Here is a 57671-nt window from a genome sequence, read left to right on the forward strand (position 1 = left end):
TATTCTTGTATATCATGATTTTACTATATTTATCGGGGTGTACGCAATAAAAAATGTACCATATCAAGTAAAATTTTTTCCCCACCGACATATAGTGTCGTCAGCATGATGAAAACTGCGCCGCATATATCGCAAAAAAACCGGCAAATGCTCGTTCGCACTTGCCGGTTTTTAGTTTCGTTTTTATCAGAACCGCAGCATGGATTTCAGGAAGCTTTGGGTTCGTTCGTTTTGCGGGTTTTCGAAGACTTGCTGGGGCGTGCCTTCTTCCTGGATGAGGCCGTCGGCCATGAAAATGACCCGGTCGGCTACTTCTTTAGCGAAGGCCATTTCATGGGTGACGATGATCATGGTCATTTCTTCGTCGGCCAGCTGCTTGATGGTCCGCAGGACTTCGCCTGTCAGTTCCGGGTCGAGGGCCGACGTCGGTTCGTCGAACAGCATGATGTCCGGATTCATGGCCAAGGCTCGGGCGATAGCTACGCGCTGCTGCTGGCCGCCGGACAGGCGCGACGGGTATTCGTCCCGTTTCTCCCACAAGCCGACCTTTTTCAGCAGCTCTTCCGCCGTCGGCATGATGTCTTCGGTCTTCATGCCCTTGACGATGCGCGGCGCTTCGAGGATGTTGTCGAGGACGGTCATATGGGGAAAGAGATTGAAGTGCTGGAAGCACATGCCCATGCGGCGGCAGATGGCCCGCACCTGGGCCGGCGGAGCGTAGACGGAGCGGCGGCTGCCTTCGGGCTGGCTGACCATGACGTCGCCGTCGACGGTAATCGTGCCGCCGTCGATGGTTTCGAGCTGGCACAGGCAGCGCAGGAAGGTACTCTTGCCGCTGCCCGACGGGCCGATGATCGAGACGACTTCGCCTTCGTCGACGTGGAGCGTCACGTCCTTCAAGACCTCCAGATTGCCAAATTGCTTGCGTATATGATCCATTTCAATAAAACTCATCGTGTCGTTTCCTCCTTTATTCGTCGTACACGGCGTAGCGTTTTTCCAGATAGGTGAATACCTTTGTCAGAATAAAGGTAAAGAACAGGTAGAACACGGCGGCGACGACGAAGGCCGTCGTGTCGAAGTCGCGCTGTACGATGGAGCGCGTAATGCGCAGGATGTCGTTCATGGCCAGGATGTAGACCAGGGACGTATCCTTCAGGAGGTTGATCGTTTCGTTAGCCACCGGCGGCAGGACGCGCTTGACGACCTGAGGCAGGATAATGCGCCGCATGGTCTGGACGTAGGTCATGCCGAGAACCTTGGCCCCTTCGTACTGGCCCTTGTCAATAGACTGGATGCCGCCGCGGAAAATTTCCGCAAAGTACGCCGCGTAGTTGAATACGAAGGCGATGATGGCCGCCGGGAAATCGGGCAGGCGCAGGCCTTCGATGATAAAGGGCAGGCCGTAATAAATGAATAAGATCTGGAGCATGAGCGGCGTGCCGCGCATGACGTAAATATAGGCGCCCATGAATTTCCGCAGGGGCATAATACGCGAAATGCGGGCAATAGACATGAGAATGCCAAGGGGCAGGCTCAGTACGATGGTAATGACAAAAATCTGCAGGGTGATTTCCAACCCGCCGGCAATGGCCGGGACAATATTCAATAAGTACTCCATAGTGTCTCCTCGCTTACAAGGGCCGTAAAGACGCACATAAGGTGATAGGCGCAGAAAGCGCGGAGCCGCCGCCCCTCGCCCTCTGCATGCTATCACCTGCTGGGCCCTTCGTGATTATTCTACTTTGATCGTAATGTCTTCGCCGAACCATTTCTGGGAAATCTTGGTCATGGTGCCGTCGGCGCTCATCTGCTTCAAGGTTTCGTTGAGCTTATCCTGAAGCATCTTGTCTTCCTGGCGCAGGCCGATGCCGTACTGTTCGTCGCCCATCTTGTTGTCGATGACCTTGAACTGTCCCGGCTTCTTGCTCATGTAGTAGCGGCCTACGACGCTGTCCACGAGGATGCCGTCGATGCGTTCCAGTTCCAAGTCCATGAAGGCGGCGACGAAATCGCCGTACCGTTTGACTTCCTGAAGGGAATTTTTAAATTCCGGCTGTTTTTCCAAGGCGTCGATGGAGCTGCTGCCTTCCTGGGTGCCGATGATCTTGCCCGACAAGCCCGCCCGGTCAGCAATGGGCGAATCCGAACGGACGACGAGGATCTGGGCGTTGTCCAGATAGGGCTTGGAGAAGGCGATCTGCTTGGCCCGGTCTTCCGTAATGGTCAGGCCGTTCCAGAGCATGTCGACCTGCTTGCTCTTTAAGGCCGCTTCCTTGCTGTCCCAGTCGATAGGCTTGAATTCGACGGGAATGCCCATGCGCTTGCCTGCTTCTTTCGCCAAGTCGATGTCGAAGCCTACGAGTTCGCCGTTTTCATCACGGAATCCCATAGGCGGGAAATTATCGTCGAGGCCGATGACGATTTTATCGGGCAGCTTATCTGCCGCTTTTTCTTCGCCGCCGCAGCCGGCCAGCATCGTCGCCGCCGCTGCGGTCAGCATTCCTATTGCCGCTAATTTCTTTACGTCCATTTTCCATACCTCCTACATGGATACGTCCATGCCAAACCATTTTTCCGAAATCTTCTTAGACGTGCCGTCGTTGTGCATGTCTTCCAATACCTTGTCCAGCTTTGCCTTCAGCTCCGTATCGTCCTTGCGCATGCCGACGCCGCAGGGAATGCTGGGATAACCTACGTCGATAATGCGGAAATCGGCGTTGTTCTGCTGCTTGAAGTACGCTGCCGTCGTCAAGGCTACGACTACGGCGTCGATGCGGCCGACTTCCAAATCCATGAAGGACGTGACGTTGTCCGAATACTGCTTCAATTCCTTAAAGGAATCGCGCAGCTCCGGTTCGGCGTTGATCGCTTCGAGGCCTGTGCTGCTCTGCTGGGTTCCGACGATCTTGCCGGCTAAATCGGCCTTGCCCTGAATGGGCGAATCGCCGCGGACTAGCAGGATCTGCGGGCCGTTCTGATAGGGCCGGGAGAAGAGGATGTTCTTTTCCCGTTCCGGCGTGATGGACAAGCCGTTCCAGATAGCGTCGATGCGCTTGCTCGTCAGCTCCGTTTCCTTGCTGTCCCAATCGACGGACTTGAATTCGACTTCCATGCCCAGGCGCTTCGCCGCTTCCTTCGCCATGTCGATGTCGAAGCCTACGAGCTCGCCTTTTTCGTCGTGAAAGCCGAAGGGCGGGAAGTTGTCGTCCAGCCCGATGACGATTTTATTTCGTTCCGCTGCGGCGCTATCCTTAGACCCCTCGCTGCCGCAGCCGACTATATTCATTGCTACAAGTGCAGCCGCCCCTACGACTGCCAACCGTTTCCACATCATCTTGAATCTCCCCTTCATATCTTACACAGTTCTAAATACAGTCCTTATTTTACTTTATTTCGTTAAAATAATAAAGAGTTTTCATCATTCAAAATGATGGAATTTTTTCATGAATCCCCTTTGTTTTGCTCTTATTCTCTTCAAATCTCTTTTTTACGATCGTCTTTCTCTTCTTTGGCCCTATGATTCGTCGTCGTGCGTCTCCTGCCATTCCTTGATGCGGTCGATAATGCGCTGCTTGTTTTTCCTGGACAAGAACTGCATGTGGACTGGCAGCACGGCGATGCCCCCTTCTTCAGCCTTGCCCAGCTCGATTTCCTGCCAGTTATCAGCGATGAGAAAGATATTCTTGTAGGGGATAAAGACGAAGCTGCGCTCTTCGTGAATCTGCTCGTCGCAAAATTCCCGGAGAGACATGAACTGGCGGCGCACGATGAGGCCCTTGTCGGTGACGAAGCAGACGACGTCGCGCTGTCTGTGGATGCGCCACAGGCAGAACAGCAGGACGGCGATGTTGTCCAGGCGTGCCGCCAGCGTCGCTTCACCGAGCATGAGCCAGAAGAAATACATGCCGACCAAGGTGAAGACGAGCTGCATGAATACGGAAAACCATTTGGAGTTTTCAAATTCTTCTTCGATGACGCCGCAGTTCGGATAGCGGCGCATCATGTCTTCTCTCGTAACCATAGTCCCTCCTGCCGGGCGGCTTCATGAAAAAAAGGGGAACGCCCAGCGTCCCCCAATACAGACTCAGCGAGTCTTCTTACTTGTCTTCGGCCCCGTCTTGATGACGACGTTGCGGCCGTCCTTGACGACTTCCAGGGAAATATCTCCGACGCCGTCTTTATAGTAGGCCATCTTGATTTCCAACAGCAGGGAGCCGACCTTTTCCTGCAAGTCGTCCGTGAAGAACTGCTTGCGGAAATCCGCCGCCGTCTGCTTTTTTGCCGGTTTCTGAACGACGCGGGGCTTTGCCGCCGGTTCGTCGTCCCAATCGGCCGTTTCAAAGGTTATTTCTTCTTTTACGCCCTTGAACATGTCTTCGAGAGACCGATTCTTGGGGATTTTATGCTTTGCCATCGTATCACCTTACTTGTTTGTATCGCCGGAACTTTCCATCTTATCCGACGCTTCCAGCATGCTGTTGAGGGTCAGCTTGGAAAAGTCTTCCGGCGTTTTATATGTCGCTATCTTCGTGAAGCCCTGACGCAGGCGGCCGCGGTACGCCGCAATGACCTTGTCGTCGCGGTTCAGCTCGGCGACGTAAATATCCTGGCCGTCGATGCCGACGAGGCGGTAATTGCCGACCGGCGAGATTTCCCGCCAGCTGCTCGTCGCCCCTTCGAACATGTAGACGACGCCGGTGCGCAGGTTATCATAGAAGAAGATATCTTCGTCGTAGAATACGGCGATGCGGCCGATGTTTTCAGCCTGAACGTGGATGCGCCGCGTGTCGTAGTTGGCGTCGGTACGGTAAATGCGGTACCGTTCGGGAGCCACTTCCAGCTTCATGTATACGACGTTCGTCGCCGTCGAGTAGGCTACGTCGACGATCTTGCTGTCTTCCGGCGCGTCTTCGATAGGCGTGTCCAGCTCCCGTTCGGGATATACCGGGTCGTACTGGGCGATGTGGACTTCATAATTGCCCGTCTCGTTATCGTAGCCGTAGGTGGCGAAAATGGCCAGATTGCGGTCCGGCAGCCATTCGAAGAAGGACACCTTCTTGCCGTGCAGGTTGATGCGCTGCGGCTCGCCCTTCTTGCCGGCTTCGTAAATCAACACCTGGTCGTCGACAATGGTCGCCATAAACCGCTTGTCAAAGGAATAATAGGACTGGCCGTTCGGCTCTACGCCGAAGCCCAAGGCTTCCTGCTGATTCGTGCCGGCAATCTGGAAATCCGAGGCCGGCGCAAAGAGCACCTTGTCTAAATACAAATACACGCCTGCCTGGACGGCAATGCCGACAACGAAGGCTAAGAGAACTCGTTTCGTGTTCATACATACCTCCTATTTGACGATAAATGCCGTCGGAATCATGCGTTCGCCCAGCAAGTCCGCCGGTTTGTTCACTACATTGCCGTTGAGGTACAGCGTCGAGCTGGAGCCTCCGTCCAAATTGGCCGCGATGACCGCGCCTTCTTCATAGAGGATGTTCTGCAGGTCCCGCAGCGTCGCGCCGACAGAATAGCCGGGCTGGCGGCCGTCGATGACCAGGAACAGCACCGTACCGTCCTTGCGCTGACCGATAGCCGTGCGGGGACCGACGCCCCAGCCGCCGTCGCCGTCGGTAATCATCTTTTCGCCGTTGACGATGAGGGCCGGGCCGAAGGATATGCCTTCTTTCGCGCCCATTTCGATGATTTCGCCCTTGCTGTACGTACCGGCGATGAGATTTCCTTCTTTATTGAATCCGACGAATTCGTTCACTTCCACGTCGAGGGAATTCTGCCCCAGAAGGAACCGGCCGTCATGAATGATAAAGCCATACGGGCTGCGGCCCGTGCCGGTACCGTTGGCATCGTAAAAGCCGCCGGCGTTGATGGCCGCCACGGCGTCATGCCGCTTGGCGATGCCGCTCGTCGTGTCGCCTTTTTCATCCATATTTTCCGCCGTCGCTACTTCGATGCGCTTCGGGTCGGGGATTTCCAGCAAAAAGCCTTTGAAGCGGCTCGATTCAATCTGCTTTAAATTCAGGGACGAATCGGTGCGGGCCGTAAATTTAAACAGCTCCTGCTTCGGCGCCGTGCTGATGCCGCCCAGTATTTTATCGATTTCTTCCTGAGAAAAAAGCCACGTAATGTACTGGGGGTGGCGGCTCTTTAAAATCGCGCCGACGACGGTCCGCTTGACGTTGTCAAAGGGGCCGAACAGTACGACGACAGGCGACGTTACGCCGAAAAAGACCAGCAATACTATTAAAAATTTGCAAATATCTTTGAAATGTTTCTTCATAGTTACCTCAGAAATGTAAAGATAGACCCGGCGTTATCGTTCTTCGTACTGCTCTGTCGTAACGCGCTGCTCAAAGTTTCCTATATCGACGGCATTGCCAATCCAGATGCGGTTGACGGCATAGGGATTGTCGCCGCGCTTCGCCCATCCCGGATTCATGGTGACGGCCAGCTTGATGCCATGCTTTTTCATGACGTCTTCGACGGCCTCATTGACCCGGCCATAGGGATAGCAGAAAAATTCGTTGTCGATACCCAGGCGCTGCTTCAGCTCTTCCTGGCTCTTTTGCACGTCTTCTTCGACGGCTGCCGCTGAAAGCTCTGTCAGGCGCTCGTGACGGTAGCTGTGCGAAGCAATAGTAATGCCTGCGTCTTTCATTTCCTGGATCTGCTGCCATGTCAGGCGCGTACCCTGGTCGGCGTCATACGTCGGGATGAATACGGTGCAGGGAAATCCGAATTCCTTCATGATGGGCATGACGATGGAATACGTGTCGGGATACCCGTCGTCAAAGGTCAGCACGACAGGTTTTACAGGGACGGCCTTCCCTTCCGTCATGTATTCATGGAGCTGCTGCAGCGTAATGGGATGGAACCCGTTGTCCTTTAAAAACTGCATCTGCTCGCGGAAGTGCGATTCCAACAGGACGGCGTCGTTATCAGGCACGTCGCCTATCATATGATACATGAGGACCGGAATCCCTTTTTCGGGAACGGCCATTTCCACTTGTTCCTGCTGCGCTGCCGGCGCGGCGGACTCGGCTGCCGTCTTCGTGTCGGAAGACGGGCCGCAGCCCCCTAACAGGGCGCAGCAAAGACATGCCATTGCGGCGAATTTCCAAATGCGCAAGACATAAAGCCCCCTTCGTATGTCGGTTTATCCTGCGGCGCGCCGGCGCCCTTGCGCCGATACGCCGCTTGTATGCACGATGTTAATATGTATCTTTTACGACGATCGGCAGTTCGTCCCGCCGCCCTTCGAAGAACCGGCGGATATATGTCTCGGCGTCGTCGCGGACCTGCTTATCGGCTTCGACCGAATGGAAACTGACGTTAGGCGTCAGCAGGAATTCCGGCCGGGCGATCATTTTGAGCAGCATCGGACTGGGATGCTCCATAGACAAGACGTCCAGCGCCGCGCTGCGGATATGCCCGTCGTCGACGGCATGGTACAGCGCCGCTTCGTCGGCCAGGCCGCCGCGGCAGCAGTTGACGAACATAGCCCCCTGCTTCATCTGCTCGAACTGTTCATCCTGGAAAATATACCGCGTCGTTTCATTCAGCGGCATATGGAGCGATACGACGTCGCTCGTCTCCAGCAGCTGATCCATATCGACAGGACGGACATGATGCGCGTTCATGATGTCTTCGCTGACAAACGGGTCGTACGCCTGGATGCTGCAGCCGAAGGCCTGCATGCGCGACGCGACGGCCCGCCCGATATGGCCGAAGCCGACGAGGCCGATGAGGTTGCTGCTCACGCGGTGGATAGGCCAGGCCACGGAGCCGTATTCCCAGCGGCTGTTGACGTTGATGTCCGTCAAGTATTCCGGCAGCTGCCGAATCAGCGCCAATATCATAGCGCACGTATGGTCGGCAATATCGTCGACGCAGTACGACATGTTATTGACGACGAGAACGCCGTTGCGGGCAGCCCCATCCAAATCGACGTTGTCATACCGCGTCGATAAAATGACGATGAGTTTCAAGTCGTCGAGCCGGTCCAAAAGCGAGCCGGAAATCCGTTCCGATTTGCAGATAATCACGTCGGCGTCTTCCAGCCGGTCAGCCATGACGTCTTCGTCGGCTTCCGGGCAATATTCGACGCGGGCAATATCCCGCAACCGCTCTCCAAAATCATCTTCGTCCTGACGTCCCGTCAAAACACTTATGTGATACATATCACAGCCCCTTTTCTTTGGTAAAAACAATCAGCTAATTAAAAACCTACATATATCCTTAATTATATAACACATATTTACCACTTCGCAAGTAAATAGGGCCATTCCCCCTCATTTCTCTCCCCCATAGCTGCCTGGGCCAGCTACAGCAAAAGCCCGCAGGAACATGGCCCGCGAGCTTTTCGATGGCTGCTCCCTTGGCAGCGCTTTATTTCATAACAGCGTCTAAAAATGAAACGGCCCAGGCTTTGTCGATAACCGGCACGTCCTTCGACTGTTCTTCCAATTCCTTGCTGAATTCATTCCGCAGCGTTTCGTACAATTCGGCAAAGCTGGCTTCGTAATCGACGTTCAGCGCTTCGTTAGTGCCATCGTCAATGAGGTGGATAATAAACTTCCCCTCTTCGTCCCGGATGAAATAGCAGCCCGTCGTATGAAACTCGGGATACTGGGCTTCCACCTGGCGTTCTGCCAGCAGCTTCAGCAATGCGATAATGCGGTCGTCCAGACCGGCGTCGGCGATGCGGAGCTTTTCCAGCATTTCGTCGAAGGAATGGACGATGCGGCAAACGTAATGCGCCGCGTCGTGCAGCACCGCCATAGCTTGCTTAAAAGCCTGCTGCGCCGTTTCCTCTCCCTGTTTGTCGGCAGCATGATAGATCATGACGGCTTCATCCATATCATGATACAAGAAATTGTAGCTGACGACGTGCTCGTACCCGCAATGAGGACAATGCATGGTAAACGCTTCCAAGGACCGCACGGCGGCCTTCATATCTTCATCGGTCTGTGTATTCACGCTGTCCCATACCTTAAACCGGCTGGTTTTGCCGCACTGGGGACAGGTAATTTCTTCCTCATGGAATCTCGACATAACGAACCTCCTTACTTCTCTCCATACGATATATGTTTCGCCGCAGACACGCCGCCTGCAGCTTTCCAGCTATTCCATTCCTATTATATTTTTACGAAAAAAAACTGTCAATTCCCTGCCGAAAATTCAACGCTTTGCGCCCCTCTGCCAGCGTTGCCGCAGCCTCGCCGCCGCTGCTTTCAAGAGCACGAATAAGCGCGCCCCGTTATTGACAGCGATAAAAAAGTATTCTATGCTGTACCTAAACTCTCCGGGCAAAATAGATTCCCGCCGGCCGCGCTGAGCCCTTCTTCCAGACGAAACACGCAGCCTCGGACTGCGCAAAGCCGGCTTTATTGCCTATAAAACAAAAAATTAGGAGGATATACGTATGGAAACGAAATGGTATGACAAAAAATGGATGTTGTGGGCTGCCCTCATCATCTGCTGGCCCCTCGGCTTGTATCTCTTGTATCGCCAGCGCCGCAACTACACGAAAACGCAGATTATCCTGTACATCATCATCACGGCCATTTGGTCCGCCTTCGCCCTGCTCAATGTATCACAAGGATGACGCATACGGCGCAGCTATGACAGGACGAAATCGCTCACAGACAGATTTTATGCCATAGGGAAGCTGCCAATACGCCTTCCTGCGCCTGTCTTTCATGAAATAAACCCCTTTTTTAAACCCCTTGTCCAAAAAACAGCTCAAACTAGTAAACTAACAGGGCCCGCCGAAAACCGGCGAGCCCTGTTGTTTTCTTGGCGGAAAGGGTGGGATTCGAACCCACGGTGCGTTGCCGCATCACTAGTTTTCAAGACTAGCTCCTTAAACCACTCGGACACCTTTCCATAACGGAATTATTATAGCAAACATCTATAATTTCCGTCAAGAAAATTTCACCTTCCCAATACGGCTTCGATGAGCCGCAGGAAGGCCCGGATGCCTTCTTTTAAAGCCGGTTCCGGCGTGTCTTCTTCCTTGCAGTGGGAAATACCCGGGTCCGACATGACGAACATCATGATGGACGGCGCGGCCTTGACCATTTCTACGGCGTCGTGGAGCGGAGCGGAATACATGATGGCGTCCCTTCCCGTTTCCTCCTGGACGGCACGACGGCACAGCTCTTTCAGCGTTTCGTCAAACAATACGGGCTCCTTGTGCCAAAGGACGTCATGCGCTGCAGCTACGCCGTGTTCCCTGGCCCGCCCTTCATAGGCGGCGCGGGCTTCGTCTATCATCGTCTGGAACGTTTCTTTGTCGATGCAGCGGATATCCAGGGAAATGCGGCAGCGGCCGGGAGAAATGGTCACGACATTGGGGGCGACGTCTACTTGCCCGACTGTGCAGTACGCGCCGTATTTCAACGCTATTTTATTAAAATCAACGGTTGCTTCGGCAGCCGCTAAAAAGGCGTCGCGCCGCAACGCTACAGGCGAACCGCAATGGCTCTGCTGTCCCGTAAACGTAATGTACTCGCGGTGGCAGCCGCACACGCCGTACACGCAAGCAGCGCTCGTCTTGTTCTGCGCCAGCAGCGGCGCCTGTTCGATGTGCAGTTCCAAATAGGCCTGGACCTGCCGCGCTGCAAAGGCCGCCCTCGCCTCGTCTATCCGCTCGCCGTCCAATCCGCACGTTCGCAGCACGTCGGCGAAGGATTCCCCGTCTTTCGTTGTCAGAGACGCCGCCGACTGGGCCGTCATAGAACCGCTGGCGACGGCAGACCCAAAGCAGCTCTTGCCGAAGGCCATACCTTCCTCATCGACCCAGCCGACGACATACAAAGTCTTCTTCGGCTTCTTTCCATCTAGGCAATACGCGCCGTAGCCCATGCCGGCCGCTACACCCAGGGCCCCGTCCAGCCAGCCGCCGTCCGGTACGGAGTCAATATGGCTCCCTACGACGACGGACGCTTCACTTTCACCGGCAAACTTCGCCCATATATTGCCGACGGCATCCATTGACACTTCGGCTCCGGCCGCTTCCATATGACAGCGAAACCATTCCGTCGCCTGCTGCCACACCGGCGTCCACGACAGGCGCTGGGCACCGCCTTCGTCTGACGTAAGCGCCGCCAGTTCTCTTAAATCGGCGACGATTTGTTCTGCCGCATCTGCTCTGTTCATCTGAATCCCCCTTGTATATACATATCTATGCTATATGTTCCCGAAATGGAATTAGTTTGATAATACTATGACTGCCAGCCCGTTGGCAAGGTATACTTGCGCTCAATCTACAAAGGCCGCCTTCTCTTTCACCGAAGGCGGCTATTTTGTCATACCAGCAACATGACAAAATACCCTCTTTGCCGTGACATCCAGCAAAGAGGGTATATAGTATCAAATTCGCGCCTTACTGCAGCACGTGTCTGGCAATGACCATTTTCTGCACTTCGCTCGTCCCTTCATAAATGCGCAGGATGCGGGCGTCGCGGTACAGGCGTTCGATGTCGTAGTCCTTCATGTAGCCGTAGCCGCCGTGTATCTGCAAGGACAAATCGCAGATGTAGCAGGCCGCTTCAGAGGCATAATATTTCGCCATCGCCGCCGCCTGGCTGATATCGCCGCCGGCCATCCGTTCCGACGCGGCGTTGTATACGAGGAGACGAGCCGCTTCCAGACGCGTCGCCATGTCGGCCAGATACCACTGCAGGCCCTGCTTGGCCGCAATGGGCTTGCCGAATTGAACCCGTTCCTTTGCGTATTTAACAGCGCCGGCCATGGCCGCTTCGGCCACGCCCAGGGATTGAGCAGCAATGCCGATGCGCCCGCCGTCGAGGCCGCTCATAGCGACCTTAAATCCGTCGCCGACACGACCCAGCACGCACGATTCCGGCACAGCGCAGTCCGTAAAAATCAGCTCCGACACAGCGGCACCGCGGATCCCCATCTTATCTTCCGTCTTGCCCAATGAAAATCCCGGCGTGTCCCGCTTCATCAAAAAGGCCGTCATGCCGCCGCGAGTCCCCTTTTCCTTGTCCGTCACGGCGATGACTACGACGTGATGCCCTTCATGAGGCCCCATATTGCTGATAAAGCACTTCGTGCCGTTTAATACATAGTGTCCGTCTGCATAGACTGCCTTAGTCGTCAGCCCGCCGGCATCTGTACCGGCTCCGGCTTCGGTTAGGGCAAAGGCTCCCAAACACCCTTCGGCCGCAGCCGGCAAGAACTCCCGCTTCTGTTCTTCCGTGCCGCGCTTGACGATAATATCATTGACCAGCAGGTGAACGGCCAAGATCTCCGCCGTACTGGCGCAGCATTTCGCCACTTCTTCAATAGCGACGACCTTGCAGATTTCATCCATGCCGGCTCCGCCGTATTCTTCGGGAATGTTCAGCCCCATAATGCCCATGTCGGCCAATCCCTGAATCGCCTCGGCCGGGAACCGCCCCGTCTCGTCGATTTCCTTCGCCAAGGGCGCGATCTTTTCCTGCGCATAGTTGCGCACCATCCTCTGTATATCTCGCTGCTCTTCTGTCAACTGCATAGAAATCCCGCCTTTCATCGTAAGCTATACTTCTATTATGACCTACGAAAAGGCGCTTTGGCAACTGTATGTGAAATTAGCATGCCTACGTCTTTTGCTTATGGAAAAAATGCGGCGAATCGCCCCACTGGCCGAGCCCTACGGTATCGCCGACAGACGCGACGCGGGCGGCCAGGCAGTTCTTGCATTGGCCCGGCGTGTCTTCGACACATGGCTTGTTGTCGTACAGCAAATATTGAGAGCGGAACTTCGGCACCGTCACGATGGGCATGAGGACGTTGGCCCCGGCCTTAAGGCCCAGCTCGCGGCCCATGGGATGCAGGGCCTGCAGGGCCGTCGTCGAAGCGATGTTGACGTCCGGCAAAAACAGGCGCGTCACGGCGATCATCTTGAGGCCCAGCTCCAGACGGCGGCGTTTCCCCTCGGCTGAATCGAGCCCCTGGGCTACGACGGCCTTGCCAAGAGGCGTATTGTGATGGACGACGTAGGGACCCATGCCGATCATGTCGATATCCATGTCGCGGTAAAACAAGATGTCGTCGGCCAAATCTTCTATGGTCTGGCCGGGCAGGCCGCTCATGTCGCCGGTGCCGACCTGATAGCCAATAGCCCGCAGCGCGTCAAGGCAGTTCTTGCGGACCTGCCATTGATGATGGCCGTCCTGCGGATGGAGCTTGGCGTACAGCTCAGGATTGCTCGTCTCGATGCGCAGCAGATAGCGGTGCGCGCCGGCTTCAAACCAGCGGCGGTAGGCTGCCTCGTCCTGCTCGCCGACGCAGAGTGTAATGCCCAGCTCGCCATGGCTCAGGGCCTTGATGTCCCGCACCAGCCCTTCGATGTAGTCGATAAACGCCTCATCCTGCCGTTCGCCCGACTGAAGCGTCAGAGAACCGTACTGGTTGTCATAAGCCCATTTCGCCATCGCCAGGATATCTTCCCGTTCGGTGTCAAACCGCTCCACCTCGTCGTTGTCCCGACGGATGCCGCAGTACAGGCAGTTCTTGATGCAGCGGTTGGAAAATTCAATGAGACCGCGATAATAGACGACGCGGCCGACGTTGGCCGCCTTGACCTCATAGGCACGGTCGTACAAGGCCTGCATCTCGTCGGCGTCGGTCAGGCTGAGCAGGTAAATTAAATCGTCGCGAGTTAAATCCTTTTTATATAATACATCGGCAAGCGGCATAGCGCTCCCTCCTTTGCGATTGCACAATGGATTAGGAATCATTTTCGTAATCCGATAATACTATGACCGCCGCGATTTATCAAGCCCGTTTTTCACACCTTCCTCCCCATTGTATAGAAGACGAAAAAAAAAGAGGACTCTTTCGAGTCCCCTTTGCATCGTCAGAAAGGAATCATTTTTGGCATGTCCGTTAACGTTTACCTTATATCGTACAACTGCAGCCCGCCGTCTTCCATAACAAAAGACCTGCCGCCCATGCAGCAGGTCTTTTGCATATTTTTTAATTTTTATTGGCCCAATGAAGCCGTTCAAAGAGCAGGAAGACGAGGCTCAGCACCATGGCGACGACCGTCGCAAGGCCCATGCCTTTGAGCTGGACAGGACCGAATACGATGGTCGCGCCGCTGAGGCCGGAAATCATCGTCACAGCCGTGAGGATGAGGTTCTTCGACCGGGTGTAGTCGACCTTCTTTTCAACGAGCATGCGCAGGCCTGACGCGGCGATGAAGCCGAACAGGAGAATGCACACGCCGCCCATGACCGGCGTCGGAATGGCGTGGATGAGGGCGGCTATCTTGCCGATAAAGGAAAAGATGATGGCGAAGACGGCGGCGCCGCCGATAACCCAGGTGCTGTATACGCCTGTAATGGCCATGACGCCCATGTTTTCGCCGTACGTCGTATTCGGCGTCGAGCCGAGAAGGCCCGACAGGACGTTGGACACGCCGTCGGCAAAGAGGGAGCGATGCAGGCCCGGGTCTTTGATGAGGTCGCGGCCGACAATGTCGCTGGTCACGAAAAGGTGTCCCAGGTGCTCGGCCAGTACGACGAACAGGGCCGGCATGATCATCATGATAGCGCTGAGGTTAAACTCCGGCTTGTAGAACGTCGGGAAGGCAAACCACGGCGTTTCCTGTACGTGGCTCAAGTCGACAACGCCCATGAAATACGACAGGATATAGCCGGCGACGACGCCGACCAGGATGGGAATGATGCCTAAAAATCCGCGGCCCAATACGCTGGTGAGAATCGTGACGATGAGCGTAAAGGTCGAGATGATCATAGCCGTTTCGTTGGACATGCCCTGGGCTTCGCCTATATAGCCCGACATGGTCATAGCCAGGGGCGCCAGCTCCAGACCGATAATAGCTACGATAGAGCCCATCGCCGCCGGCGGAAAGAGGACGTCAATCCACTTCGTGCCGATTTTGTCGACGAGAGCCGCAATGACGATAAAGGACAGGCCGAAGACGATGAAGCCCCCTTGGGCGTCGCCGTAGGACATGCCCGGCACGGCACAGACGGCCAGGACCGGCGAAATAAAGGCAAAGCTCGAGCCCAGGTACGCCGGCAGCCGCCATTTGCAGATGGTCAGGTAAATGAGCGTGCCGATGCCGTTCATAAACAGGGCCGTCGCCGGATCTACGTGCAGCAGGAACGGCACGAGCACCGTCGAGCCGAACATGGCAAACAAATGCTGCAGGCTGAGAGGAATCGTCGGCAGCAGGGGCAGCCGTTCCTCTACGTGAATAATCCTTCGTTGTTCCATATATTCCTCCTAATGCAATCAGCGCAGGGGAAAGCGGCTGCGCGTTTCTTCCTTCATGGACCGCAGGACAGGCTGCGGTTCCGCCGCGGCCCGCTCCATGGCTTGCTTGTAATTTTGCCGGCAAATATTGAGCAGCAGGGCTGCCGCCGCCATATTGACGACCAGGGATGTGCCGCCGTAGCTGATAAAGGGCAGGGGCACGCCGACGACGGGCAGGACGCCGCAGACCATGCCGATGTTGATAAAGCCCTGGCCGCCGAAATACAGCGTAATGCCCAATGCCGTAAACATGCCGAATTTATCCCGGCAGTTCCAGGCCGTCATGGCCCCGAAGTAGACGACCGTACAGAACAGGAGCAGGATAAAAATAGACCCGCGCAGACCCCATTCCTGGGCCAGTATGGCAAAGGCAAAGTCCGTATGGGCTTCGGGCAGATAGCTGAATTTGCTGACGCCGTCGCCGATGCCTTGTCCCAGGATGCCGCCGGAGCCAATGGCGATGAGGCTCTGCACCGTCTGGTAGCCCAGGGTCTTTTCATATTCCCAAGGGTCGAGCCAGGCGATGATGCGGTTCATGCGGTACGGCGCCGACAATAGGTACAGCAGCGCGCCGCCGCCCAGCACGGCGCAGTGCCACTTGATGTGGGACAGGCGCGCGCCGCCGGCAAAGACCATGACCGCCGGAATCGCCAGGATGACGAAGGCCGTGCCGGCGTCAGGCTGCTCCATGACCAGCAGGAACATGAGCAGCGGCCCCCATAAGGCGATATGGGGCACAAACCGCAGCCGCCGCCAGAATACGACGTCTTTGCCATGAGACAGGCGGTATAAAAACTCAATGGGCTTGCGCCGTTCCAAGAAATCGGCTAAATGGGACGCTGCATACAAAATACCGGCCAGCTTCGCCACCTCCGATGGCTGGAAGGTAAATCCGGCGACGCCGATCCAGCGGCGCGCGCCGTTGACGACGATGCCGATGGGAAAGACGATCAGCAGGAGGACGACGGCTCCGATGATAATCCACTTCGTATAGTTCCGCCATATGCGGTAATCTTTTTTATACAGGAAAAGCGCCGGCCCCAGCCCGACGGCGAAAAAAATGGCCTGGCGCATCAGGTGATTGAAAAACCGGCCGTGAACGCCGTCGGACACGAAGGTCGCGCTGAATACGTTGGCCATACCCATAGCGACCAGCAGGGCAAAGGCCGTCAGCAGGGCCCAGTAGGTCCGCCGCAGTTCTTTAGTTTCCTTCGTCATGACCTATTCCTCCGGCCGGCGGCATAGCCGCGCAATGAAAAATAGGCTGTCCTTTCGCGCTGAATTTTGCTTCGTATTCGGTCATCGCTTCGTTGACGATATCGCTGTGATGAAGGTCGTACGTCACTTCCGACAGCTGCCACTGCCGTTCCTTAAATTCTTCCAGCGTAAAGTCGAACAAGCCCGCGTTGTCAGATTTAAAATCGATGCGGCCGCCCTCCGCCAGCAGACGGGCGTAGCGGTCGAGAAAATCGCGGTACGTCAGGCGGCGCTTGGCGTGGCGCTTCTTCGGCCAGGGGTCGCAGAAATTGATAAAAAAGCGGGATACCTCGCCGGGCGCGAAGATTTCTTCCAAACGGGCCACGTCGAACCGCAGCAGGTGGACGTTGTTCACCTCGGCGGCGGCGCATTTCTTGCCAGCGTAATACAGGACGCCGACCTGAATTTCAATGCCGATGAAATTTGCTTCCGGGTGGAGCTGGGCCATTTGGGAAATGAAATTCCCCTTGCCCGTGCCGAGCTCTACCCACAAGGGCTTGTCCGGGTCTTCGAACAGCTCCCGCCATTTTCCTTTATGTTCTTCACAATGTTCCAAGTGGACGAACGAAGCGTAATCCAAAATGGCCTCGTCAATCCACGGTTTTCTCCGTAAACGCATGAGTTCCTCCTTTATCTGCGTATATAAAGAGGCTGATTCCACGCGAAATCAGCCTGTAATACTCGTATTATTATAGGATATGGAAAAAGGCAGTGTCAACTGAAATTACAGTTCTTTCCACCCTTTGACGCCGGTAATGCCCAAGCCCGGCCGTTCCGGCAGGACGAGCTCATTCGCCTCATAGGATATGCCGCCTTCTACGGGGTCGCTGGCCATCAAATCGGCGGCGTCCAGGTCGTTTTTGACGAATACGGTCCGGCCGGCCGACAAGGCTGCCGCCGCCGTAATGCCGACCTTGCTCTCAAGCATGCAGCCCATCATGCAGCCGACGCCGGCGCTTTCGGCCAGGGCCGCTATCTTTGCCGCCGGGCCCAGGCCGCCGGCCTTCATGAGCTTGACGTTGATGAGGTCGCAGGCCCGCATGGACAACAAGCGGAAGACGTCGCGGAGGCTGAAAGCGCTCTCGTCGGCCATGACGTCCGTATCGACATGATCCGTCACCTGCTTCAGCCCTTCGAAATCCCAGGCCGCCACGGGCTGCTCGACCAATTCGATGTCCAGTCCCGCATCCTCCATACGGCGGATGAGCCGCACGGCTTCCTTCGGCTTCCAGCCCTGATTGGCGTCGAGGCGGATGGAAATATCCGGCCCGACAGCCTGCCGCACAGCTTGGACGCGCCGGAAATCTTCGGCTCCGTCGAGGCCGACTTTGACCTTGATATGGCGATACCCGGCGGCGACGGCACGGCGCGCGTCGGCGGCCATCACGGCGGGCTCGTTGACGCTGACCGTCAAATCCGATACGACGCGGCATCTCGCCCCGCCGAAAAAGCGGTGCAGCGGCATGCCGTACCGCTGGCCGAACAAGTCGTGGACGGCCATGTCCAGGGCGGCCTTAGCCGACGTATTGTGGACCATAGCCGACTGGATAGCCTGCAATATCGCTTCCCTGTCGTCGATATCCCGGCCGACGAGTTTCGGCCCGATCGTATGCAGGATCGCCGCCGCAACGGACTCGTGGCTGTCGCCGGTAATGACGACCGTCGCCGGCGCATTGCCGTAGCCGACGGAGCCATCGTCAGCCCGCACCTGCACGATCAAATCCTCTGCCGTATCGACGCGCCGCAGGGCCGTTTTAAAGGGCGTCTTTAAGGGAATACTCACCTTCCCGACGCGTATATCCTGAATTTTCATATATCCTGTCCTCGTTTCTCCGCCCCTATCCCTTACAGGCGGAAGCTTTCTCGTTCTACCAGATCGGCGCTGAATTCCGTCCGCACCGGCACGGCGTCTCCGCCGTTTTCCGTCAAGGTAATCACCAAATTGACGGCGGCGGCGCAGAGACTGGCCAGCTTATTGTCTACGCTCGACAAGGTCGGCGTGGCGCATTGGGCCAGAATCGAATTGTTCCAGCCGACGACGGGCACGTTCATGCCGCTGCGCAGCATAGCCCGCTGGGCGCCGACGGCCAGCACGTCTTCCGACGTCAGAATGGCATCGAATTCGCACTGCGACGCGACGAGGCGGTCGACGCTGGCTTCCGCCGCCTCGAGGGTCCGCTCGATCTGGCAGATCCGCTCGTCCGACACGTCCAGTTTCAATTCCCGGCAGCCCTGATAAAATCCGTCGAGCTTATGGCGGCCGCTGTAGGTCAGGAAATCGTATAAATACGCCGGCTTGCGGCATCCCTTTTCCGCCAGCCAATGGACGAGCTTGCGCATGCCTTCCTTTTCATTGCAGACGACGCTGTACATGTTCGGCAGATGATAGTCGCAGTTGATCGTAATGACCGGGACAGATTCCGCGACCTGCTGCAGCTGCCGTATATCCTTTTCCGACGAAAAGGGCGTACCGATCGTGATGATGGCATCGACGTGCTTGGCCGTCATATCCGTGATGTACTTGCTGTTGCGGCCCCGGTCCTCGCCCGTATTGGACAGCATGACGTCCAGGTTGTGGCGGCGCAGGCCCTCTTCCAGCAGCGACACGGCGCGGGCATAAAAAATATCGGCTACATCCGTACAAATTACGCCGACGATTTTCATGGAATCAAGGCCCAAGCCGCGGGCAAAGGGATTGGGCTTGTACCCCATGTCCTTCATGACTTCCAGAATGCGGGCCCGGGTCTTTTCGCTGACGCGGCTGCTGCCGTTGAGCACCCGCGATACCGTAGCGATAGACACGCCGCACTTCTGGGCAATATCGTAAATCGTTATATTCATGAACGTATCATTCCTCTTGTATTGCTCGTAAAATCTCGCTGCCGCAGCCTCTGCTGCGGCGCTTTATCATATTATAGCATAAAAATGGAAATGGAATAACTTATTCATTGTAAGCGCTTTATGCGAGAGCTATTTTTTACGCTGTCCAGAGAAAAAATCCCCTGTTTTTCCAAGATATATAGCGAAGAGGAATCTATTTTCCAACACTTTGATAGTTTTTTCACATAATTTTTAATGAGATAAACGCATGAAAACGCCTTATTTTTTCTATTCCTATACAATTGCGGCATATTGCGTTGACAACCATGTTCTTCCGTAGTACATTTACAGTAACAAATGTAAGTGCTTACAGTAAAGTAAGTGGAGATACCGTCGAAAACATGAAAGGAGACGCATTACATTATGAAACAATTCATGGACAAAGACTTTTTATTAGAAACGGAAACGGCTCGCCGCCTGTTCCACAACTACGCTGAAACGATGCCGATCATCGATTACCACTGCCACATTTCCCCTCAGGAAATCGCAGAAGATCGCCATTTTAACAGCATTACGGAGGTATGGCTCGGCGGCGACCATTACAAATGGCGTCTCATCCGCTCCAACGGCACGCCGGAAGAAAAGATTACCGGCAAGGAATCGACGGATTTGGAAAAATTCATCGAATACGCGAAAGCGCTTCCAAGAGCCATTGGTAATCCCCTCTATCATTGGAGCCATTTAGAGCTGCAGCGCTACTTCGGCATTACCGAACCGCTCAATGAAAAGAACGCCGAAGAAGTCTTCAAAAAGTGCAATGCCAAGCTGAAAGACGCCGACATGGGCGTCCAGGGCCTCATCAAACAGTCCAACGTCAAGGTCATCTGCACGACCGACGACCCGGCTGACGACTTGAAATGGCATCAGAAGCTGAAAGAAGAACAGACCTGCAGCGCCAAGGTATACCCGGCTATGCGCCCGGACAAACTGCTGAACATCGATAAGGCCGGCTACGCCGAATACATGGCCCGCCTCGGCGAAGCTGCCGGCGTGGAAATCAAGACCTTCGCCGACATCCGCACGGCCATGGACAAGCGCATCGCCTTCTTCGAAGACATGGGCTGCCGCGCTACGGACCACGCTCTCGAATACGTATTTTGCCGCCCGGCCAGCGAAGACGAAGTCGACGCCATCATGGCCAAGGCATTCAGCGGCGAAGCGGTAACAGTTGAAGAAACGGAAGCCTACAAAACGGCTGTCCTCACCTATTTAGCCGGCGAATACTACAAACGCGGCTGGGTCATGCAGCTCCACTTCGCGACGCTCCGCGACCTGAACACGGAAATGTACAAAAAGCTCGGCCCCGACACGGGCTTCGACAGCATCGCCGCCGGCAACTGCGGCAAGGGCCTGGCAGCCTTCCTCGACCATCTGCATGAACTGGGCATCCTGCCGAAAACGATCCTTTACTCGGGCACGCCGGCGGACAACGCCATGATCGGCACGATTATCGGCTGCTTCCAGGGACCGGAAGCCCGCGGCAAAATCCAGCAGGGCGCAGCCTGGTGGTTCAACGATACGAAACAGGGCATGATCGACCAGATGACCAGCATCGCCAACCTGTCCGTCTTCGGCAATATCCTCGGCATGCTGACCGACTCCCGTTCTTTCCTGTCCTACGCCCGCCACGAATACTACCGCCGCATCCTCTGCAACTGGATCGGCAATCTCGTAGAAAACGGTGAATATCCTAACGACGAAGACGCTCTCCGCCAGCTCGTCGAAGATATTTGCTACAACAACGTAGCGGCCTACTTCGGCTTTAAGATGTAAATTTCAGCACAGGAGAAGGACAGACCTATGAAAAATGTAAGCGAACTCTATACGCGCCCGTCCCGCCCGATCAAGATACTGCAGTTCGGCGAAGGCGTGTTCCTCCGGGCCTTTGCCGACTACGCCGTCGACATCGCCAACGAAGAAAACAACTTTAACGGCAACATCGCCGTCATCCTGCCCCGCTCGGGCAAGACGGACCGCTTTGCCAAGCAGAACAACATCTACACCGTCTGCCTGCGCGGCCAGCAGGACGGCCAGGTATATAAGGAAAACCGCGTCATAACCTCTATCGATTCGGTCATCAGCGCCCGCGACGAATACGACGCCTTCATGGCCCTGGCTCATGAAGACGCCCTGGAATTCGTCATTTCCAATACGACCGACGCCGGCATCGCATACAACGAAGCCGACCAGTTCTCCGACTGCCCGCCGTCGACCTTCCCGGCCAAGCTGACGAAGTTCCTCTACGAACGGTATACCTATTACCAAGGCGACATGCAGAAGGGCCTGGTCATGGTGCCGACAGAATTAAACGACGACAACGGCCAGCTCCTCAAAAGCTGCGTCCTCCAATACGCTGCCCTGTGGAACTTAGACGACGCCTTTACCGCCTGGCTCGCTTCGGCCTGCCGCTTCGTCGACACTCTCGTCGACCGCATCGTCGCAGGCTACCCGGCCGGCAATATCGACGCCATTCAGGAAGAGCTGGGCTACGAAGACGCCCTCCTCGACCAGGCCGAGCCGTTCTCCCTCTGGGTCATCGGCGACCCGTCCTTAGCTGACAAATTTACCATCGGCTCCGACAAATTCCACGTCGAATTTACCGATAATATCCAAGCCTTTAAAGAACAGAAGGTCCGCATCCTGAACGGCGCTCATACGTCTATGGTCCTCGGCGCCTACCTGTCGGGCCTCGATTACGTCGGCCAGTGCATGGCCGACCCCGTCGTCCGCCGCTCTCTGGACCAGACGGTGTTCGGGGAAATCGTGCCGACTGTCGACTTGCCGCAGGAAAAGGCGGAAGCCTTCGCCAAGGCCGTATACGAACGGTTTGAAAACCCCTTCGTCAACCACGCCCTGCTAGCTATTTCCCTCAACTCCATTTCCAAATGGAAGGGCCGCATCCTGCCGACCTTCAAGGACAGCGTCGCCGCCACGGGCAAGCTGCCGAAATGGCTGACCTATTCCTTAGCGGCCCTGCTGGCCTTCTACCGCTCGACAGAAGAAGGCGACGGCTGCCTCATCGGCTCCCGCGCCGCCGGCAACACCTATGAAATCCACGACGACGCCGAAAAGCTGGCCTTCATCAAGGAAAACGCCGCCAAGGCGACAGCCGAATACGTACGGGCCGTCATGAGCCGCAGCGATTTCTGGGGCGAAGATCTGACGGCTATCGCCGGATTTGCCGACGCCGTAACGGCCCACATCGACCGCATGGCCGAAGTCGGCGTAAAAGCCCACATCGAAGAGCTGGGCCGGGACGCATGAGGAGACAGACTATGGCAGTATTTAAGATACACGAAAAAGACAACGTAGCCGTCGCCGTAAGCCCCGTCTCTAAGGGCGAAACCGTTACGGTCGGGAATACGACCTTGACCGCCTTGGACGATATTCCGGCAGGCCATAAACTCGCCGTCGTCCCCATCGCCAAGGGGCAGGACGTCGTCAAATACGGCTTTCCCATCGGCACGGCCAAGGAAGACATTCCCGCCGGGGCCTGGGTCCACACGCACAACGTGCAGAGCAAGCTCGGCGACCTGCTCCATTACACCTACGAGCCGGAAAAAGCCGACCGCCGGGAACTGACGACGGACAAGACCTACGAATTTCTCGGCTACAAGCGTCCTGACGGCACGGCAGGCATCCGAAACGAAGTGTGGATTATCCCGACAGTAGGCTGCGTCAACGGCATCGCCCGGGCCATCGAAGAGGCGTCCCAGCCATTTAAAACGGAACGCATCGACGGCATTTACGCCTACAGCCATCCCCACGGCTGCTCCCAGCTCGGCGACGACCAGCTCCATACGCAGAAGGTGCTGAGCGGCCTCGTCCACAACCCCAACGCCGGCGCCGTCCTCGTCCTGAGCCTGGGCTGCGAAAACAACCAGGTCGACCTCATGAAAGAGGTCATCGGCGAGTACGACCCCGATCGGGTAAAATTCCTCGTCTGCCAGGACGTAGAAGACGAAATCGCCGCCGGAACCGCTATTGTCAAGGAATTGTGCGCCTATGCCGACCAGTTTTACCGCCAGCCCTGCGACGCGTCGCTCCTGACCATCGGCTTGAAATGCGGCGGCTCCGACGGGTTGTCCGGCATTACGGCCAATCCCCTGGTCGGAGAAATTTCCAACCGCCTCGTCGCGGCCGGCGGCACGTCAATCCTGACGGAAGTGCCGGAAATGTTCGGCGCCGAAACGCTGCTCATGAACCGGGCCCGCGACGAGGAAGTATTCGATAAGACCGTCTCCTTGATCAACGATTTCAAAGAATACTTCATGAGCTACGGCGAAAAGGTAAACGAAAACCCGTCGCCAGGCAACAAGGCAGGCGGCATTACGACGCTGGAAGACAAATCCCTGGGCTGCGTCCAGAAAGGCGGCCGGGCCATCGTCGAAGACGTCTTGTCCTATGGCGACAGGGCCGTCAAAAAAGGGCTGAACCTTCTGCAGGCACCGGGCAACGACTTAGTCGCGTCCAACGCCCTTGCCGCGGCGGGAGCCCACATGGTCCTGTTCACGACAGGCCGGGGCACGCCCTTCGCCTGCCCCGTACCGACCATCAAGATTTCCAGCAACAGCAAATTGGCCGGATTTAAAACAAATTGGATAGACTTCAACGCCGGAACGATAGCGGAAGGCGAAGCAAAGGATAGTATAGCAGACCGTTTTTTCCAGTACATCCTCGACGTCGCCTCAGGCAAGATCCACGCCAAGTCGGAAAAACTGGACAAGCACGAATTGGCTATCTTTAAGAACGGCGTTACCTTATAAGGAGGAACTATTATGAGCGAACAAGCAACGGCGGCCGTCGGAACGGACGCCGCCAAAACGGACCACGTCAAACTGTCGTGGCGTGAAAAAATCTGTTACGGCTTCGGCGATTTTGGGAACGGCTTCATGTTCGACTTGGGCCAGGCCTATTTGACGAAATACTGGATCGACGTCTGCACTATCCCCGCCGGCGCCGTAGCCGGGATCTTCGCCTTCACGAAGATCTTCGACGCCTTCATGGATCCTATCGCCGGTTCGGCTATCGACAGCCGCAAAAACATCGGCCCCCGCGGCAAATTCCGCCCGGTCATGATGATTTCCAGCATCATCCTCGCTATCCTCACGGTCATTACCTTTACGATGCCGGAAATTTCCACAGCCGGCAAAATCCTCTTCGCCTACGGCGCTTACATGGCCTGGGGCCTGGTTTATTCTTTCACGAATATCCCCTACGCATCGTTAGCCAGCGTCATGACCCGCGACGTCGAAGAACGAAGCCAGATGGCTACGACCCGTCAGGCCGGCTCCATCGGGGCCCAGCTCATTACGGGCATCGCCTTCGTCCCCATCGTACTGCTCTTTGACCAGCCCCATCACGGCTTCTTCGTAGCTTCCATCGTCATGGCTGTCGTCGGTGTCCTCGGCTTTGCCATCTGCTACTTCAACTGTCACGAACACGTTCCCGTCAAGAGAAATACGGCGAAGGAACAGAAAGCGAAATTCTCGGACTACATCAAAATCGTATTTACCAACAAGCCATTATTGTGCATTATCTTGATGACCTTATTCACGATTTCCGCCATGAATACGAACAACCAGATGATGATCTTCTTCTGCCAGTATAACCTGGGCCACATGGGCCTGCAGCCTGTCGTCAACGGCATCATGATGGGCTGCTCGGTCATCGGCATCCTGCTCATTCCGAAGCTGGTAAAGATGTTCGGCAAGAAAAAGACAGCCATCGGCGGCCTGCTCATCGGCTGCGCGGCAGACATTCTGAACTTCGTCATCCCGACGAACCTCTATTCCTTCATCATCCTCGTCACTATCGGCTATGTCGCCCTGGCGATTCCGAACGGCATTACGTGGGCCTTCGTCTCCGACGTCATCGACTACAGCGAATGGCACAACGGCATCCGTAAAGAAGGCATTACCTACGCGGCCTTCAACTTCTCCCGCAAAATCGCCCAGGCCATCGCCGCTATCGTAAGCTCGGGCATCCTGGTCCTCACGGGCTATGTAGCCAACGCCGTACAGAGCGAAATGACCCTGACGGGCATCAAGGCCGCCATGACCTTGTACCCCGGCGTCGCCCTCGGCATTGCCGCCATCATCCTGTACTTCTTCTACGGTTTGACAGACGACAAATTCAAACAGATTGCCGAAGACCTGAACAACGGCAAATGGGAACACGGCACCATCGAATAATCTTGGAAAATAGATTGAAATCATTGGGAACTATCTGATATAATACTAGTATACAAGTTTATGCAGGAAGAGCCGACGCCGAATTCGCCGGCCTTCCCGTATTCTTCACATCGATAGGAGGAGATTGGTTATGATCGACACCCACTGCGGATATTGTGTAAAAGGCGAGCCGCTGGCGAAGTTCGGCATCTACATCTGCGATTTGTCCGTCAGCATGCTCATCTTATTCAAGGAACAGAGCCATCCCGGCCGCTGCATCGTCGCCTACAAGGACCACATCAGCGAAATGACTGACATGAGCGCCGAAGAACGCCATGCCTTTTACGACGACGTAGCCCGCGCCGCCAAGGCCATCCACGCGGCCTTTCATCCCGACAAAATCAACTACGGTTCCTATGCCGACACAGGCTGTCACCTGCACGTCCACCTCGTGCCGAAGTACAAGGACCAGTTCGAATGGAACACGACCTTCGAGATGAACCCGCAGCGCGTCTTCCTGACCGACGAAGAATACGCAGACATGATTGAAAAGATCAAGCAGAATGTATAGGAGGAACTCACATGATGGATAAGATCGACGTAGTAAAGAAAATTCAGGAAGTCGGCGTTTGCGCCGTCATTCGCGGCAAAGACGCGGAAGAAGCCATGGCTATGTCCGACGCTTGCATCGCCGGCGGCGTCACGATTATCGAATTGGCCTTCACGACGCCTCAGGCTCATGAAGTCATCGCCGCGTTGTCCAAGAAATATGCCGATAACCCCGACGTCGTCATCGGCGCCGGCACCGTCCTCGACGCCGTCACGGCCCGCATCGCCATCTTAAACGGCGCGCAGTTCATCGTTTCGCCGGCCTTCGATTTGGAAACGGTCAAGCTGTGCAACCGCTACCGCATCGCCGTCATGCCCGGCACGACGACCCTCAACGGCGTCATCGCAGCTCTTGAAGCCGGTGCCGACGTCATCAAGATCTTCCCGGGCGAAATTTTGGGCATGAAAGCCATCAAAGCCATCCACGGCCCCATTCCTCAGGCTCCTCTCATGCCGACAGGCGGCGTCAACGCCGAAAACGCCGGCGAATGGATCAAAGCCGGCTGCGTAGCCGTCGGTGCAGGCGGAGCGCTGACAGGCGGCGGAAAAACGCCGGCTGAAATCACCGAAGCAGCTAAAAAGTTCATCGCTTCCGTCAAAGCGGCTCGTCAATAATTCCGATACCACATTCCTTTATATATTTTCTCTCTCTCAGCAGGCAGGGCTGCGCAGGACGCGCGGCCCTGTTTTACTGTCTTCCAAAAATGCATAGGGACTGCCGGCACTGCCGCCGTCAAATGAATGCACTACACACTATAAAAAGCTGCCGCACGAAGAAAATCATTCTTCCTACGGCAGCTTTCGCATTATTTCAATATATCCAATATATCTTCTACAGAATCAACGATGTAGTCGGCCTGCTCCGCTTCGAACATAGCCCGCGCCGCCGGGCCGTCCAGCCCCGTAAGCGTCCCGATCATGACAGCTCCCATGGCCTTGGCGCACCAAATATCGGCCATAGAGTCGCCGACGATGTAGTACTCGCCGTCCTTGAACTCATCGGGGCGGCTGACATACTCGGCATACCGCTCAGGATAGGTACCGAAGGCCCCGGCGTAATAGGCGAAGGGATTCGGCTTGTCAAGGGACAGGCCCAGCATCTTCGACGCTTCCTCTACGTCCGTATAGGTCGCCACGTGACGGGGATCAAATTCTTCATCCCAATGATAGGCCGCAAAGGGCACGGCCATTTCCATGTACGACCGGCCTGTAGCAATGGCCAGGACATAGCCGCGCCGCTTCAGCTCCTGAAACATACGCCGTATGCCCTCGGCCGTTCCCAAGGGGACTTCACGGCGCAGAAATCCCTCCTTCCCTGGCGCATAGGGCGTTTTGCCGTAGGTCTGTTCATACAATTCGTCGCCGAAATACCATTCCTGAAAGGCTTCAAAGTGCCGCTGCCATAAGGGGGAATCGAGAGCCGACCATGGCGCGGCAATCCCCAAGGAGGCTTCGATGGCTTTCGTCAAATACGCGAACACGTCATCCTTGCCGGCATCGTCTGGCACGGCTCCGGCAAGGCGCTCCATGACCGCTGCGGCGTCGGGAACGGCGTACCCTTGCAGCCGCCGGCCCAGGGCGCAGACGTCGGCCATCGATTCTATGACAATATCGTCCAGCGAATGGCCGTCGGCCTTGTATTGCTCCAGCAGCATCCACAACGTCGCCACAATATGGGCGTGGGTCATGTCCCAGTTGCTGTTGACGCCGTGTTTCTTGAGCCAGATCAGGATGGCGTCGTCGAGCCAAAAGCGGGCTCGCAGGGCGTCGATTTCTTCGTCTGTCAGCTCCGCCCTGACCGTTTCATGGCCCAGATTCATAAACGACGGTCTGTAGTACCATTCCCATACCGTCAGGGCCGACACGTCGAAATAGCGTTTTTCGCTGAGAAGCACGCCGTCTACGTCAAAAATAACAGTTTTCATGATGACTCCTTAAAAGGTCTTATCTAAATGCCCGACCGTTTTCTTATTTCCCTTGACGTGGGACCGTTCTTCCAATACGGCCATGACGTCGTTGACGCTGACGCCGGCCGCTTCCCACAATACAGATAGGTGATAGAGCAAATCGGCCGATTCCTTGCATACTTCCAGGCGCAGGTCGGCGCCGTCGCCGGCGTCGGCGTTTTTGGCGGCAATGATGACCTCCGCCGATTCTTCGCCGATTTTCTTGCAGATCTTATCCATGCCGGTCTGGAGCAAATAGGCCGTATACGATTTTTCCGTCGGATGAATCTTCTTTTCTTCAATTTCGTCGCGCAAATCGGACAGCATAGACAGGCTGCCCGCATACGTCCCGTCCCAGCCGTAGAGGCGGCGGAAGAAGCACGACTTGCTGCCCGTATGGCAGGCCGCGCCGATCTGGTCTACGACGACCAGAAGCGTGTCGGCGTCGCAGTCGACAAAGATATCCCGTACCTTCTGGAAATGGCCCGACGTTTCGCCCTTATGCCACAGCTCCTGCCGGCTGCGGCTGTAAAACCACGTTTCGCCACTTTCAACGGTCTTCTGCAGCGACTCGGCGTTCATATAGGCTACCATGAGGACCTTGCCGCTCCGCCCTTCCTGCACGACGGCCGGCACGAGGCCGCGGCTGTCAAATTGTATATCTGTCAGTTGTACTGTATCCACTATTCTACCCCTCTCATGGCGACGCCCTCTTCGCTCAGGTATTTCTTCAGCTCGGGAATCGGAATCTGCCCGAAATGAAAGACCGACGCCGCCAGGGCCGCGTCGACGCCGACGTCGAAGACGCGCTTGAAATCTTCCATCGTGCCGGCTCCGCCCGACGCGATAATCGGCACGGGCAGCTCCGTCGCCAGACGGCGGTTCAGCTCTAAATCAAAGCCGGCTTTTTCGCCGTCGGCATCCATGGAATTCATGCAGATTTCCCCGGCTCCGAGGGCCACGCCCTGCTTTGCCCAGGCAATGGCATCGATGCCCGTATTTTTCCGGCCGCCTTCGACGTAGACCTGCCAGCCGCCGCGGCCGTCGCGCTTGGCGTCGATGGACAAGACGACGCACTGGCTGCCGAAGCGCAGCGCCGCCTCGCGGATGAGGTCGGGCCGCATCACTGCCGCCGAATTGACCGACACCTTGTCGGCCCCGGCCCGCAGTACCTGATGGAAATCGTCGATACTGGCGATGCCGCCGCCGATCGTAAAGGGAATGTCGATAGCTTCAGCTACGGCCCGGACGACGTCGATGAAGATATTCCGCTTTTCATGGGTCGCCGTAATATCGTAGAAAACGAGCTCATCGGCCCCTTGCTCCGAGTAAAATTTCCCTAATTTCACCGGGTCGTCTACGTCGCGTATATTTTTAAACTGCTTGCCCTTGACGACGCGGCCGTCGCGCACGTCCAGGCACGGTACGATTCGTTTGGCCAGCATCCTACATTCCCCCTAACGCCCGGATTTGAGCCATTGTAACTTTCCCCTCGTACAAGGCCTTCCCCGTAATAGCCCCGTAGACCTTCATGGCCTGGAGCTGCTTCAAATCGTCGATGCCGCTCACACCGCCTGAGGCGATGAGGCGGATGAAGGGCAGCTGCTGCAACAGGGACAGCATTTCCATGTTCGGCCCCGTCAGCATGCCGTCGCGGCTGATGTCGGTATACACGATGGTGTTGACGCCGATGGACAAGAGAAAATGGGCAAAGGGCAGGACTTCCTTATCGCTGCCGTCTACCCAGCCCCGCGTCGCCACCATGTCGCCCTTGGCGTCGATGGAAACAGCCAGGGCCGAGCCGTATTTCTTGGCCATGTCCGTAATAAAGGCGGCGTCTTCTACGGCCTTGGAGCCGATGATGACCCGGTTGACCCCTTCTTCCAAATACGTTGCAATCGCTTCTTCGCTGCGGATGCCGCCGCCTACCTGGACGGGAATGTCGACGGTGTCGCAGATGCGGCCAATGACGTCGGCATTGCGGCGATTGCCGGAAAAAGCGCCGTCCAAATCGACGACATGCAGGAACATAGCCCCTTCATCGCGCCACTTGACGGCCGTCTCTACGGGGTCGTCAAAGTAGGTCGTGCTGTCTTCCTTCACGCCCTGGCGCAGGCGGACGACCTTGCCGCCTTGTATATCTATCGCCGGAAATACGATCATAGTCTCATCCTTTCTCTTGTACGTACGCAATGACATTCTGCAGGAGCCGCGCCCCTACGGGGCCGCTCTTTTCGGGATGGAACTGAAATCCCAGGACGTTGTCCCTGCCGCAGATAGCCGGCACGGCCTGTCCGTAATCGGCCGTAGCGATGACGTCAGGCGAATCGGCAGGCGACTTATGATAGGAATGGACAAAATACACGTAGGGATGGGCCGGAAGCCCCTTCTGCAGCCAGTGGCTGCCGCGGAATTCCAGCTCGTTCCAGCCCATATGCGGCACCTTCAGCGCCGTGCGGAATGGCACGATGTCGCCGGGCAGAAAGCCGAGGCAGTCGTATTCGCCGCCTTCGTAATCCTTTTCAAACAACGCCTGCATGCCCAGGCATACGCCCATGAAAAACTTGCCCGCCCGGACCTGTTCTTCCAGTACGGGAATGAGCTCGAATTTCTTCAGGTTCGCCATGGCGTCGCGAATGGCCCCGACGCCGGGCAGTTCGATGAAATCGGCCTGCCGGATGACCGCCGGGTCGCGGGTAATGTCGACGGCCACGCCCAGGCGCTTCCAGGCGTTGTACACGTTGGCCAAATTGCCAACTTCGTAATCAATAACAGCTACCTTCACGCTACAGCACCCCCTTCGTAGACAAGACGGCCGACTCGTCGCCGCTGAGCGACACGGCTTCGCGCAGGGCGTGGCCGAGGGCCTTGAAAACCGATTCGACGATGTGGTGGGCGTTTTCGCCGTAGAGATTCGTCACGTGCAGGTTCATGCGGCCGTGGACGGATAAGGCGTAGAGAAATTCTTTCAGCATTTCCGTCTCGAAGGCGCCGATGCGCTCGACATTCAGCTTCACGTCGTATACCAGATAGGGCCGTCCGCTCAGGTCGACGACGACGCGGGTCAAGGCTTCGTCCATGGGGCAGTAAAACATGCCGTAGCGGCGGATGCCCTTTTTGTCGCCCAAGGCCTGAGCCAGCGCGCCGCCCAATACAATAGCCAGATCCTCCACAGTATGGTGGGTGTCTACGTCCAAATCGCCGTGGACGTGGAGGGTAATATCCATGCCGCCGTGACAGGCCAGCAAATTCATCATGTGGTCGAGGAAACCGATGCCCGTCGTGCCGGCAAAGGTCCCCGTACCGTCTATGTTGAGGGAAAGGGCAATCTGCGTTTCCGCCGTTTCCCGTTCTATCTGGGCGCTACGCATGGCCAACCTCCTTTCGAATCACTTCGACAACTCTTTGTACGACGTCCATCGTCGTAACGGTAATGCGCAGGCAGTTCTGCAGGGCCGCGGCCTTGTAAAAGCGGACGCAGATATCGGCATCGCGCAATGCCTTCACGATAGCCGGACCATCAGGAACGCGAATGAGAACAAAATTGGTCACGCTGTCGTACACGGTGACGCCGTCTATCCGTTTCAGCTCCGCCGTCAGGTACTCGCGGGCTGCAATGGTCGGCGGAATGTTGTGCGCCAGTATCATGCCGCGGTATTTCATGGCCGCCAGCGCCGCAATCTGCGCTAAATTGCCTACGTTGTAGACCAGCTTGACCAGCGACAAGGCATTGATAACGTCCTTCTGCGCCACGGCGTAGCCGACGCGGACGCCGGCCAGCCCGAAGGCCTTGGACAAGGTACGGATGACGATGAGGTTGTCGTAATCGGCCAGCTTGGTAATGATGCTGTCACTGCCGGCAAATTCGATATACGCTTCGTCGACGACGACAGGATTCGGCGAGGCCTGTAAGACATCTTCCAAGAACGACAGGGGCAGGAGCTCGCCTGTCGGGTTATTGGGATTGCAGAGTACCGTCAGCTTCGGCTGCCATTCCCGTACAGCCTGCAAAAAGGACTTCCTGTCGCGCGTAAAGCCCGGCAAGTCGGGAATCTCTACGACCTTAGCCCCGACGATTTGGGCGTCGATGCCGTATATGTCGAAGGTCGGCCCATGGACGAGAACCGTATCTCCTTCGTTTAAAAAGGTATTGGCAATGATGCTGATGATTTCATCGCCGCCGCAGCCGACGAGTACTTCCTCAGGCCGGCACGCTACGTACTCGGCCAAGGCCTCCCGCAGCTCCTCGGCAAAGGGATCGGGATAGTGATACGACGGCGTTTCGCTCAGGCGGGCCAAAAATTCCGCCTTCACTTCGGGAAAATCAAATATATTATAAGGACTTTCGTTGGCGTTGATGACGGTGCGCTCCTTGATTTCCGGGACGACGTAGGGCTCGAAGGAACGTATCGTCCGGCGCAGCCATTCTTTATTCATGGTCCATCCTCCTCTTTACAGCCAGCCCGTGAGCTTGCAGGCCTTCGACATTGGCAAAGGCCATGACTTTTTCCGCGACGGCTTCAAAGGCTTCCTTATCGTACTGCAGCAGGCTGCTGCGCTTGACGAAATCGTACACGCCCAGAGGCGACGAAAAGGCCGCCGTCCCCATCGTCGGCAAGGTATGGTTCGGCCCGGCGAAGTAGTCGCCGATGGGCTCCGGCGTATAGGGGCCGATGAAAATCGCGCCGGCGTTGACGATATCTCCAGCCAGAGTTTCAGCGTCGGCCGTATCCAGCTCCAAATGCTCCGGCGCAATGAGGTTCATGACCTCGACGGCCTGGTTCATATCCTTCGTCACAAAAATCTTTCCGTACTGTTCTACCGACGGCGCGGCAATATCCCGCCGCGGCAATTCGTCGAGCTGCCGACGGACCTCTGCTTCTACTTTTTCCGCCAAGGCTCGGCTCGGCGTGACGAGGAAAACCGCCGCCCGCGCGTCGTGTTCTGCCTGGGCCAGCAGGTCCGCCGCCACCCAGACGGGATTGGCCGTATCGTCGGCCAGCACGCCGACCTCGCTCGGCCCGGCGATCATGTCGATGCCGACGGTACCGAAGACGAGGCGCTTGGCCATGGCTACGTAGGCGTTGCCCGGCCCGACGATTTTAAAGACCGGCGGGATGGATTCGGTGCCAAAGGCTGCCGCGGCAACGCCCTGGGCTCCGCCGGCTTTGTAGATTTCCGTCGCGCCGGCGACGCGGGCCGCCGCCAAAATATAGGGATTGACGGAGCCGTCCTTCTTGGGCGGCGTAAAGACGGCAATAGACGGCACGCCGGCGACGTGAGCCGGGATGATATCCATGAGCACCGTCGACGGATAGGCCGCCGTGCCGCCGGGAACGTACACGCCGACGCGCTGTATCGGCGTAAATTTCGCCCCTAAGCGCACGCCGGGGCGGAACGTATCCATCCACGTCGTCTCGACCTGCCGTTCGTGATACGTCCGGATATTGGCCGCCGCCTCTTCCAAAACGGCCATGAAATCGGGCCCGACAGCCGCGACAGCCTGGTCTATTTCTTCTTCCGTTACGAGAAACGAATCGAGAACTGCGCCATCAAATTTCGCCGTAAATTCCTTCAGGGCTTCGTCGCCCCGTTCCTGCACAGCCTGCAAAATATGTTCTACTCTCTGGCGAATGGCCTCGCTTTCCGACTGGTTCCGCGCCGTAATCGCCCGGACCTGCCGCAGCGTCAGCCCTTCTTCAGGAACTTCTATCCATTCCACTGTCTATGCCCCCTCGCTTATGCTTCTAAATCCTTCTCTTTGACGACGTCGACGAGACGCCGTATGTCTTCGTATTTCATCTTAAACGACACGGGATTGCAGATCATGCGGGCGCTGAAATCCATGAAATACTCGACGACCTCCAGGCCGTTGGCTTTCAGCGTATTTCCCGTCTCGACGATATCGACGATGACGTCGGCCAGCCCCACGATCGGCGCCAGCTCGACGGACCCGTTCAGCTTGATAATATCGACACTGCGGTGATTCTGCTCGAAATGGCGGCGGGCGATGCGGGGATACTTCGTGCCGACGGTAATGCGCTTCGTCATATCCACGGGCTTGCCGGCAATGGCCGCGACGGCCATACGGCAGCGGCCGATGCCCAAATCGAAGATTTCGTACACGCCGGCTCCCGGCGCTTCTTCCAGCAGGACGTCTTCGCCGACGATGCCCACGTCAGCCGCTCCCCGTTCGACGTAGACGGCTACGTCCGGCGATTTGACGAGGGTCACCTTGAGCGTTCCCGTACTGTCTTCAAAAATCAGCTTGCGGCTGTCGGCGGTATAGGTCGGAAAGGCATAGCCGCTTTCCTGCAAATAGGCCATGACCGCCTTGTGTATGCGCCCCTTAGCTAGGGCAATGTGAATCGCCATCTTAAAGCCCCCTCATCGCTTCTTCCAGATCTGCCGCCGTCACGGCCCGGCCGTCCTTGTAATACGAGCCGCCGCGGTATACGGCGTGGATGCTGTAATCGCGGCTGTCGATAAAGGACGACTCGGGGTAGGCCGCCACGCGGAACCCCTGGCTGCGCCAGCGCATCAAATCGCGGACCATGACCTGATCCGACGCCGCATAGGAAACGGCCAGCTGGAACGACGGCTCCGCCTGGGCCAGCAGGCCGGCGTCGTTCATGAATTCGTACAATAAGTTGATGTTCATGCCGAAGCCGCAGGCCGGCCTGTCGATGCCGAACTGGGCCGACAGCGTATCGTAGCGGCCGCCGTCGATGACGTCGTACAGCGCGCCGTCGACGTATACCTTGAACACCATGTCCGTATAATAGCCCAGCCGGCTGGCAAAGCCGAAGTCGAGCTGCACCTTGTCGGCAAAGCCGGCGTATAAAATATAATCGTAGATTTTTTCCAGCCGCGCCAGGGCGTTGAGCATGCCGCTGTTCAGGCAATAGTCCTTCGCCTTGCCCAGGGTCTGGGCGTACGGTCCGAACAGGACCGGCAGCGCTTCCAGGGCGCAGCGGGCGTTTCCCGGCAGGGACAAGCCGCTCAGATAGCGGCGCAGGGCGACGAGATTGCGGTCGGCCAGATAGGCCCGCAGCCGGTCCTTCTCCGCTTCCTGCAAGGGCAGGGCGTCGAACAAGGCCTGCGTATACGCTGCGGTGCCGATGTCGATGCGGATGTTTTCGACGCCGACAGCCTTGAGGATTTCCGCGGCCATGACAATGACCTCGCCGTCGCACTCGGGGCTCGGATCGCCGAGGATTTCAATGCCGCCCTGCAGGAAATCCTTGCCGTAGGTGTTGCGGCCGAAATATTCCCGAAAGACGGTGCTCACGTAACCGAACTTCAGCAGCTGGTTCGGCCGGGGAAACTCCCGGGCCGCCGACTCTACGAGGGGCAGCGTCACGTCGGGACGCAGGACGAGGACCCGTCCGTCCGTATCGACGGTCTTTACCATCTGCCGGCGCAGGTGCGGAAAAAAATGCTGATATACGTCGTAATCTTCAAAGCTCGGCGTCTCGACGATCTTGCAGCCGTGGTTCATGATTACGGAAATAATCTTTCCCTGAATTCGGTCATAATTGCGCATTTCGTCATGATGAAGCATTTTCACCCCATCAAGCGTATTCGGTTTCATCGCATGACCTCCTTTTACGTCTGTCTATTTTGCTTTATTACTTTATCAAGGTAAATCAATAAAGTAATGGCTGACATAAATTGTAACACACTGGAGGCGAAATAAAAATACCTTTTCTTAAAAATTTTACTTTTTTTACACGTCTTCTTCGGCTTGTTTTAAAATTTTCTTCACGGCCTTTTCAAACTTCGGCCGGGGAATCATGACCCGATGGCCGCAGCCGCAGCAGCGGATGACGAAATCGACGCCGATACGCATGACCTCCCATTCGTTTGAGCCGCAGGGATGGGGCTTTTTCATCTGTACGACGTCGCCGATATGATACCGAATAAAATTTGCCATATACATTCTCCTTTTCTGATAAAAAACGATAGTATATATAGTATATAGGGTAATGCCCGAAAAGGATAGAGAAAAAGAGGCCCGGCAGCCCTTCTATTCCCTTTTCTCCCTCCCTGTGGTAGTATATTGGATAATAGCCGGCCTATCGAGCCCCTATCTTTTTTATTTTCTGCAAGGAGGCACCGACTTGACACCGAACTTACAAAAACTGCGCTATACGTATTTGCTTCTCTATACTCTCGGCGGCGTCTGCACGCTCATGACCCTGGCCCTGTTGATCTGGGTCGCCGTTTGTATCGCCCTGGAAGCCGAGCCGTTGGCGGCTATTTCCTTCTTATCCCACTTACCGACGCCCCTGCGCTTCGTTATCATCATCGCCGTCATGGCCATTTCCATCGCCGCCTGGCAGTACGGCGCCAAATACCACCAGCAGTACGAAGCGGCCCTGAAGCAGCGCCGCACGGAAAGGTAAAAAACCATGAGAAAGACGGAATTCATGGACCTCTTGAAGTATTACTTCCGCCGCAGCGACAAGACCGATTTGAAAGGGATCTTGGAAGACTGCGAAGAACAGTTCCGCCTGGGCGCGAAAAAGGGCCTGACGGAAGAAGAAGTATGCGCCAAACTGGGCCATCCTAAAAACATATACCGCTATTACATCGGCAAGCCCATCGTGCCGGAAGACAATCTCAGCATGACCGGCCCAGCCGACGCGCCTTGGCAGGAGGCGCCCGAGGCCGCGCCTGCCAAGGCGTCCCAATTCTACGATTGGGAAAAAGACCCGGCCCATCGCCGCCGTCCTAAGATCCGGGAGGCCTACTACCCCATGCCGCAGCCCGAACCGCTCCGGGAATACGACGCCTACGCCGAACAGCCCCGGCGTCCTCAGGCGAAACGGCCTGCGGAACGGACAGCCGACGAAGACGAGCTGCAGTGGAACGACAAGGCGGCTATCCCCCAGGCGGCCAAGGCCATTGCCAGCCCCTTTTTAGACATATTCGGAGCCTTGTTCAATATCGTCAGCACTATATTGTTCTTCGCCTTTGCCCTGGCGCTCCTCGCCTCCATCGCCGTATACAGCCTGCCGCCGTATATCTTCTCGGATCTGCTGCCCCTGCCGACGCTGTCCGTCTCGACGATGGCCTTCGCCGTCCTGGCCCTGCTGTTCGCGGCCCTGACTGCGTCGTACGCCAGCCAGGCCTGCCACCGCACGGCCCGCAATGCCAGAAACCCGCAAAGGAGGGACGGATAATGGGAAAAGTCGTCATATGCCTCATCCTGACGCTGGTCTTTTCCTTTCTCAGCGTCCAGTCGTTCCTGAGCAACGACTACGCCCGTCTCCAGCGCTGGCTTGCCTATTATCAGGAATACAAGGCCTTCGAAGAAGCGGTCAAGCGGGGAAACGCCTCGAAGGCCGAGCTCTTCGAACGGCTGAAAACGATGTATCCCGGCCAGGCCAGCGAGCTGGAAGCCCATCTCAAGGAAAAGTACGGCGACCTGACCGACACGGCAAAGGATACGCATAGCACCTTGTCCGACACGCTGAACGACACGCTCGAAACGTTCTCCTCATCCCACGCCGACATCGACGCCCTAAAAAAGGAAGCCGAAAGCAGGCTTTCCTCTAAGGCCGAAGACGCCGAACAGGCCATTTCAGAGCCGAAGCGTTCCGCCTCCCGCGACAGCAGCAAGGACACGGAATCGAAACGCACTGCCGATGCCAAAGAGCCGCGGCGATCTGAGTCGGACACAGTGAAAGAATAATTTTTCCATATTTTATTAAAAAATAATTATTATCCATTGATTTTATTTTGCAAATAGAGTATAATGTACTCAGAGGTCAGGAAAGAGACCTGACAAGAGGCAGCACAGGCTGCGAGTTTACGTATGAAATCATGGAGGTATCGATATGGAATTAAAAGGAAGCAAAACTGAAAAAAACTTAATGGCAGCATTTGCCGGCGAATCCCAGGCAAGAAATAAATACACCTATTATGCAAGCGTAGCGAAAAAAGCCGGCTACGAACAGATCAAAGCCTTCTTTGAAGAAACGGCCAACAACGAAAAGGAACACGCTAAAATCTGGTTCAAACTGCTCAACGACGGCATGCCGAACGACATCGACGCGCTGAAAGACGCAGCCGCCGGCGAACACTACGAATGGACGGAAATGTACCCGACCTTCGCCAAAGAAGCCAGAGAAGAAGGCTTCGAACACATCGCCTACCTGTTTGAAAAAGTAGCGGAAATCGAAAAACACCATGAAGAACGCTACCTGGCCCTCTTGGCCAACATCGAAAACGGCACGGTCTTCAAGAAACCGGCGACGAAAACATGGGTATGCCGCAACTGCGGATTCATCGTCGAAGGCGAAGAAGCTCCGGAAGTATGCCCGGTCTGCGCTCATCCGCAAGCTTTCTTTGAATTGAAAAACGATAACTACTAAACCACCATATATAACGAGACACCATCACACATCCGAAAGCGGAGGCAGGAATCCTGCCTCCGTCTTTTGTCGTCAGAAAATTTTTGCCGCCAAAATATTGACATTCGGCACGAGAGATGGTATGATTTTTATCAACAATCATATATTGATTTCATCAAGAGCAGCCGAGGGAATGGCCCTATGACGCTGCGGCAACCCCCAAATGGGATAGGTGCCAAGTCCAGCGGATACATCCGACAGATGAACACATACGTAACCAAAGCCGTCATCTGTCGACGGCTTTTCTTTTTACCCGTATCGTCGCCGGCCCATCCTATGGCAGGCCGTCCTGCCTCTTGCCATGTGATTGATTCAGTATCAGAAAGGATGAACAACCCATGAACTCTTCTATCAAAAAACTCCTTGCTGCGGCCCTCATCGCCGCGACCTGCGTATTTGCCGCCGGCTGCGGCAGCTCCGACAGCGGCTCGGCCGACAAAAAGGAAATCGCCATCGGCGTAACGGCCGGCCCCCATGCGGAAGTCATGGAACAAGTAGCTAAAGAAGCAGAAAAACAAGGCCTGACCATCAAGGTCGTCGAATTCAACGATTTTGTACAGCCCAACAAAGCCTTGGCCGAAGGCGATTTGGATATGAACTCCATGCAGCATCAGCCCTACCTCGACAACGTCGTCAAAAACCAGGGCATGAAGCTGACCTCTATCGGCAAGACCATTATCCTGCCCATGGCCGTATATTCCCACAAATATAAAAACATCAGCGAAGTCGCCGACGGCGCTAAGGTTACCATTCCGAACGACCCGACCAACGGCGGCCGCGCCCTCCTGCTCCTGCAGCAAGTCGGCCTCATCACCCTTAAAAACGGCACCTCCGTCGACGCCTCCGTACCGGATGTCGTAAACAATCCGAAGCACCTCGAATTCATCGAGCTCGACGCCGCCCAGATTCCCCGTTCCCTCGACGATACGGACTTGGCCTGCGTCAACACGAACTACGCCATCCCGGCCGGCTTAAACCCGCAGAAGGATTCCCTCCTCGTAGAAGACAAGGATTCGCCGTACGCTAACGTCATGGTCGTCCGCGAAGATGAAGCCAATAACGAAACGTATAAAAAAGTCCTGGCTATCTACCAGTCTGAACCGATTAAAAAATTCATCAACGAACACTTCCAAGGCACGATTCTCCCGGCATTCTAAGAGAAACGGACATCGAGCCACCACGGCATAGCCCCTCGCGGCTATGCCGTTTTTAGTTATACGCTTATACGCTGCAGGAAATAATATAGTATAATGAAATAGTAAAAGGAAACTACGCGTTAAGGAGATGACAGCTGATGAAACACATCGTAATCCTATCGGGCAGCCCCAGAAAAAACGGAAACACGAACCTCTTGTGCCGCCAATTTCAGCAAGGAGCCGAAGAGGCGGGCCACAGCGTACGCTTTATCCCCCTGGCGGAAAAACGCATCGGCTTCTGCCGGGCCTGCGACGTCTGTATGCGCAACGGCGGAGCCTGCATCCAGAAGGACGACATGGAAAATATCCTCTGCGCCTTCCAGCAGGCTGACGTCGTCGTACTGGCGACACCCGTCTATTTTTACGGCGTCAGCGCCCAGATGAAGGCCTGTATCGACCGTACCGATCCCATTTGGCAGCACCTCGGCCGCAAGGAAGTATACTACATCGTCTCCGCCGGCTTAGGCGAAGACATCATCGCCCGCTCCCTCGGCGACCTGGACGGATTTGTCGAGCACTTCGAGCAGTATGAAATCAAAGGCCGCCTGTACGCGTCCAACGTCATGGAAGCCGGAGCCGTCCGCACCCAGCCGGTCATGGAAGCAGCCTACCAGGCCGGCCTTCACGTATAGAGCAGGAGGATACTGATGGAATCACTACGATACAGAAAAGCCCGGACCGAGGATATGGAAACCGTCATGGCCCTGCAGACCGCCGTCTTTCACGGCGAACAGCTCATCCCCCTGGACGCCGTCGAAGCCTTTCTAGCCATGGAGCCCCAGTGCTGGGTCGCCGAACTGGACGGCGTCATCGTCGGCACGGCTGCCGCCTGGCATGAAGGCGGACAGCTCCATTGGGGCCGGTTCATCGTGACGAAAGCCCTGCGGGGCCGGCACATCGGCACGAAGCTGGCAGCCTTTACCTTTGCAGAACTCTTCGCCCAAGGAATCGATTCTATTTTTATGGAAGCCCGCAACACGACCGTCGCCATCGTCGGCAAAATGGGCGGAACCGTCGCAGGAGAGCCCGTCCCCTTCTACAAAGGCACGGTCACGCCCGTATGGCTCACGAGAGAAGCCTTTGCCCGATACAGCCAGGAAATGCAAAATGGATGCTCCTCGTAATATACAAGAAAGCATCCACAGGCTGCGTTTTCAGCCGCGAGCATTGAACCGGCCCTCCGAATGCCGATCCCACGCCTGGCTGTCCTATTATGAATTATCCTGCTGCGATTTTCCCGGCCAATCGTCCATTTCAATGGTCTGCTCTACGATGATTTCCGTAATTTCTGCCATCGTGTTGGCTTCGCGGACCTTTTTCTCGTAGCGCTTGAGCAGCACGGCGCCGACGATGCCGCCGAAAATCATGCCGGCGAAGGCCGACAGCTCCTTGGCCCAGCCGAGGGTTTCGCCGTTTACGTAGCCGAAAGCGCCCCAGATGAGGACCATCAGGAGGGGCATGCCGAAGCACATCGCTCCGCCGACGCCCATCTTCCCGTCGGGAATATTAAATCGTACATATTGCCCTTTGATCGCTCCGACAGGGTTCTTCGCGTCAATGAGGGCGTTGTTTTTGCAAATCATGCCGCTGCACGGCGTATACAAATTGTTGCGGTTCGTCCGCAGCTTGACCATGCCGTTGTCAAATACGGTGTCGACAACTCCCGTTCCAGTTCTCATACGTATCTCCTTATCTGAATATCAAGTGTAACTGCCCTTATTATATCTTACTTTTACCGGCCTGAACAGATATATATTTGTCAAATCCATCCTTTTTTGGTATACTATAGATGTCTTTGAAAAATCTATCCCAAGGAGTGATATATATGGCAGTAACTACGATTACAGCAGCGAATTTTCAGCAGGAAATCCTCTCGGCCCAGGGCGTCGTCCTCGTCGATTTCTGGGCCGCCTGGTGCGGGCCGTGCCAAATGCTTTCGCCCGTCGTCGATGAAATCGCCGAAGAACAGCCCCAAATCAAGGTCGGCAAGGTAAACGTAGACGAACAGCGGGAACTGGCGTCGCAGTTTCAAATCGAACTCATCCCGACCCTCGTCGCCTTTAAGGACGGCGCGGAAATAGGCCGCCTCGTCGGCGTCCATCCCAAGGAAAGCATCCTGGCATTAGTGAAGAAATAAGGAGGCCTCGGTCATGTACAGCTATACCCCTGCGGGAGTATGCTCCCAGCAAATCTTTTTTGATCTAGACGGCGGCGTCGTCAAAAACGTCCGCTTTATCGGCGGCTGTCCCGGCAACTTGCAGGGCATCAGCCGCCTCGTCGAAGGCATGGACGCGTCTGACGTAATCCAGCGCCTCGAAGGCATCCAGTGCGGCGGCAAGCCCACGTCCTGTCCCGACCAGTTCGCCAAAGCCCTGAAGCAGGCCCTAGCAACGGAACACAACTGATTTATTCTATGCTAAAAAAAGACGGTACCGCGATTTCCGGCAGTACCGTCTTTTTTATATGCGTTTCTTATTTCAGGAAATCTTCGCGGATCGGCGTGAAAATATCGAAGACGACGAGGGGTACGTCTTCCGTATTGACGACGCTGTGTTCCGCATTGGACGGAAACCAGGCTACGCCGCCGGCTTCCAGATGCTGTACCTGGCCGTCTGTAATGACGTCGCAGGCTCCCGACTCTACGTACAGCAGCTGTTCGTGCCGATGGCTGTGAGCCGGCATCGTCGTCTTCGGATGCACTTCATTGCGCACGAGCATGACGTTCTTGCCCGTGAAAATCTTGCGGTCCATGAGGTCCAGATGAATCGTCGGAATATCCTTCCAGTTGTCAAATAATTTCATTTCCATAGTACAATCCCCCTATACGATTAGTATCCTAAATTTTCGCCGACCAGGATGACCTTGATGCGGCCGGCAGGGCGGCAGATGCGCGTGCGCAGCAGCTGGGCGCAGACGCTGGTTGTCGTCGTACAATGGGTGCACATGCCTGTCTTGTAACACGGCGTGTCTGAGCCGGCAAAACGATTGATGTTGATCGGCGCCGCCGTCGAGCGGGCTCTGGCCATAGCCGATTCGACAGTGGGACAGACCTTGTTCATGCCGACGATGACTAGAACCTGCTTCGGCCCGTAGGACAAGGCGGCGACGCGGTTGCCGTTGCCGTCGATGTTGATGAGCTGGCCGTCTTCTGTTGCCCCATTGGTCCCCATGAGGAAGGTGTCGCACAGCAAGGCCCTGCGCATGAGTTCCACCCGTTCTTCCGGCGTCTTGGCCCTATCCCTGTCGATGACGGCGTAATGCTCCAGCACGTAGGGCCGCAGTCCGATATCGTCGATGGACGCCGAGCCGCCCCACGACACGACGTGATCCGCCGGAATATAGGACAAGGCCGTCTGCAGGGCCGCTTCCTTCGTCGGGCAATACACGGCCTCAAAGCCCCGGGCGGCAAAGCGCTTGGCTACGGCCGGCCCCTTCTTATCATACATGACGTGCATCATATCCGTTCTATCCACGTATATCCCTCCTGACATTTCCTATTTTGCTCCATCTTATGCACTGTCTTCATCATAGCATACTAAAAACACATACACAATATAAAAACAGCGTCTTCCGAAAAAGACGCTGTTTTGTAATGCAAAGAGATGAAATTAGAAGGCAAAGCCGGCGTTGACATACCATTTGTTGTTCTTCGTGTCGTCGCCCTTCTGGTAGGCGTAGCCTGCGCCGAAGGTCCATGCGCCGTGGGACGCATCAATGCCCAGAGACGCCAGCCAGCTGCCGTCGTCCATAACCGTGTAGTACAGCGGAGCCGATGCGCCGGCCATGTTGACGTCCACTTCATTATCCGTATCGCCGAAGGCCCAGATGTACGCTACGTCCAGCTTCGGCGTAATGCGCCAGCCGCTGCCGATCTTCGTTTCGTTGCGGAAGCTGACACCCAGGGGAACCATCCAAATATCCTGCTTGTCGGCGTCGTATTCAAAGGCCTTCTTGCCGTTGTAGTACGACGTATACGACGAAGGATCGACGTTCATGTAGCGGAGGCCTACGTACGGTACGATCTGGTTTCTGCCGGAAACAAATTCCTTTTCGCCCCGGACGCCGATGGTCCAGGCCGTCAGATCGCGGTCAGCCGTCAGGTCTTTGCCGGCGATGGTGCCCGTAATATCGTTGCTCGTCTTGGTGTAGCCGATGTCGGCCATGAGGTTCGTGCCCGCTTCTTCGTCTTTCAGCGCGCCGTACAGGGAAACGCCCCAGGCGTCGTAGTCGTTGCGCGAGAAGCTGCCCGTGCCGTCGCCGTGGCCGTAGTGGATGGCTACGCCGCTCTGAAGCTTGCCGCTCTGGTTGAAGTCGTAGCCGACGATGACGCCGTTGTAATCGTTGTCAGCCGTAATATCGCCGAAGCTGCTGCTCATGCCATCCGTTTCAAACTTGTTGTGAATGTATTTCGCCCAGATATTATCGTCGCCATAAATCGAGTCGTGATCCTGCACGAAATCTTCCGTAAAGGACAAGTGCTGGGATACTTCGTCGGCTACGTCGCGGGCGACAGAAACCGTATTGCCCGTCACGGCGCTGTCTTCGCCGATCATCATGCCGCGGCCGAAGGCGGCGTTCATGTTCGGGTTATACATCCAATCGCGGAAGTAATCGCGCGCCCCTTCAGAAATACCCTTATTCGTATCCCAACCCAACTTCATGCCTTGGTCGACAAGAGATTGTACGGGGCCGGCGTTCAAAGCTTTGCCCATGCTGTCAGCCGCATCTTTCCAGTTCGTTTCATTGATCGTGTCGTACGTAATCGTATACAAGCTTCCTGCACCGCCGGCCGTCGCATTGCTTGTCGCATAAGCCGCCATGCGGTCGTACACGAGGTTGTCGTCAGACCAGAACGTACTGCCTTCGTTGTAATTAGCAGCAATATTGTATGCCGGGCTGCCCGTCTTGTCGAGGGCGCTGATGTCGAGGCGTGCGGTGCTGTCGACAGTAACCGTGCCGCCGTCGATAAGAGCTGTCGTACCCGGTTTTACAGAATTATCGAGTTTCGTTACGCTGTTTGCCGCGACGTTGACGTTGTCAAAATCATGAATCTTGCTGCTACTCGTATACGAACCTTTCATCGTATCCAAAGGCGATAACGTATTGGTTCCTGTCAAAACGAGCGTACTTTCGCCGACGCTTTCGTATACGTCGTTTACGCCGTCGCCGTCACTATCTTTCGTATACGTTACCTGGTTGCCATTATAATACGGGTTATAATTATCTTTCTGGCTGTATTCCGTCGTCAATTTGTACCCCTGGCCGGAAATTTCGCCCGTTACAGCCGCGCCGTTCAGAATAACCGTCGCAGTATCTACCGTAGACGATGTCTTAGATGCATCATAACCATGGGTTACACCATTTGAATCAACCTTACCATTTACAAGATTCGGTGTCGTGCCATTGACTGCACCGCCGGCATATACGCTGCCTCTAACTTCGCCGCCGTTCAAGGTAATGGTGCTCGTGCCGACATGAGCACCGCCTTTGTCACCAAGGTTGTCAACAGCAATACCGCCGCCGAGAATATCTTTTTCGACCGTACCGCCGTTGACAGTAATATTGGCCGTTTCAACTTCGTCTTTACCGGACATGCCCATACCGAGGCCGCCTGCGGCGATAGACGTTTCATTCATGATGCCTCGAGCGTCTACCATAGCGCCGCTGGCGTTGAAGCCGAGGACGCTCCATTGAGCCCAGCCGTTTTCATTATCATTTTTCAAAGCCTTCATAAAGGCGTTCATATCAAGGTTCGATACGGTCCCGCCATTGACGGTAATATTCGCCGTATCGACATGCGTTACAGCATCGTCGACGCCTTCCGTGCCGCCGTTGCGGAGGGAATTGCCGATAGCCATACCGCCGCCGAAGATGCCGTCCGTATCGCCGTTATTGACGATGTTGACAGTCTGTACGTTGCTCTGGGCCAGCGTTTCCGACGCAGCCGCTTTGTAGCCGTCCGTACCGGCTTCGCCTTCCATGCTGATAGCTGTACCGCCGCCAAAAATGCCGACTGTCGTCATATCGCTTCCCGTCACGATATTGACGTCGTCAGTCATGTTAGCTTCCGCACGGGCATTATTGATAGCCACAGCACCACCGCCGCCAAAGACAGCCGCCGCATAGCCTTGCTTGAGGTTAATATCCGAACCGGCCGTATTAGCAATAGCCGTCGCGCCGTTTCCTTCGCTGAGAGTACCGCGAAGGCTGCCCTGTCCGACGGCTACGCCGCCGCCGAAGATGCCGAATACGCCTCCTTTACCGTCAAGGGCTGCCAGAGAATCGGCCTGCGTAGTATTATTTTTGATACCGGAAACAAAACCACCGACAGCACTAGAAATCTCGCTCCAACCGTCGCCGCTCTTAAGCTGGCTGTCAGGCAAATTGACAGTAATATGAGACCGGCCGGTCGTCGCCGTCGCATTGGACGCGCCCCACGCATCATTAACATTCGGCTTCTGATCCCCCGTATATGTAGCATCATTACCCCTATACGTATAGGTCTGAGAAGCCGCGGCAATGCCGCCGCCAATAGCGCCGATGACGGTGCTGTCGCCATTGATGTTGACATACGTATCGCCCGTCGTGCTCGTCGCCGTACCGCCGTCGTTGACATGCGTTCCTTGAACTTTGACGATAGCGTTTTCTTCATCTTTACCAGTCAAGATACCAAAACTACCGTCCGCATTCTGTCCAATACCGAAGCCAGTCGTGCCGTCGTTATTGCCGAGTTGTTTATCCGGAGCAAGTAATTCTTCTGCCACACCTGTAGCGTCTACAGAACCGGCAATGCCGCCGCCGATAGTACCGAGGACAGTCGCATTCTTAATATCGATTGTAGTCGTACCGTTGACTCTGCTTTCCGCCGTACCGCCGAGAGTCGTCATAGCCGTACCGCCGCCGGCTACGCCGATAGCATTGATCTTAGATCCTTTCATGACGTTTAACGCCGTCGTAAGCTGAGGTACTATATCGTCAGCACCCGGCGTTTCGTAAGCGCCTTCATGAGCTGCGCGGTCGGTACCGTCAATCGTAAGTACCGTATCTCCGTTAATCGTCGATTCTGCCGTTCCGCCTAAGCCAATCGCCGTTCCGCCGTTTGTCCAACCGATGAGATTTGCATTCGGAGCGGCGTCTGTATTAACATCGCCATTAATGGTTGTTAATGTTTTACCGTCCAATACGATATCAGCGTCAATAGTTACTGTCATCATCCCATTGAAAATTTCTTTAGAATATTGCCCTTCTGCATTTATATTGCCAAGAGCTATCGCCGCACTTCCGCCGATACCGCCAATTACGGAGCCGCTGTTAATGGTATTGTGAATGTTGCCTTTACGGACAATACTTGTATCTTCCGATTCTTTAAGTAATTCAGTTCCCTTAGTATCTTCGCCAATAGCAATCGCAGCACTTCCCTGCAAGCCAGTATTAACTGATACATCGCCGCCGATAGCACCATAATACCGTACTGCATCAATTTCATAATTTTCCAGATGTAATCCTGTCTCTTCTTCATTGATAACCGTATCGGTCTGCGCATTGGCGCTCTCTGTCTTTTGAAGTACTGTATTTACATCTCCTACAGCGTCAATAAGAGATTGATCTAAACCTGCACGTCCACCTAAATCCGAAATAATTTTATTAACGCTTTCTACAGTTCCTTTTAACCCACCTGCTACAGTTTCTGTAGTACCATCCCATTCATCATATTGTGTCGTCGTGCTATCTACATACGCATTGCCGCCAGTAACACCATAGATATATACGCCCGTTGAAGGATCATTATCATTGGCATTATTAGCTACAATAGTACCAATTTCAGTTTGATTCGGCAAAATAACCGACTCATCTATTGCGTATGTCGGCACCCCACCCCCGTGAACAAATGTAGCTACGCTCGCTACAGCCAGCGCGTACAACACTTTCTTTCGTAGTTCCGTACGTCTCATATGTATCCACCCTTTCAAAAAAATTTTTGATAAAGTATTCATGATACTATACTTTATGACTTTAGGATAGCACAAACGTCCTCAACTAGCAACCTACGCACCCCCTAATACAGGACTTTTTACATACTTCTAAAAAAAGAACCATACCGGCAATGCGCATACTTACTGGCATTGCCGGTATGGTATATCCTGTACGTCAGCGTCCCTGTATCCCCCTAATTTATACGTGCAGCTCCGCGACGGAATACAGGCAGGCGTATCCTGCCAAGGTCACGCGGCTGCCGTCAAGTTGGCAGTACAGCTCGCCGCCTCGTTTCGACGCCTGATAGGCCTTGATGTGATCTTTTCCCAGCGCCTTGGCCCAGATAGGCACGATGTGGCAGTGGCCGGAGCCGCAGACCGGGTCTTCGGCGACGTTGAGCTTCGGCGCGAAGCTGCGGCTCACACAGTCGTAGTCTGTCCCTTGGGCCGTAATGTGCAGCAGCAGGCCGTCTAAGGATTTCATGGCTTCCATATCGGGCATCGCCTGCCGCACGTCGTCTTCTGCCGGCAAGACACATACCAAGTCCCGTCCCATATACGCCGCCGCAGGCCGCGCGCCGATGACCGCCGCCATGGCGTCCGTCACGGGGATTTCCTTCATCTCATAAGCCGGAAAGTCCATGGACAGCCGTTCGCCGTCCCGTGAGACGACCAATTCGCCGCTCATCGTCTGAAAGCGGAATACCTGTTCTTCCGGCGCTACGAAATGAGCCAGCACGTAAGCCGTCGCCAGCGTGGCATGGCCGCACAAGTCGATTTCGCCGCCCGGCGTAAACCAGCGCAGGCGGTAAGCGTCGCCTTCCTTGACGGTAAAAGCCGTTTCAGACAGGTTGTTTTCCATGGCGATGCGCTGCATGAGTTCGTCCGATATCCACGAATCGAGGACGCAGACTGCCGCCGGATTTCCCTTAAACACTTCTTTCGTAAAGGCGTCGACAACATAACATTTCATCATATAGCCCTCCTTTGCATTCTCTGTACTGTCTTTACAGATTCATCATAGCATAGGAGAAATTTCCATACAATGAGAGAATTGTATGGCATACAATTACGGGCGCCAATCGTCCAGCATGGCTTTCAAACGCCGCAGCCCTTCGGCCAATTCATCGTCATCAGCCGGAGCAGTCACAGCCAGGCGCAGGCCGTGCTGCCGGCTCGCAGGCCCGACGGCAAAGTGGGCGTCGCCATATACGGCTACGCCGCGCCGTCTCGCCTCGGCTTCTGCCTGCGTCCCCGTCAGTCCTTCCGGCAGGACCAGCCAGCGGCTCAGACACTCCGAGCTTCCTAAGAGCGTATATCCCTGTAGGATTTCCTCGGCAATGGCATTCCTTCGGGCAGCCCCTTCACGACGGGCTGCAATCAGCGCCTCCGCTGCGCCGGACACGAGAAGGCGGGCCGTCAGCTCTGCCAGCAGTTCCGACTGCGATAGGTGCAGGCTCTGCACGATGTCCTGCAGCGTACCGGCATAGGCCGGAGGGCAGAGGATATAGGCCATGCGCAGCGTCGGCAGCAGTACCTTCGACAGGCTGAGGATAAAAAAGGTTCTCTCCGGAGCCAGGGACTGAATCGTCGGCAGCGGATCAGCGGCCATGAGCCGGGCCACGCCGTCTTCGATGATAAACAGCCCTTCGTCTTCGGCAATCTGGGCTATCGTGCGGCGGCCTTGTTCGCTCATGACGTGAGCCGTCGGATTTTGAAAATCCGGCACGACGTACAACCCCTTGATCTGGTGATTCTGCACGGCATAGCGAACGCCGTCGGCGCTCATTTCGCCCTGTTCCTGCGTGACGGGAACCAGCCGCACGCCCAGCAGCCTGGCGGCCTGCTTGAGTCCGGAATACACGAGAGGGTCTACGCCCAGCCGGTCGCCGGGACGGCACAGGGCTAGAAGGGAAGCGACAATGGCGTTTTGCCCGCCGTTCGCCGCCGTGACAGCCCCGTGCTCTCCCACCGCACCGGCACGACGCAGCAAGTCCAAGGCGGCCAGTCTGCGCCACGCCGCGCTGCTGCAGCCGTATTGAAAGAATGAAGGCGCCTTTTCTTCCGCCAGCATGGATTGCAGCGACGCGACGACGCCGTCGACGGCGATCGTCTCCGGCATCATCGAGGCCAGCTCGATCAGTGGCTCCGTCCCGTCCGGAGCGAGGGACAAATTCGTCATGGCATCGTAGGCCACAAAGGTTCCGCTGCCGATCACGCTGGTCAGCAGGCCCTTATCCGAACAGATGCGGAAGGCCTGCGACACAGTGCTGACGTTGATATCCAAAAAATCGGCCAGCTCCCGCTGCGGCGGCAGCTTCGTCCCCGGCAGCAGCGCGCCGGAGCGGATGTCGTCTTCCAGACGCTTCGCCAGCGACTGGTACAGGGGCCGTTCCTTACTCCATGCCGGCTTCCAGGACATGGGATAGGTTTCAAAGGAATTGACAGGCATAGGCGCCTCCTTTCTGCCGCGCTTATTTCGCCAGCATCATCTTCGCCGAGCTTTCAGCAGCGACAGAGCCGTCTTCGTGGACGACGCGCCCTTCTGCCGTGACCAGCCGGCCCCGGCGCGACGTAATCCAGCCCTCTACCTTGACCGTTTCGCCGATGCGTACGGCGCTGCGGAAGCGGATTTCCAGCTTCGCCGTATAAGCAGGCTTACCGGCCTTGCGGAACACGCAGTCACCCATGACTTCGTCTAGCAAGGTGCTCGTCAGCCCACCGTGCATGCGGTCGCCGTAGCTTTCGTGCTCTTTCTTCGACGTAAAGTAGGCCGTCCACACGCCGTCTATTTCTTTCATATCTAATTTTAACCCAATAGGATTCTCTTTTCCGCAGCCAAAGCACCAGCTTGTGTCGACGGCTGTCGTTTCCTGTGTCATGCAAATTCCTCCTTCCAGCGCAGATACTGCGCTTTACTTTATTATATACTCTCGCGACGCAGATAGCTATCCGCCATCCTTTTCCTTGTTTAATATTGAAAAAATATATCATTTATATATTGACATTTACTTTCATTATTGGTATGATATAGTCATCAAATGACGAAACGGAGGATGCGCATGAATATCGATGCTATATTAGTCAATCACTGTTCGCCTACCTTAGCGGGATTAAAGATGGGCTCGCTTCTCTGCCTCCCCCGCTTGGAATCTCGAACAGATTACGAAAAATTAATTGATAAATACAATCATATGTATAACCAAAAAGGTCTTCACTTCCGCATATTGTACGCCTGTCCCAAACGCACCCTGTTATATGTATACAGACCGGCAATGGTCGCGTCCTACGTGCAGAATCAGGCCGTCATGGCCTTTTTAACGCAGTACGGCTACGCCGCCGACGATGTCCTGGAGCACATGCTGGACCACCTGGCCGACCGGTTCCGCGAAGGCGGTTGTTTTCCCCATGAGTCCGGGATTTTTCTCGGATATCCCTTAGAAGATGTATGCGGCTTCATTACCCACAAGGGGAACCACGCCAAAATCTGCGGCGACTGGAAGGTCTACGGCGATGCCGACAAAGCGTCCCGTATATTCCGAATGTTCAGCTGCTGCCGGGAAGACTACATAAACAGATTTGCCGTTGGGACAACGTTAGAATCACTCATCGTAGCATAAGGAGGAATTTATAATGGTAGAAATCGTATATTGGAGCGGCACTGGCAACACAGAAGCCATGGCGCAGGAAATCGAAGCAGCCGTCAAAGCTGCCGGCGCCGATGTAGAATCGGTTCGTTTCGAAGATACAAGTGTAGATGCCGTTGCATCGAAGGACGTTATTTTGCTGGGCTGCCCGGCTATGGGCGCGGAAGTGCTGGAAGAAACGATCGTCGAGCCGTTCTTCGCAGAGCTTCTGCCAAAATTAAAGGGTAAAAAAGTAGGCCTGTTCGGCTCCTACGGCTGGGGCACGGGCGAATGGATGGACGTGTGGAAACAGCGCACGGAAGACGCCGGCGCTGTCGTCATCGGCACGGCCATCGTCAATGAAACGCCGGACAACGCCGAAGAATGCGCCGCGCTGGGCCAGGCCGCCGCGCAGGCATAACAAATCTCTTTTCAAGTTCATTCATACCTCTCTAACATATAAAACGAAAACAGCAGCGATTCCCGCAGAGTCGCTGCTGTTTTCTCATGCCTAAATATCTTCAGCATATAGAAAAGGTTTCATGGAATATGATACAATAAACACGATATTGTCATCCTCGCAGCCGCACGGCCGCGTAGATATTTCTGTCATTTTTTATATCCCTATTCCAAGGAGGAATCCGTATGAAAGACCAAGTTTTCAGCGTGCTGCAGGCCATCGGCCGAAGCTTCATGCTGCCGGTCGCCATCCTGCCTATTGCCGGTCTACTCCTCGGCATCGGCGCGTCCTTCACGAACGCAACGACCATTCAGACCTACGGCCTGGAAGGCGCCCTCGGCAACGGCACGCTCCTGCACTCGCTGCTCACCGTCATGAGCAGCGCCGGCAACGTCATCTTCGGCAACCTGCCGATCATCTTTGCCGTCGGCGTCGCCATCGGCATGGCGAAGCAAGAAAAGGAAGTCGCAGCCTTAGCGGCTATGATTTCCTTCTTTGTCATGCACGCCTCTACGAACGCCGTATTGAAATTGTCGGGACAAATCCTGCCGGACGGCTCTATTGCCGACGGTATTCTCGAAGGTACGATTGCCGATGTCTGCGGCATCTTGTCCCTGCAGGAAGGCGTATTCGGCGGCATCATCGTCGGCCTGGGCGTCGCCTGGCTCCACAACCGCTATCATAAAATCGTCCTGCCCAACGCCTTGTCCTTCTTCGGCGGCTCCCGCTTCATCCCGATTGTTTCCACCGTCGTCTACATGTTCGTCGGCATCGCCATGTGCTTCGTATGGCCTGTCGTACAAAACGGCATCTTCGCCCTCGGCGGCCTCGTCACCGGCACGGGCTATATCGGCACCCTGATTTTCGGCATCATCAAGCGGGCCCTCATTCCCTTCGGCCTGCACCACGTCTTCTATCTGCCCTTCTGGCAAACCGGCGTCGGCGGTTCTATGATGATTGACGGCAACCTCGTCCAGGGCGGCCAGAATATCTTCTTCGCCCAGCTGGCGTCGCCGAATGTCACCCACTTCAGCGCCGACGCGACGCGGTATTTCTCCGGCGAATTCATATTCATGATCTTCGGGCTTCCCGGCGCGGCCCTGGCGATGTACCGCACGGCAAAGCCGGAAAAGAAAAAGGTAGCCGGCGGCCTCCTGCTGTCAGCAGCCCTGACATCTATGCTCACGGGGATTACGGAACCTATTGAATTTTCCTTCCTCTTCGTTGCGCCCCTGCTGTTTTACGTGCAGGTCATCCTGGCCGGCGCAGCCTACATGATCGCCCACATGCTGAATATCGCCGTAGGCCTGACCTTCTCCGGCGGCCTCCTCGACCTGTTTATCTTCGGTATTCTCCAGGGCGAGGATAAGACGAACTGGATGTACATCATCCCCGTAGGCGTCGTCTATTTCTTCCTGTACTATTTCATCTTCACCTTCCTCATCAAGAAATTCGACTTTAAGACGCCGGGCCGCGAAGACGACGACACGGAAACGAAGCTGTTCACCAAGGCCGACGTCAATGCCCGCAAAGCGGCGGCTAAAGGCGGCGACTCCGACGGAGCTCCCGTCGTCGACGCCCTGAGCCAGACCATCGCCCGCGCCCTGGGCAGCAAGAAAAATATCACCGCCGTAGACTGCTGCGCTACGCGGCTCCGCTGCTCCGTCGCCGATTCGTCCCTCGTCAACGACGCCCTCCTGAAAGCGACAGGAGCCGTCGGCGTCATCAAAAAAGGGACGGGCGTACAGGTCGTATACGGCCCGCAGGTCGCCGTCATCAAAGCCAATCTGGAAACATATCTCGAAACGGCGCCGGACGTCGAGGCGGAAGAAGAAGCGCCTATGCAGGCGCCGGAACCACAGACAATAACCGCCACGGAGGAAGCTCCCGAAGCCGCTCCGGCAAATCCAGAAAATCCGGCTGAAAAAACGTACTTCAACTCGCCCTTTACGGGAGAGCTGCATCCCATTACCGACGCTCCCGACGAAGCCTTTGCCGGCAAGATGACCGGCGACGGATTCTTCGTCTATCCGACGGAAAACACGGTCTATGCTCCGGCCGACGGCGAAGTCACCTTCGTCTTCGACACGAAGCACGCCATCGGCATGACCACAGCCGACGGAGTCGAATACCTTCTCCACATCGGCATCGATACGGTCAAATTAAACGGCCAGGGCTTTACGGTCTTCGTGGAAGACGGTCAGGAAGTCAAGCAAGGCGACAAGCTCATGGAATTCGACGACGAATTCATCAAGCAGAACGCCCCGTCTGACGCCTGCCTGTGCATCTTCACCGACATGGACGCCATTCCCGAAGTCCATACCGTAACGACCGGCCAAGTCAAAGCCTTAGACAAAGCCGTTTGGTTTTGACGCGCGACCGTAAGCACTCCCTTCGGCTTTCCTAGCCCCGCGAAATATCCTGCCCTGCCAGGACACCGCGGGGCTTTTTTTATCGGCGCTCCTATAGATTCTTATGCTATATGAGAAAGGCCGCGCCTCTATATGGAATAAAAAAACCGTGATACAATATGTTTAAGGAGGTTCCCATGACGCGAGAACTCAACAGACTCAACGACGTATTTTTCAAATATCTCCTCGGCGATGAGAAGAAAAAATCGCTGACCCTGAGCTTTATCAACGGCATCTTAAACCGAACGGGAAACGACCTGTTTACTGATTTAGAATTTCTGGATAAGGAATTGACGCCCATCACCGAAGCCGGCAAGGTGTCTGTCCTCGACATACGGGCCCGAATGAATGACGGCTCTCAGGTCAATATCGAAGTGCAGGTCTGCAAGGACCCCGATATGGCCCGCCGTTCCTTATACTACTGGGCAAGAATGTACAGCGGCGCACTTCATAAAGGCGCGCCCTACCGCAGCCTGATGCCGGCCATTTCCATCAACTTGATGGACTTTAACGCCTTTGAGCAGTATACGACGTGTCATCACTCCTACCACGTACACAACGATGAAACCCACGACATCCTCATCGGCGATTTGGAAATGCATTTTATCGAGCTGGAAAAAATACGCATCGGAGACATTCGAAAATTGCGCAAGTCTGAACAATGGATCGCTTACTTTTCTCATCAATGCAGCGACGAACAACGGGAGGTGTTAGCCATGAGCGAACCGGCCATCAAAGAAGCGATGAACTGCGAAATGCATTTTACTCAGGATGAAAAGCTGCGCCGTAAATACGAAATTCAAGAAAAAGCGCGGCGCGACTACATTTCCATGATGTACAACATCGAAAAGGGCCGCGAAGAAGGCTTGGAAGAAGGACGAAAAGAAGGACAGGAACAAGAGCGGCATCGCATCGTCCTGTCCATGCTCCAAAAAGGCTTTCCTTATGAAACCATTTCCCAAATTACAGGCATTCCGGCTGAAGAAATCGCAGCCATCGCCCAATCGCAAGCGCGGCCAATCAAAGAATAACATCCCGCAGCAAAACAGGACAGCGACGCGCAGCCGCTGCCCTGTTTTTTCATTCCCAAATAGGATCAAACTGGCTGATGGCCGTAACCGTATCGACAAATCCTTTCAATAATAGTGATGCCGATGATAAAGATCAAACCGACAATCAAACTTCTCAACAGGTATATCTCTCATTAATCAGAAAAAAGAAAATCCCGGTGCTGCTATGCAAACAGTACCGGGATTTTCCTGTTATTAGAAACCCGCAAAAAGGTTTTCTGCTATGTAATTATAGTCTAGCGTTCCTTATCCTTCTACGCAGGCAATACCGCGTTTTAAGGCTTCCATGTTCAGCGGAACGAGCTTTGCTTTCTTGCCCGTGAACATTTCATGGATCATGTTCTCGATGGTTTCTACTTTCAGCACCTTCGTAGCCGCTACGTATGCGCCGAGCATAACCATGTTGCTGACCTTGGGATTGCCCAGTTCGCGGGCAATGTCGTCGCACGGTACATAGTATACCTTGACGTCGTCACGGTCTACCTTGTCCGGCACAATGCTGCTGTTGATGAACATAATGCCGCCTTTTTGTACGTGCGGGCCGAATTTTGCCAATGCCGCGCGGTTCATGACCACGACTTCCGACGGATATTCTACCAACGGGGAACCAATGCGTTCATCGCTCAAAATAACCGTACAGTTCGCCGTGCCGCCGCGCATTTCCGGGCCGTACGAGGGCACCCATGAAACCTGCAGATCTTCTTCTACCCCTGCTTCTACAAGGTTTTTACCGATAGACATGACGCCCTGGCCGCCAAAACCGGAGAGTATGACTTCGTGTTTCATATTATTGCACCTCCGCATCTTTAATTACGCCAAGAGGATAGTACGTAGCCATATTTTCCATGAGCCACTTGTTTGCTTCATGAATATCCATACCCCAGTTCGTCGGGCAGGCGGCTAATACTTCGATAAAGGTAAATCCGTCGCCGTTCATCTGACGTTCAAAGGCTTTCTTAATCGCCTTTTTCGCTTTCATCAAGTGTGGAATATCGACAACGCAGACGCGTTCTGCATAGACGAGGCCGTCCAATGTCGACAGCATTTCTGCTACGCGCATCGGTTTGCCCGCCTGTTCTACCGTACGGCCCAAGGGAGCCGTCGTAGCGCGCTGGCCAATCAGGGTCGTCGGAGCCATCTGGCCGCCCGTCATGCCGTAGATTGCGTTGTTGATGAAGATCGTCGTGAATTTTTCACCGCGCATGGCAGCGTGTACGATTTCTGCCGCGCCGATGGATGCCAGGTCGCCGTCGCCCTGATAGGTGAAGACGGGGACGTTCGGATGGGTGCGTTTTACGCCCGTCGCTACGGCAGGCGCACGGCCGTGAGCGGCTTCCAGCATATCGCAGGCAAAGTAGTTGCCGGCGAATACGGAGCAGCCTACGGGGCATACGCCGATAGCCGTCTTGATCGCATCCATTTCTTCCAGCGTTTCCGCAATTAATTTATGCACGATACCGTGGCTGCAGCCGGGGCAGTAATGTAATTCGGTATCCTGCAAGCCTTTGGACTTTGCATATATAGTCTTCATATTATTTTACCTCCCCCATGACTGCTTCTGCCTTGGCTTCGATTTCCGAAACGGTCGGGATCATGCCGCCCAACCGGCCATAGAAATCGATCGGTTTCCGGTCGCCGACGGCAAGCTTGACGTCTTCGACCATCTGGCCGGCGCTCATTTCTACATCCAGGAATACCTTAACCGATGCCTGTTCGGCAATTTCTCTCAGGCGGGCATACGGGAACGGCCACAGCGTAATCGGGCGGAATACGCCGGCTTTGATGCCTTTCTTACGCAGGTTTTCCGCAACGGTAATGGCAATACGGGCCGGCGTGCCATAGGCCGTGAAGACCAGCTCTGCGTCTTCCAGCATGATTTCTTCCCAGCGTACTTCGTTCTTTTCGATTTCTGCGTAAATCTTCAGCAGCTCTTCGTTGTGCTTTTCGCACGACGGGGCGTCGATGAGCAGGGAGTTGATGAAGTTGTTGTGGTCACGGTCGCCGCGTCCGCTCGATGCCCAGTCTTTCGGCGGCAGGGGACGCTGTTTGTGTTCTTTCCATACGATCGGTTCCATCATCTGGCCGATGAGGCCGTCTGCCAGGACGACGACAGGCGTGCGGTACTGATCGGCAATATCGAAGGCTTCCTGTACGAGGTCAACGGCTTCCTGCAGGTTGGCCGGAGCCAGGACCGGCGTACGATAGTCGCCGTTGCCGCCGCCGCGGGTTGCCTGGAAATAGTCTGCCTGGGACGGCTGGATGGAGCCGAGGCCCGGGCCGCCGCGCATGACGTTGACGATAACCGCCGGCAGCTGTGCGCCTGCGGCGTAGCTGATGCCT

General features: G+C 55.6%; 60 protein-coding genes, 1 tRNA gene and 1 riboswitch (1 of these 62 cut by a window edge). Of the genes, 20 read left to right on the plus strand and 41 right to left on the minus strand.

What is annotated here, in order from left to right; genetic code table 11:
- Positions 1-186: 186 nt before the first annotated feature.
- The 11 genes from OCV58_RS01210 to OCV58_RS01260 all read right to left on the minus strand — a co-directional run bounded on the left by OCV58_RS01210 (position 187) and on the right by OCV58_RS01260 (position 9063).
- Entirely contained in the window at positions 187-954 is a 768-nt protein-coding gene (locus OCV58_RS01210) for an amino acid ABC transporter ATP-binding protein (RefSeq protein ID WP_087477942.1), read from the minus strand.
- A 16-nt stretch (positions 955-970) separates the two neighbouring features.
- Positions 971-1621 carry an amino acid ABC transporter permease gene (locus tag OCV58_RS01215; protein ID WP_107195429.1) on the minus strand — a complete coding sequence of 217 codons (651 nt, stop codon included), beginning with the start codon at positions 1619-1621 and terminating at the stop codon, positions 971-973.
- Positions 1622-1735: 114 nt separating this feature from the next.
- Complete coding sequence (locus OCV58_RS01220) at positions 1736-2533, minus strand: amino acid ABC transporter substrate-binding protein (protein ID WP_154876643.1); 798 nt, start codon at positions 2531-2533, stop codon at positions 1736-1738.
- A gap of 12 nt (positions 2534-2545) precedes the next feature.
- A complete protein-coding gene (locus tag OCV58_RS01225) occupies positions 2546-3337 on the minus strand; it encodes an amino acid ABC transporter substrate-binding protein (protein ID WP_087477939.1) in 792 nt (263 codons plus the stop codon).
- Positions 3338-3517: 180 nt separating this feature from the next.
- Entirely contained in the window at positions 3518-4024 is a 507-nt protein-coding gene (locus tag OCV58_RS01230; protein ID WP_154876644.1) for a hypothetical protein, read from the minus strand.
- Between the two features lie 63 nt (positions 4025-4087).
- Positions 4088-4417: a hypothetical protein gene (locus OCV58_RS01235; RefSeq protein WP_154876645.1), complete on the minus strand. Its 330-nt coding sequence runs from the start codon at positions 4415-4417 to the stop codon at positions 4088-4090.
- 9 nt (positions 4418-4426) lie between these two features.
- A complete protein-coding gene (locus OCV58_RS01240; protein ID WP_154876646.1) occupies positions 4427-5335 on the minus strand; it encodes a hypothetical protein in 909 nt (302 codons plus the stop codon).
- 9 nt (positions 5336-5344) lie between these two features.
- Positions 5345-6289: a phosphodiester glycosidase family protein gene (locus OCV58_RS01245; RefSeq protein ID WP_087477935.1), complete on the minus strand. Its 945-nt coding sequence runs from the start codon at positions 6287-6289 to the stop codon at positions 5345-5347.
- Between the two features lie 33 nt (positions 6290-6322).
- Complete coding sequence (locus OCV58_RS01250; protein ID WP_154876647.1) at positions 6323-7138, minus strand: polysaccharide deacetylase family protein; 816 nt, start codon at positions 7136-7138, stop codon at positions 6323-6325.
- A gap of 82 nt (positions 7139-7220) precedes the next feature.
- Entirely contained in the window at positions 7221-8189 is a 969-nt protein-coding gene (locus tag OCV58_RS01255; RefSeq protein WP_087477933.1) for a C-terminal binding protein, read from the minus strand.
- Positions 8190-8397: 208 nt separating this feature from the next.
- Entirely contained in the window at positions 8398-9063 is a 666-nt protein-coding gene (locus OCV58_RS01260; RefSeq protein ID WP_154876648.1) for a CpXC domain-containing protein, read from the minus strand.
- A 370-nt stretch (positions 9064-9433) separates the two neighbouring features.
- Here OCV58_RS01260 and OCV58_RS01265 point away from each other — a divergent pair, with 370 nt between their 5' ends.
- Entirely contained in the window at positions 9434-9616 is a 183-nt protein-coding gene (locus tag OCV58_RS01265; protein WP_087477931.1) for a hypothetical protein, read from the plus strand.
- A 192-nt stretch (positions 9617-9808) separates the two neighbouring features.
- On the opposite strand, the gene OCV58_RS01270 is transcribed toward OCV58_RS01265, so the two are convergent.
- The 9 genes from OCV58_RS01270 to OCV58_RS01310 form a co-directional block, all read right to left on the minus strand.
- A tRNA-Ser gene (locus tag OCV58_RS01270) sits at positions 9809-9897 on the minus strand.
- Positions 9898-9945: 48 nt separating this feature from the next.
- Entirely contained in the window at positions 9946-11172 is a 1227-nt protein-coding gene (locus OCV58_RS01275) for a Zn-dependent hydrolase (RefSeq protein ID WP_154876649.1), read from the minus strand.
- A gap of 226 nt (positions 11173-11398) precedes the next feature.
- Positions 11399-12535, minus strand: a complete 1137-nt coding sequence (locus OCV58_RS01280; RefSeq protein ID WP_267312739.1) for an acyl-CoA dehydrogenase family protein — start codon at positions 12533-12535, stop codon at positions 11399-11401.
- 85 nt (positions 12536-12620) lie between these two features.
- Positions 12621-13721, minus strand: a complete 1101-nt coding sequence (gene hydE / locus OCV58_RS01285) for a [FeFe] hydrogenase H-cluster radical SAM maturase HydE (protein WP_154876650.1) — start codon at positions 13719-13721, stop codon at positions 12621-12623.
- 280 nt (positions 13722-14001) lie between these two features.
- A complete protein-coding gene (gene uraA, locus OCV58_RS01290; protein WP_087477927.1) occupies positions 14002-15270 on the minus strand; it encodes a uracil permease in 1269 nt (422 codons plus the stop codon).
- Between the two features lie 18 nt (positions 15271-15288).
- Positions 15289-16527 carry an FtsW/RodA/SpoVE family cell cycle protein gene (locus OCV58_RS01295; RefSeq protein ID WP_154876651.1) on the minus strand — a complete coding sequence of 413 codons (1239 nt, stop codon included), beginning with the start codon at positions 16525-16527 and terminating at the stop codon, positions 15289-15291.
- The gene (trmB, locus tag OCV58_RS01300) at positions 16511-17185 is read right to left on the minus strand and encodes a tRNA (guanosine(46)-N7)-methyltransferase TrmB (protein WP_087477925.1); all 675 of its coding nucleotides are present in this window, start codon (positions 17183-17185) and stop codon (positions 16511-16513) included. The genes OCV58_RS01295 and trmB overlap by 17 nt, the downstream gene beginning before the upstream one ends.
- 105 nt (positions 17186-17290) lie before the next feature.
- Positions 17291-18379 (minus strand): mandelate racemase/muconate lactonizing enzyme family protein, encoded by a 1089-nt coding sequence (locus tag OCV58_RS01305; protein ID WP_095629308.1) that lies wholly within the window; start codon positions 18377-18379, stop codon positions 17291-17293.
- Between the two features lie 32 nt (positions 18380-18411).
- On the minus strand, positions 18412-19407 hold the full coding sequence (locus OCV58_RS01310; RefSeq protein ID WP_107195440.1) for a LacI family DNA-binding transcriptional regulator: 996 nt from the start codon (positions 19405-19407) through the stop codon (positions 18412-18414).
- 402 nt (positions 19408-19809) lie between these two features.
- On the opposite strand from OCV58_RS01310, the gene uxaC reads away from it, so the two are divergent.
- The 6 genes from uxaC (at position 19810) to OCV58_RS01340 (ending at position 26843) form a co-directional block, all read left to right on the plus strand.
- Entirely contained in the window at positions 19810-21219 is a 1410-nt protein-coding gene (uxaC, locus tag OCV58_RS01315; protein WP_095629307.1) for a glucuronate isomerase, read from the plus strand.
- 27 nt (positions 21220-21246) lie between these two features.
- Complete coding sequence (locus OCV58_RS01320; RefSeq protein ID WP_154876652.1) at positions 21247-22710, plus strand: tagaturonate reductase; 1464 nt, start codon at positions 21247-21249, stop codon at positions 22708-22710.
- Positions 22711-22721: 11 nt separating this feature from the next.
- Entirely contained in the window at positions 22722-24212 is a 1491-nt protein-coding gene (locus tag OCV58_RS01325) for a UxaA family hydrolase (protein ID WP_154876653.1), read from the plus strand.
- A gap of 12 nt (positions 24213-24224) precedes the next feature.
- The gene (locus OCV58_RS01330; RefSeq protein WP_154876654.1) at positions 24225-25640 is read left to right on the plus strand and encodes a glycoside-pentoside-hexuronide (GPH):cation symporter; all 1416 of its coding nucleotides are present in this window, start codon (positions 24225-24227) and stop codon (positions 25638-25640) included.
- A 130-nt stretch (positions 25641-25770) separates the two neighbouring features.
- Positions 25771-26190, plus strand: coding sequence for an HIT family protein (locus tag OCV58_RS01335; RefSeq protein ID WP_154876655.1), 420 nt, complete (start codon positions 25771-25773; stop codon positions 26188-26190).
- An 11-nt stretch (positions 26191-26201) separates the two neighbouring features.
- Complete coding sequence (locus tag OCV58_RS01340) at positions 26202-26843, plus strand: bifunctional 2-keto-4-hydroxyglutarate aldolase/2-keto-3-deoxy-6-phosphogluconate aldolase (protein ID WP_232818735.1); 642 nt, start codon at positions 26202-26204, stop codon at positions 26841-26843.
- A 191-nt stretch (positions 26844-27034) separates the two neighbouring features.
- Here OCV58_RS01340 and OCV58_RS01345 read toward each other — a convergent pair whose 3' ends face one another.
- The 11 genes from OCV58_RS01345 to OCV58_RS01395 all read right to left on the minus strand — a co-directional run bounded on the left by OCV58_RS01345 (position 27035) and on the right by OCV58_RS01395 (position 36110).
- Positions 27035-28153: an HAD hydrolase-like protein gene (locus OCV58_RS01345; RefSeq protein ID WP_267312740.1), complete on the minus strand. Its 1119-nt coding sequence runs from the start codon at positions 28151-28153 to the stop codon at positions 27035-27037.
- A 9-nt stretch (positions 28154-28162) separates the two neighbouring features.
- Positions 28163-28858: a bifunctional phosphoribosyl-AMP cyclohydrolase/phosphoribosyl-ATP diphosphatase HisIE gene (gene hisIE / locus OCV58_RS01350; protein ID WP_154876656.1), complete on the minus strand. Its 696-nt coding sequence runs from the start codon at positions 28856-28858 to the stop codon at positions 28163-28165.
- The gene (hisF, locus tag OCV58_RS01355) at positions 28858-29619 is read right to left on the minus strand and encodes an imidazole glycerol phosphate synthase subunit HisF (protein WP_107195447.1); all 762 of its coding nucleotides are present in this window, start codon (positions 29617-29619) and stop codon (positions 28858-28860) included. The genes hisIE and hisF overlap by 1 nt, the downstream gene beginning before the upstream one ends.
- Before the next feature lies 1 nt (position 29620).
- A complete protein-coding gene (gene hisA, locus OCV58_RS01360) occupies positions 29621-30337 on the minus strand; it encodes a 1-(5-phosphoribosyl)-5-[(5-phosphoribosylamino)methylideneamino]imidazole-4-carboxamide isomerase (RefSeq protein ID WP_154876657.1) in 717 nt (238 codons plus the stop codon).
- A gap of 4 nt (positions 30338-30341) precedes the next feature.
- Positions 30342-30959 carry an imidazole glycerol phosphate synthase subunit HisH gene (gene hisH, locus OCV58_RS01365; protein ID WP_087477914.1) on the minus strand — a complete coding sequence of 206 codons (618 nt, stop codon included), beginning with the start codon at positions 30957-30959 and terminating at the stop codon, positions 30342-30344.
- 1 nt (position 30960) lies between these two features.
- Positions 30961-31545, minus strand: a complete 585-nt coding sequence (hisB, locus tag OCV58_RS01370) for an imidazoleglycerol-phosphate dehydratase HisB (protein ID WP_087477913.1) — start codon at positions 31543-31545, stop codon at positions 30961-30963.
- On the minus strand, positions 31538-32611 hold the full coding sequence (hisC, locus tag OCV58_RS01375) for a histidinol-phosphate transaminase (protein ID WP_154876658.1): 1074 nt from the start codon (positions 32609-32611) through the stop codon (positions 31538-31540). The genes hisB and hisC overlap by 8 nt, the downstream gene beginning before the upstream one ends.
- Positions 32604-33896 (minus strand): histidinol dehydrogenase, encoded by a 1293-nt coding sequence (gene hisD / locus OCV58_RS01380; protein ID WP_154876659.1) that lies wholly within the window; start codon positions 33894-33896, stop codon positions 32604-32606. The genes hisC and hisD overlap by 8 nt, the downstream gene beginning before the upstream one ends.
- Positions 33897-33913: 17 nt before the next feature.
- Positions 33914-34549: an ATP phosphoribosyltransferase gene (gene hisG / locus OCV58_RS01385; protein WP_087477910.1), complete on the minus strand. Its 636-nt coding sequence runs from the start codon at positions 34547-34549 to the stop codon at positions 33914-33916.
- 1 nt (position 34550) lies between these two features.
- Positions 34551-35768 (minus strand): ATP phosphoribosyltransferase regulatory subunit, encoded by a 1218-nt coding sequence (locus OCV58_RS01390; RefSeq protein ID WP_154876660.1) that lies wholly within the window; start codon positions 35766-35768, stop codon positions 34551-34553.
- 135 nt (positions 35769-35903) lie between these two features.
- Positions 35904-36110, minus strand: a complete 207-nt coding sequence (locus OCV58_RS01395) for a DUF951 domain-containing protein (protein ID WP_087477908.1) — start codon at positions 36108-36110, stop codon at positions 35904-35906.
- Between the two features lie 187 nt (positions 36111-36297).
- Here OCV58_RS01395 and OCV58_RS01400 point away from each other — a divergent pair, with 187 nt between their 5' ends.
- The 7 genes from OCV58_RS01400 to OCV58_RS01430 all read left to right on the plus strand — a co-directional run bounded on the left by OCV58_RS01400 (position 36298) and on the right by OCV58_RS01430 (position 40915).
- Complete coding sequence (locus OCV58_RS01400) at positions 36298-36582, plus strand: hypothetical protein (protein WP_087477907.1); 285 nt, start codon at positions 36298-36300, stop codon at positions 36580-36582.
- 6 nt (positions 36583-36588) lie between these two features.
- Positions 36589-37362: a DUF1700 domain-containing protein gene (locus tag OCV58_RS01405; RefSeq protein WP_154876661.1), complete on the plus strand. Its 774-nt coding sequence runs from the start codon at positions 36589-36591 to the stop codon at positions 37360-37362.
- The gene (locus OCV58_RS01410; RefSeq protein ID WP_154876662.1) at positions 37362-37874 is read left to right on the plus strand and encodes a hypothetical protein; all 513 of its coding nucleotides are present in this window, start codon (positions 37362-37364) and stop codon (positions 37872-37874) included. The genes OCV58_RS01405 and OCV58_RS01410 overlap by 1 nt, the downstream gene beginning before the upstream one ends.
- A gap of 145 nt (positions 37875-38019) precedes the next feature.
- Positions 38020-38556, plus strand: coding sequence for a rubrerythrin (rbr, locus tag OCV58_RS01415; RefSeq protein WP_087477904.1), 537 nt, complete (start codon positions 38020-38022; stop codon positions 38554-38556).
- 148 nt (positions 38557-38704) lie between these two features.
- Positions 38705-38803, plus strand: a riboswitch (SAM riboswitch).
- Positions 38804-38933: 130 nt separating this feature from the next.
- The gene (locus OCV58_RS01420) at positions 38934-39752 is read left to right on the plus strand and encodes a MetQ/NlpA family ABC transporter substrate-binding protein (protein ID WP_095629293.1); all 819 of its coding nucleotides are present in this window, start codon (positions 38934-38936) and stop codon (positions 39750-39752) included.
- Positions 39753-39889: 137 nt separating this feature from the next.
- Positions 39890-40423: a flavodoxin family protein gene (locus OCV58_RS01425; RefSeq protein WP_154876663.1), complete on the plus strand. Its 534-nt coding sequence runs from the start codon at positions 39890-39892 to the stop codon at positions 40421-40423.
- Positions 40424-40438: 15 nt separating this feature from the next.
- Entirely contained in the window at positions 40439-40915 is a 477-nt protein-coding gene (locus OCV58_RS01430) for a GNAT family N-acetyltransferase (protein WP_154876664.1), read from the plus strand.
- Between the two features lie 87 nt (positions 40916-41002).
- Here OCV58_RS01430 and OCV58_RS01435 read toward each other — a convergent pair whose 3' ends face one another.
- Entirely contained in the window at positions 41003-41470 is a 468-nt protein-coding gene (locus OCV58_RS01435) for a SoxR reducing system RseC family protein (protein ID WP_154876665.1), read from the minus strand.
- 146 nt (positions 41471-41616) lie between these two features.
- On the opposite strand from OCV58_RS01435, the gene trxA reads away from it, so the two are divergent.
- Complete coding sequence (gene trxA / locus OCV58_RS01440) at positions 41617-41928, plus strand: thioredoxin (protein ID WP_087477899.1); 312 nt, start codon at positions 41617-41619, stop codon at positions 41926-41928.
- A 13-nt stretch (positions 41929-41941) separates the two neighbouring features.
- Positions 41942-42196 carry a TIGR03905 family TSCPD domain-containing protein gene (locus OCV58_RS01445; protein WP_087477898.1) on the plus strand — a complete coding sequence of 85 codons (255 nt, stop codon included), beginning with the start codon at positions 41942-41944 and terminating at the stop codon, positions 42194-42196.
- Positions 42197-42263: 67 nt separating this feature from the next.
- On the opposite strand, the gene OCV58_RS01450 is transcribed toward OCV58_RS01445, so the two are convergent.
- From OCV58_RS01450 to OCV58_RS01475, 6 genes are all read right to left on the minus strand, one after another.
- A complete protein-coding gene (locus OCV58_RS01450; protein ID WP_087477316.1) occupies positions 42264-42599 on the minus strand; it encodes a cupin domain-containing protein in 336 nt (111 codons plus the stop codon).
- A 20-nt stretch (positions 42600-42619) separates the two neighbouring features.
- Entirely contained in the window at positions 42620-43264 is a 645-nt protein-coding gene (locus OCV58_RS01455) for a lactate utilization protein (protein WP_154876666.1), read from the minus strand.
- Between the two features lie 135 nt (positions 43265-43399).
- Positions 43400-47629, minus strand: coding sequence for an autotransporter outer membrane beta-barrel domain-containing protein (locus tag OCV58_RS01460; protein WP_154876667.1), 4230 nt, complete (start codon positions 47627-47629; stop codon positions 43400-43402).
- 334 nt (positions 47630-47963) lie between these two features.
- Positions 47964-48740 carry a PhzF family protein gene (locus OCV58_RS01465; RefSeq protein ID WP_267312741.1) on the minus strand — a complete coding sequence of 259 codons (777 nt, stop codon included), beginning with the start codon at positions 48738-48740 and terminating at the stop codon, positions 47964-47966.
- Between the two features lie 93 nt (positions 48741-48833).
- Entirely contained in the window at positions 48834-50216 is a 1383-nt protein-coding gene (locus OCV58_RS01470; protein ID WP_154876668.1) for an aminotransferase-like domain-containing protein, read from the minus strand.
- A gap of 22 nt (positions 50217-50238) precedes the next feature.
- Positions 50239-50646: a PaaI family thioesterase gene (locus OCV58_RS01475; protein WP_154876669.1), complete on the minus strand. Its 408-nt coding sequence runs from the start codon at positions 50644-50646 to the stop codon at positions 50239-50241.
- A 180-nt stretch (positions 50647-50826) separates the two neighbouring features.
- Between OCV58_RS01475 and OCV58_RS01480 the strand changes: the two genes are divergently transcribed.
- From OCV58_RS01480 to OCV58_RS01495, 4 genes are all read left to right on the plus strand, one after another.
- Positions 50827-51384, plus strand: coding sequence for a DUF3793 family protein (locus OCV58_RS01480; protein WP_154876670.1), 558 nt, complete (start codon positions 50827-50829; stop codon positions 51382-51384).
- A 13-nt stretch (positions 51385-51397) separates the two neighbouring features.
- A complete protein-coding gene (locus OCV58_RS01485; protein ID WP_087477310.1) occupies positions 51398-51811 on the plus strand; it encodes a flavodoxin in 414 nt (137 codons plus the stop codon).
- A gap of 224 nt (positions 51812-52035) precedes the next feature.
- Positions 52036-54222: a PTS sugar transporter subunit IIABC gene (locus tag OCV58_RS01490; protein WP_154876671.1), complete on the plus strand. Its 2187-nt coding sequence runs from the start codon at positions 52036-52038 to the stop codon at positions 54220-54222.
- A gap of 176 nt (positions 54223-54398) precedes the next feature.
- Positions 54399-55292 (plus strand): Rpn family recombination-promoting nuclease/putative transposase, encoded by an 894-nt coding sequence (locus OCV58_RS01495; RefSeq protein WP_154876672.1) that lies wholly within the window; start codon positions 54399-54401, stop codon positions 55290-55292.
- Positions 55293-55577: 285 nt separating this feature from the next.
- On the opposite strand, the gene OCV58_RS01500 is transcribed toward OCV58_RS01495, so the two are convergent.
- The 3 genes in view from OCV58_RS01500 to OCV58_RS01510 are tightly spaced (at most 1 nt apart) and all read right to left on the minus strand, a layout consistent with a single transcriptional unit that may run on beyond the window.
- Positions 55578-56117, minus strand: a complete 540-nt coding sequence (locus OCV58_RS01500) for a 2-oxoacid:ferredoxin oxidoreductase subunit gamma family protein (protein WP_087477307.1) — start codon at positions 56115-56117, stop codon at positions 55578-55580.
- A gap of 1 nt (position 56118) precedes the next feature.
- A complete protein-coding gene (locus tag OCV58_RS01505; RefSeq protein ID WP_087477306.1) occupies positions 56119-56862 on the minus strand; it encodes a thiamine pyrophosphate-dependent enzyme in 744 nt (247 codons plus the stop codon).
- A 1-nt stretch (position 56863) separates the two neighbouring features.
- Positions 56864-57671 carry the 3' portion of a 3-methyl-2-oxobutanoate dehydrogenase subunit VorB gene (locus OCV58_RS01510; protein ID WP_087477305.1) on the minus strand. Its footprint extends 260 nt past the window's final position, so the window shows 808 of its 1068 coding nt (coding positions 261-1068); the start codon falls outside the window, past its right edge; the stop codon is at positions 56864-56866.

It is taken from the genome of Megasphaera stantonii (genome assembly GCF_025567065.1).
Classification (GTDB): Bacteria; Bacillota; Negativicutes; order Veillonellales; family Megasphaeraceae; genus Megasphaera; species Megasphaera stantonii.

Coding starts and splice junctions, on each gene's coding strand:
- OCV58_RS01210 (WP_087477942.1), bottom strand. CDS start 954: ATGAGTTTTATTGAAATGGATCATATACGCAAGCAATTTGGCAATCTG.
- OCV58_RS01215 (WP_107195429.1), bottom strand. CDS start 1,621: ATGGAGTACTTATTGAATATTGTCCCGGCCATTGCCGGCGGGTTGGAA.
- OCV58_RS01220 (WP_154876643.1), bottom strand. CDS start 2,533: ATGGACGTAAAGAAATTAGCGGCAATAGGAATGCTGACCGCAGCGGCG.
- OCV58_RS01225 (WP_087477939.1), bottom strand. CDS start 3,337: ATGATGTGGAAACGGTTGGCAGTCGTAGGGGCGGCTGCACTTGTAGCA.
- OCV58_RS01230 (WP_154876644.1), bottom strand. CDS start 4,024: ATGGTTACGAGAGAAGACATGATGCGCCGCTATCCGAACTGCGGCGTC.
- OCV58_RS01235 (WP_154876645.1), bottom strand. CDS start 4,417: ATGGCAAAGCATAAAATCCCCAAGAATCGGTCTCTCGAAGACATGTTC.
- OCV58_RS01240 (WP_154876646.1), bottom strand. CDS start 5,335: ATGAACACGAAACGAGTTCTCTTAGCCTTCGTTGTCGGCATTGCCGTC.
- OCV58_RS01245 (WP_087477935.1), bottom strand. CDS start 6,289: ATGAAGAAACATTTCAAAGATATTTGCAAATTTTTAATAGTATTGCTG.
- OCV58_RS01255 (WP_087477933.1), bottom strand. CDS start 8,189: ATGTATCACATAAGTGTTTTGACGGGACGTCAGGACGAAGATGATTTT.
- OCV58_RS01260 (WP_154876648.1), bottom strand. CDS start 9,063: ATGTCGAGATTCCATGAGGAAGAAATTACCTGTCCCCAGTGCGGCAAA.
- OCV58_RS01265 (WP_087477931.1), top strand. CDS start 9,434: ATGGAAACGAAATGGTATGACAAAAAATGGATGTTGTGGGCTGCCCTC.
- OCV58_RS01275 (WP_154876649.1), bottom strand. CDS start 11,172: ATGAACAGAGCAGATGCGGCAGAACAAATCGTCGCCGATTTAAGAGAA.
- OCV58_RS01280 (WP_267312739.1), bottom strand. CDS start 12,535: ATGCAGTTGACAGAAGAGCAGCGAGATATACAGAGGATGGTGCGCAAC.
- hydE (WP_154876650.1), bottom strand. CDS start 13,721: ATGCCGCTTGCCGATGTATTATATAAAAAGGATTTAACTCGCGACGAT.
- uraA (WP_087477927.1), bottom strand. CDS start 15,270: ATGGAACAACGAAGGATTATTCACGTAGAGGAACGGCTGCCCCTGCTG.
- OCV58_RS01295 (WP_154876651.1), bottom strand. CDS start 16,527: ATGACGAAGGAAACTAAAGAACTGCGGCGGACCTACTGGGCCCTGCTG.
- trmB (WP_087477925.1), bottom strand. CDS start 17,185: ATGCGTTTACGGAGAAAACCGTGGATTGACGAGGCCATTTTGGATTAC.
- OCV58_RS01305 (WP_095629308.1), bottom strand. CDS start 18,379: ATGAAAATTCAGGATATACGCGTCGGGAAGGTGAGTATTCCCTTAAAG.
- OCV58_RS01310 (WP_107195440.1), bottom strand. CDS start 19,407: ATGAATATAACGATTTACGATATTGCCCAGAAGTGCGGCGTGTCTATC.
- uxaC (WP_095629307.1), top strand. CDS start 19,810: ATGAAACAATTCATGGACAAAGACTTTTTATTAGAAACGGAAACGGCT.
- OCV58_RS01320 (WP_154876652.1), top strand. CDS start 21,247: ATGAAAAATGTAAGCGAACTCTATACGCGCCCGTCCCGCCCGATCAAG.
- OCV58_RS01325 (WP_154876653.1), top strand. CDS start 22,722: ATGGCAGTATTTAAGATACACGAAAAAGACAACGTAGCCGTCGCCGTA.
- OCV58_RS01330 (WP_154876654.1), top strand. CDS start 24,225: ATGAGCGAACAAGCAACGGCGGCCGTCGGAACGGACGCCGCCAAAACG.
- OCV58_RS01335 (WP_154876655.1), top strand. CDS start 25,771: ATGATCGACACCCACTGCGGATATTGTGTAAAAGGCGAGCCGCTGGCG.
- OCV58_RS01340 (WP_232818735.1), top strand. CDS start 26,202: ATGATGGATAAGATCGACGTAGTAAAGAAAATTCAGGAAGTCGGCGTT.
- OCV58_RS01345 (WP_267312740.1), bottom strand. CDS start 28,153: ATGAAAACTGTTATTTTTGACGTAGACGGCGTGCTTCTCAGCGAAAAA.
- hisF (WP_107195447.1), bottom strand. CDS start 29,619: ATGCTGGCCAAACGAATCGTACCGTGCCTGGACGTGCGCGACGGCCGC.
- hisA (WP_154876657.1), bottom strand. CDS start 30,337: ATGATCGTATTTCCGGCGATAGATATACAAGGCGGCAAGGTCGTCCGC.
- hisB (WP_087477913.1), bottom strand. CDS start 31,545: ATGCGTAGCGCCCAGATAGAACGGGAAACGGCGGAAACGCAGATTGCC.
- hisC (WP_154876658.1), bottom strand. CDS start 32,611: ATGAATAAAGAATGGCTGCGCCGGACGATACGTTCCTTCGAGCCCTAC.
- hisG (WP_087477910.1), bottom strand. CDS start 34,549: ATGGCGATTCACATTGCCCTAGCTAAGGGGCGCATACACAAGGCGGTC.
- OCV58_RS01390 (WP_154876660.1), bottom strand. CDS start 35,768: ATGAAACCGAATACGCTTGATGGGGTGAAAATGCTTCATCATGACGAA.
- OCV58_RS01395 (WP_087477908.1), bottom strand. CDS start 36,110: ATGGCAAATTTTATTCGGTATCATATCGGCGACGTCGTACAGATGAAA.
- OCV58_RS01405 (WP_154876661.1), top strand. CDS start 36,589: ATGAGAAAGACGGAATTCATGGACCTCTTGAAGTATTACTTCCGCCGC.
- OCV58_RS01410 (WP_154876662.1), top strand. CDS start 37,362: ATGGGAAAAGTCGTCATATGCCTCATCCTGACGCTGGTCTTTTCCTTT.
- rbr (WP_087477904.1), top strand. CDS start 38,020: ATGGAATTAAAAGGAAGCAAAACTGAAAAAAACTTAATGGCAGCATTT.
- OCV58_RS01420 (WP_095629293.1), top strand. CDS start 38,934: ATGAACTCTTCTATCAAAAAACTCCTTGCTGCGGCCCTCATCGCCGCG.
- OCV58_RS01425 (WP_154876663.1), top strand. CDS start 39,890: ATGAAACACATCGTAATCCTATCGGGCAGCCCCAGAAAAAACGGAAAC.
- OCV58_RS01430 (WP_154876664.1), top strand. CDS start 40,439: ATGGAATCACTACGATACAGAAAAGCCCGGACCGAGGATATGGAAACC.
- OCV58_RS01435 (WP_154876665.1), bottom strand. CDS start 41,470: ATGAGAACTGGAACGGGAGTTGTCGACACCGTATTTGACAACGGCATG.
- trxA (WP_087477899.1), top strand. CDS start 41,617: ATGGCAGTAACTACGATTACAGCAGCGAATTTTCAGCAGGAAATCCTC.
- OCV58_RS01445 (WP_087477898.1), top strand. CDS start 41,942: ATGTACAGCTATACCCCTGCGGGAGTATGCTCCCAGCAAATCTTTTTT.
- OCV58_RS01450 (WP_087477316.1), bottom strand. CDS start 42,599: ATGGAAATGAAATTATTTGACAACTGGAAGGATATTCCGACGATTCAT.
- OCV58_RS01465 (WP_267312741.1), bottom strand. CDS start 48,740: ATGATGAAATGTTATGTTGTCGACGCCTTTACGAAAGAAGTGTTTAAG.
- OCV58_RS01470 (WP_154876668.1), bottom strand. CDS start 50,216: ATGCCTGTCAATTCCTTTGAAACCTATCCCATGTCCTGGAAGCCGGCA.
- OCV58_RS01475 (WP_154876669.1), bottom strand. CDS start 50,646: ATGACACAGGAAACGACAGCCGTCGACACAAGCTGGTGCTTTGGCTGC.
- OCV58_RS01480 (WP_154876670.1), top strand. CDS start 50,827: ATGAATATCGATGCTATATTAGTCAATCACTGTTCGCCTACCTTAGCG.
- OCV58_RS01485 (WP_087477310.1), top strand. CDS start 51,398: ATGGTAGAAATCGTATATTGGAGCGGCACTGGCAACACAGAAGCCATG.
- OCV58_RS01490 (WP_154876671.1), top strand. CDS start 52,036: ATGAAAGACCAAGTTTTCAGCGTGCTGCAGGCCATCGGCCGAAGCTTC.
- OCV58_RS01495 (WP_154876672.1), top strand. CDS start 54,399: ATGACGCGAGAACTCAACAGACTCAACGACGTATTTTTCAAATATCTC.
- OCV58_RS01500 (WP_087477307.1), bottom strand. CDS start 56,117: ATGAAACACGAAGTCATACTCTCCGGTTTTGGCGGCCAGGGCGTCATG.
- OCV58_RS01505 (WP_087477306.1), bottom strand. CDS start 56,862: ATGAAGACTATATATGCAAAGTCCAAAGGCTTGCAGGATACCGAATTA.